The following is a 55,842-nucleotide window of genomic DNA, read 5'->3' on the forward strand; positions in this document are numbered from 1 at the left end:
ATCATGAAGTTGTGCAACCACATCTGGTCGGTCGCAATCTTGGTCACCGGCGGGTGCAGGTTGAGCTGATTGACGGCCGGGCCGCCCGGCAGATCATTCACCGCCAAGGCCACTTGCGTCACCAGCGTTGCACCGGCCGCAAGTGCCAATTGCCCCACTCGCCCCAAGCGGCGCGCGGCCTGATGCACTCGTGCGTTCATCATTTTCATGGTCGTCACTCTTGTTTCTAATTCAATTCGGGGAAGCCGCAGGAATCAGCTCGTGTTTGAGCCAACTCAAGCCTGCCGGCAAGTCCTGACCCTAGACTACGGGGTCAAATGTTGACTAATTAAATATTTTAGCCTACCGCCATCGCCTCTCTGTGGTCTTTGCGGCACTTCATGCACCTGATCTGCGCAACATCGCGCGCATTTCTTCGAGTGAGAGACTGGATTCGGCGCTGACACGCACTCTGGGCTTGGGCTTGAACGCGTGACCAAAGACCACTTCTAGGCTGAGCTTCAAACGACCATCGGCGCCCCGCAAACTCTCAAGCTGGGCCAACAATGTTTGCCGCCAAGTACGGCCTCGGCAACCCTTGAAGCGCGTGGGCGCGAGATTGCCACCGAGTGCGCGAAGATCGCGCAGCAAGGCCTCACCGTCAGCCCAGGTCAAACTGATGCGCTCTTGGTCCATCACCGGATCAGCAAAACCAGCTACCACCATGGCGTCACCAATGTCATGCATATCCCACCAGTCCGGCCCGATCTTGCCCCAAGCCATGCGCTCGAAGATGGGCCGTAACTCGACCAAGCTGTCAGGCCCGAGGCAAGAGAACATCACGAAACCATCCACCGCCAAAGCCGTGTGCCATGCTTTCAGGGTGGCCGGCAAGTCGGGGCTCGCATGCAGACACATATTGGCCCAAACCAACTCCGCGCGACCCGTCGCCACGGCATCCGGTGCTTGCACCACTGCCTCAGCGTTGCCGCGCAAGCGCTGCCACCAAGCGGGCCGGTTCGCGGCCATGCTGCGGGCACGCAAGTCAGCTGTCAGCTCCGCATACCGCTGTTCAGCCTGGGGATAGGTCTTCACCAACATCTGACCTGCCCCGCCCAGAAACGCCGACCACTGCAACACCCGCTTCGGCTGCAACTTGATGATGGGCAGGCGCTCAGCCATGCGCGCGGCGATCTCGACATGCAGCCATGGCGCAGCCTCGGCTTGCGCTAAGCGACGTGCATGACGCGCAACGGCCAGGGCGTCCACCTCACGCGGACCGGCGGTTTCGTACTTAGGGGGGGAAGGCTCAGCAGACATTGGCGGCAGTATATTGAAGCCATGTCCGAGCGCAGCCTGGCACCCCAAAGACCCAGCTCTGTAGAGCGGGTACTGATGCGCTGCCCGGGCCAATGTGCGGTCTGCCGGGCTTGGTGCAAGCAACATGTCTGTGGCGAGTGCCTGCTGCGTTATGCCAGGCCGGCGCCGCGCTGCTGGACCTGCGCGGCCCGCCTGCCGGCGGCCTTGACGGGCCGGCGCGAGGCCAAGTGTGGCGCCTGTTTGCGGGCCCCTCCACCGCTGGACCGCACGATTGCTGCGCTTGATTACGCCTTCCCGTGGGACGGCTTGCTGCAGCATTACAAATTCCATCAAGCCATTGAGTTACGTGAAACCCTGCTGGAACGCCTCAACCAGGCGCTGAGCATCGCCGAGGCCGAAGCGCCCGATTGGCTACTGCCCGTCCCCTTGACCCAAGCCCGTCAACGCGAACGCGGCTATAACCAGAGCTATGAGTTGGCCCGCACTTTGGCCCGGCACCGCAAGCTCAACTGCGACCCCGAGCTGCTGCTGCGAGTGCGCAGTACCGCACAACAAGCACAGCTGCCTTTGAGCGAGCGAGCTGCCAATGTGCGGCATGCCTTTGCAGTCAGCCCGACGCGCACGGCAGAATTGCGCGGCAGCCATGTGGTTCTGCTCGATGATGTAATGACCAGCGGCGCAACCCTTTTCGAAATCGCCCGCGTGCTGCGCAGGGCCGGTGCGGCCAATGTGCAAGCCTGGGTGGTGGCACGCACACCCGATGCCCTCACCTACTGAAATTCCCACCAAGAAGACCCCATATCCCCATGTTCCATATCGTGCTGGTGCAGCCAGAGATTCCGCCGAACACCGGCAACATCATTCGTTTGGCGGCCAACACCGGCTGCAGCTTGCACTTGATCGAGCCGCTGGGCTTTTTGATGGAAGACCGCTTGCTGCAACGCGCCGGGCTTGACTATCACGAGTACACCGCCGTGCACAGGCATGCCGACTGGGCGACTTTCATCAGCGCCCAGCAGCCACCGACTGAGCGTATGTTTGCCTTCACCACCAAGGGCAGCCGGCCTTTTTCGGAGGTGCAATGGCAAGCGGGCGACTACTTGGTGTTTGGCTCAGAAACGGCCGGCTTGGCGCCGAATGTCCGCGACCGGTTCGGCATCGAACAGCGCGTGCGCTTGCCCATGCTGCCCGATCAGCGCAGCCTCAATTTGAGCAATAGCGTCGCGGTGGCGGTGTTCGAGGCCTGGCGACAAAACGGCTATGCGGGCGGCAGCTGAAACCGCACACCTGTGGGCCTCGCTCAATGCTCGGATTTGGCTTGCCGGCCCATCAGCAAGTCAACCGCTGCCACCGGGCTCAGCCTCCCTTCAAGCACGGCCACCACCGCTGCGGTGATCGGCATGTCCACGCCCTTGCCTTGCGCGCGCGCCAAGACCGTTGGCGCGCTGTAAACACCCTCCGCCACATGACCCAAATCATGCAGGATCTGCGACAGCGGCAGGCCCTCGGCCAGGAGCAGGCCAACCCGGCGATTGCGTGACAAATCGCCGGTCGCGGTCAGCACCAGATCACCCATGCCGGACAAGCCCATGAAGGTCTCGCTGCGCGCACCCAGCGCCAGCCCCAGGCGCAGCATCTCGGCCAAGCCGCGCGTGATCAAGGCAGCGCGCGCGTTCAATCCGGGCGCATCGGCCATCGCACCGCTCACGCCAATCCGCTCGGCACGAAGGCGCAAGCCGTCGGCCGTGCCGACCGCGATCGCCATCACGTTTTTGACCGCACCGCCGACCTCGACGCCGACCGGGTCGACCGAGGTGTAGACGCGCAGCCGCTCGCTGTGAAAAGCCTCTACGGCGGCCGCTGCAAGTTCGGCGTCTTCACTCGCGGCCACCAACGCGGTGGGCTGGCCGGCCGCGACCTCTTGGGCGAAGCTCGGGCCTGACAATATGCCCACGCGCAGACGCGGCTGCACCTCCCTTGCAATTTCGTGGCCGAGCAAGCCAGTCCCCGCTTCAAATCCCTTGCACAGCCACAAGACGCGAGCACCGTCGGGCAGACCGGCCAGCATGCTGCGCAGCGCCGCCATCGGCGTGGCCACCACGATCAAGCCATCGGCTTGCGTGGCATGCGCCACCGCTGCGGCCAAATCGGACTCGATCTGCAGCGCCGGCGGCAAGACCGCCTCGGGCAGGTATTGACTGTTGCGCGCCGACGCGCGCATCACGGCCACCGCCGATGCGTCGCGCGCCCACAGCATCACTTGATGGCGGGCACTGGCCTGTATCGCCAAGGCCGTACCCCAGGCGCCGGCACCCAAAACACTGATTTTCATAGGCTTCTTGCTCGACAAAAAAATACGCGCCCCGGCTGCCTGCAGCAGCGTGGGGCGCGTTGCATGCGGGGTTGAATCAGTTCAGCGTTGGCGAGGCAGCGGCTTCGCGCTGAGCTTGCTGCGCTTCGAACATGGCCTGGAAGTTGACTTCCGTCAACAGCACCGGCGGGAAGCCGGCGCGGGTGCAGACGTCCGACACGATGGCGCGCAGATAAGGGTAAATCATTTGTGGGCAAACGATGCCCAAAATGCCCTCGACCTGCTCTTGCGGCACATTGCGGATCTCGAAGATACCGGCTTGCTTGGCTTCGATCAAGAACAAGGTGCGCTCACCGACTTTGGTGGTGACGGTGCCAGTCACGCAGACCTCAAACACACCTTCGGCCACGGGCTCGGCGGACAGGGCCAGGTTGATGTCAACCTGCGGCTGAGTCTGCTCCAACAAGATTTGCGGCGCGTTCGGCTGCTCCAGCGACAGATCCTTCAGATACATGCGCTGAATCTGAAACACGGGTGCGTTGCTGGGGATGTTGTTCTCTTCGGACATGATTGCTTTCAAATTAGGAGTGAGACCCGGCAGGCCTTGCTGCGGGCAACGCCGGCAATTATCACCCAGCGTTTATGACGATTTGCTGGGGGCTTCCCCCCTCTTGAAACAAACGCCGGGCAGCCCCAAGTTGTTTCTGCCCCCGCCTTGGGGGCCTGGCGCAAAGGCCCAGGTTTGGGGTCACAAATTTATCAAGCCGCTTGCAACAAGGCCTGCAGGCCGCCACGCTGATCCAGCGAGATCAAGTCATCGCAGCCGCCGATATGGGTGTCGCCGATAAAAATCTGCGGCACCGTGCGCCGGCCTGTCAAGGCCACCATCGCGTCGCGTTCGACCGGATTCAAATCAACTCGCACTTCGACTATCTGCTCAACGCCGCGCTGTTTCAGCAAGGCCTTGGCACGCACGCAATACGGGCAGACTTGGGTGGTGTACATCTTGACGGTTTGCATACTCAGGCACTCTTCTCGATTGGCAGATTGGCTTCGCGCCAGCCGTTCAGGCCGCCGGCCAGGGCCTGCGCGTTTTCATAACCCAGCTTGCGCAGCGTCGCCACCGCGCGCTGCGAACGAGCACCGCTCTTGCACAAGACCACCAAGGGCAAGGCCTTGTTGCTCGGCAGGGACTTATGACCTTCCAGCGCGTCCAAGGGGATGTTGCGGGCACCGGCCACATGCGCAGCAGCAAACTCGGCCGGCTCACACACATCAATCAGCACCGCTTTTTCGCGATTCATCAGCCGCACCGCTTCGGCCGGCGACAGCGCCGCGGCTTGACTACTATTGACCAAAGTGGGCCAAAGCAGCAAGCCACCGGAGGTCAAGGCGGCCAGGACAAGAATCCAGTTATCGAGCAAGAAGTTCAATGGGGAGTCCGGTTATTGAAAAAGAATGAGGGCCAAAGCGGCGAAAAACGGTGATTATAGAAAAAGGCCCGTCGGCATGCCGACGGGCCTCGGTATTCAAGCTTGAACGCTGGGGTTTAAAGCATCAGAGCTTGAAAGTTGCCACCGCTGTTTGCAAAGCCTGCGCCTGGCTCTCCAGGCTGCTGGCGGCAGCCGCCGCCTGCTCGACCAGGGCAGCGTTTTGCTGGGTCATTTGATCCAACTGCGTGATCGACTGATTGACCAGGCCGATGCCTTGACTCTGCTCGCCGGTAGCGGCCGTGACCTCGCCGATGATGTCCGAGACCCGTTGCACGCTGGCGACGATCTCGTTCATCGTGCTGCCGGCGTCCTGCACCAGACGGCTGCCGGTTTCAACACGGTCAACGCTGGCGCCGATCAGCGCCTTGATCTCCTTGGCCGCTTCGGCCGAGCGCTGTGCCAAGGAGCGAACCTCGCTCGCCACCACCGCAAAACCACGCCCCTGCTCACCCGCCCGCGCCGCCTCAACAGCGGCATTCAGGGCCAAGATATTGGTCTGGAAAGCGATGCCGTCGATCACGCCGATGATGTCGCTGATCTTCTTGGAGCTGGTGTTGATCTCGTCCATGGTGGTGACCACTTGGCTGACCACCTCGCCACCCTTGCGGGCCACCGTCGCGGCCGAACCCGCCAACTGATTGGCCTGTGCGGCCGCCTCGGCGCTTTGGCGCACGGTGTCGGTGAGCGTTTGCATATTGCTGGAGGTTTGCTCCAGTGAGGTCGCCTGCTTCTCGGTGCGCATCGACAAGTCATGATTGCCGACCGCAATCTCTCGGGATGCCACCGACATCGAATCGGTGCCCGAGCGCACATTCGCAACAATGCCGGCCAAGCCTTGCGACACATCGCGCACGGCGGCCAACAAGCTCTCGTCCGCACCCGGCGCCACCGTGATTGACTGCGACAAATCGCCGGCCGCAATCAGCCGCATCACGTCGCGGGCATATTCAGGCTCGCCACCCAACTGCCGCCAGACGCTGCCAATGACCAAATAGGAGCCCACGCCCAGCGCCGCGACCACGACCAAGCCGCTGATCAAAATAGCCGCCAAACTGGATGAGACGCCGGCATCCGCGGTCTTCAAGCCGTTGTCAAACCCCTCACTGGCCTCGCGCCTGGCCTTGGCCACCTCAGCCTCGAAGACCTTCAGCGCTGCCTGCATTTTCGGGATCGCACCGGCCTGATCGCCCTGTTTGATGCCCAAAAATAGCTGGGCGGTATCGACCGAGGCGGCAAAATAGGCCTCGAAAGAAGCCTTGAGCTTGCCAGCTGTCTCGGCCTTGCCATCAATCCGGGCAATCGCGTCGAGCAGTTTGCGAATATTTACAGCCCGCTCATTGGCCTCGTCCAAGCGCTTTTTCTCGCCCTCGGCCACCGCACTCTGAATCGTCGCACCCAAGGCGTCCATTTGGGCGCCCAACTGGGAGGTCGCATCCACAAAAGGGTAATGGACTTGTTCAACGGCATTGATGGCCGATGAAGTGCGCGCTGAAAAGGCCCACACCACGGCAATCCCAACCGCAAAAATCAAGGCAGCAAACACCGGCAGGAGCCAGATTCTTGTTCTCACATTCATTCGCTTCTCCAATGGAGGCGTGCCAACGCGGGTCGGCACGCCTGGGCCTGAGGTGAATCTTCAGTCTACGCTCAAGACCACCTTGACGCTGGCGTCTACAGCCGACTTTTCGATGTAGCCGATTGCATCCGCATTCGCGGCGACAAACTTTTTCACATCGGCCGCCGTGGCCAACTCCTTGGGCGGCGTTGCCTTACCGGAGAACACCAGCCGTGACCAAGCCGCCTTGACCTGCGCCGCCTGCTTGCCCGTGACCTTGCTGTAGAACTGATCGCGCGCCGCCGCCGACTCAGGCAAGTCGACCGCCAAAGCCGCTGCACCACTCGGCAAGGTATTGCTCTTCCCCAAGAAGATCGCGCTGACCTGATCTGCCGTCATCGTGGCCGTAGGGCTTTTGGAGTTGACGATCACAGCCACTTGCGCTTGTGCCATACCGGATATGCACAGCGCAGCAAGAAGAAAGAGACCACTGAAAATTTGATGCTTAGTTTTCATTTGTTTCTCCCACTCAGAACACGAAGTCGACAGCCACGCTGTAAACATTGACGGTGTTCTTGCCGGCTGTAAAGGCGGCAGATGGCAAAGAGAAGAGGCCCGGCCCGTCGGTCTTGATTTGCTCAAACTGTCCCTTGACCGCCACATTGCGGTAGGCGTCCCAGCGCACACCCAGCGCGTTGGTTTTTTGCTCATTACTTTGCGAGCGCAGCGTGCCATCCACCAGCGCCCTCAAATCCTTGGTCACACCGGGGATGGGCACCCCCGCCGGGATCTTGTTGTCGACATTGCTGCTTTTTTGGGTCAGATCAGAGATCGTCACATAGGGCGTGAACTTGCCCAGGCGGTAGCCCAGCGTCGCGTACCAGCCATCGGTATCGGGCACGTAGGACTCGGTGCGACGCATCGTGTACTCGGCCATCACGAGCCAATTGTCCCGGTCCAAGGTGACACCAAAGCCAGTAAACGTGGCCTTCTTGTCGGTCGCATCCATCTGGTTGCCAGCTGCTGCCGCACCTGGCACTGGCACCGCACGCAGCAGACCTACCAATGACTTCAGCGAGGCGCTCTCCACCGTCAACTTGGCGTCCACATAGCCGGCTCGCAGCGTGATGCCACCGTCCAGTTCCACCGAGGCGTTGAAGCCCACCATGTTGTCCATCGACAGATCAACACCTTCGAACACGGCTTTGGACTTGCCTGCGTAAACCTGCAAGTTCACGGTCGCGGACCCAAGGTTGGTTTGATAGCTGGCATCGCCCCCGTCAAAGTGGCTGATCGGCACTTGCCCGTACACATCAGCCGGTGGCCGCAACCACGTGTTGGCGTAACCAACGTCGCGGAAATCCGATACGGCAAAGAAAGGCGCGCCCATACGACCCAACCGAACCGAAACAGACGGGCTGAACTGCGCCTTGGCGAACGCCCACTCAATCTCGGGCTTGAAATTGCCGTCACCGTTTTGCTTGGACAGAACCTGCATGGTGGCCGAGAACATCTTGTTCAACTTGGCATTGACCTGCACGCCCAATTTGGTGTCCACATCGCCGCTCCAGGATGTGGTCGCACCCCGCGGTTGGCCGGACACCACATAGCGTGCCTCGCTGGTGTCGGTGCCTACAGCACCAACCGTGCCGAAGCCTGAGAGCGAGAAAATCGAATCGGCAGCAGCCGGTTCTTGAGCCTGGGCATGGGATTGGCCCACAAGGCCGGCAACGGCCAGCACCACGGGCGACAAGCGCCCAACAATAAATCTCTTCATAACGTCTCCTTCTTATTGAACATCTAGGCCGCAACATGCCGAGCATGCACCGGCCAACCACGACATTGATCAGCTTATCGACCAAACGTAACAACTATGTAACGTTTCTTTCGATTCAATCTCTCGAAAAGCCGTCCTGCGCACACCGATAGAATCCGCAGCAGCCCAATTGGGCGGCCACCCATAGAACACATTCCATGTACAAACTCGTGCTCATTCGCCATGGCGAATCGACCTGGAACCTCGAAAACCGTTTCACCGGCTGGACCGATGTAGACCTGACCCCCACCGGCGTGGAACAAGCCAAACAAGCGGGGCGCCTGCTCAAAGAGGCAGGGCTGGACTTCGACATCAGCTACACCTCGATGCTCAAACGTGCAGTGTGGACTCTTTGGCACTGTTTGGATCAAATGGATCGCACATGGTTGCCAGTAGTTCACAGTTGGCGCCTGAATGAGCGGCACTATGGGTCGCTGCAAGGCTTGAACAAGGCCGACATCGCCAAACAATATGGCGACGAGCAGCTGCTGGTGTGGCGCCGTTCCTACGATACGCCGCCGCCGGCTATGGAGCCAGACGATGTGCGCAGCGAGCGCAGCGACATCCGCTACGCCAAGATGAACCCGCTCGACATCCCGCTGACCGAATGCCTGAAGGACACGGTCGAGCGCGTGATGCCTTTCTGGAACGACGCGGTGGCGCCGGCCATCAAGCTGGGCAAACGCGTGGTCATCGCAGCTCACGGCAATAGCATCCGCGCGCTGGTCAAGTACTTGGACAATATCGGCGACAACGATATCGTTGGCGTCAACATCCCCAACGGCATTCCTCTGGTCTATGAATTGGACGCTGATCTGAAGCCGATCAAGAGCTATTACCTCGGCGACGCCGAAGCTGCGGCCAAAGCCGCCGCAGCCGTGGCCAGCCAGGGCAAAGCCTAAGAAACCTGGACAGGCCTGAGCGAAGCGAGCAACGCCGTGCCCCGCTTTGCCGCCAACTTGAGCATGCTCTATACCGAGCATGCCTTTCTTGACCGCTTCGAGGCCGCAGCCGCCGACGGCTTCGCGGCGGTCGAGTTCTTGTTCCCCTACGAATACCCGAGTGCAGTCCTGGCCGAGCGCTTGCATCGCCACGGCTTGAGCCAAGCATTGTTCAATGCGCCGCCCGGGGACTGGGCAGCCGGCGAGCGCGGCTTGGCCTGCTTGCCCGGACGGCAAGCCGAGTTCAGGGCTGGCCTGGAGTTGGCGCTGGCCTACGCAGCGGCGTTGCGCTGCCCACGCATCCATGTGATGGCCGGCATTGGGCCCGAAGATGCGAACCCGAATGAATTGCAAGACCTGTACCTCGACAACCTCACCTGGGCCGCCGAGCGTGCCCGCAGGCAGGCGGTGGACATTTGCATCGAGCCAATCAACCAGCGCGATATGCCCGGCTATTTTCTGAGCAGTCAGGCACAGGCGCTGCGTTTGATCGACTCCGTCGCCGCGCCCAATCTGCGCCTGCAGTTCGACGCCTACCACTGCCAGGTCAGCGAGGGCGATGTGACCCACAAACTCAGACGGGCCATCGAACTGGGCGTGCTGGGCCATGTGCAACTGGCCGGAGCGCCCGATCGACATGAGCCCGACCAAGGTGAACTCCGTGTTGACGATCTGTTAGGCTTGCTGGACGAGTCGGGCTATTGCGGCTTTGTCGGTTGCGAATACCGGCCCCGAGCCGGCACCCGCGAAGGCTTGGGCTGGCTAAAGCCTTGGCTGAGGGCTTAGCCCAAGGCTCCGTCAAACGTAGAGGATAGCGATGCAGATCAATCCAGTCCGAGTCAGAGCGGGTCTGTACGCAGTGATGCTGAGCTTTACGCTTGCGCTGAGCGCTTGCGGCGGTGGCGGCTCCAGCAGCAATGAGTCAGCAAGTCCAGCGCCCACGCCGGCCGTCGCACAAGGCGGCAAATTGGTCGGCAGCGTAGCCCGCGACGGCGTGGCCGGCACTTGGGGCTACACCGCGCCCGACGGCAATCGCTACGCCATCATGGGCACGGCCAAAGGCGTGCTGGTGCTGGACCTGCGCGACCCGGCCCAGCCGCGCGTGGTCGACGAGGTAGACGGCCCCACCGACACCCGGCACCCCGGCATTTACTGGCGCGAAATGCGCGTCTATGGCTCGCATGCCTATATCGTCTCCGAACACAGCAATGTGCGCGGCGGCATCATGATCTTGGATTTGTCCGGCCTGCCCAATGCGGTGCGCTACGTCAAGAGCGTGACGCCACATGACGGTGAACTCGCCGCCCATACTGTAGACATCGACACCGCCCGTGGCCTGCTCTATCTGCAGCGCGAAACCGATCTCGCCGCGCCCACAGGAGCTACGCCGACAGAATCCGCCCCCACGGCGAAGGTCTCAGCGGGCGCCAGCGACATGCGCCGAACCTTGTCAGCGGCCGCCAAGCCCAGCCATCCGGTCGGCGATGTCGGCCATGGTTCGGTGGAGATTTGGGACATCAAGACCGACCCCGAGAACCCGCGCTACCTCAACACCTTCAACCAGGGCCGCAGCATCCATGACATGACCGCCGTGGGCGACTACTGTTATGTCGCCGAGGGCAACGAGAGCAGTTTTTCGATCTGGGACGTGAAAGACCCGCAAGCCCCCAAGATGGTGGTGCGCTGGCAGGTCGGGGCCGGCCACTTCGCCCACAATATCTGGCCCAGTGGTGACGGCCGCATTGTGGTCACCACGGAGGAGCTGCCGAACGGCTTGCCGGCGCGGGTCTGGCGACTCAATGGCAATGCCCAGCCGACGCCACTCTCCAGCTTCCAGCTTGGCGACGCCACACCCCACAACGTCATCATGGAAGGCGATCTGGCCTACCTGAGCCACTACACCGCCGGCGCTGCGGTTTTTGACCTCAAGGACCCTGCGGCCCCCAAACAACTGCTGCAGGTGGACACCAATCCGAATAGCGGGCCGGGGCTGATTGGCTGCTGGGGCGTCTACAAATTTCCGGGCCAGCCCTGGATGATTTGCAGCGATATCAATGAGGGCTTCAAGCTGATTCAGATCGGCTCGCCCTGACCTCACTCTCAATTCGCGCAACACAGGCGGCTAGGCCCAGCCTGAGCCGCCAGGCCTCGCAAGGCTAAACCAAAGCAAGGTTCCAGCGGCAGCCGGCTCGCCCGGCTCTTGCCCGCCTCCACCGCCGTGATCGCGAATTCGCGTTGTGCGCAGTCGCGCTTGAGGGTGTTGATGGCAAGTATGCTTTTTTGTCGGTCAGCGTCCCCACCTCGAGCCACCCTGGACCCTGGGCCAAGCCAAGCATAGACACGAGGTCAGCTCAATTTACGCCAGCCCTCAGCCAAGAGCGCGGCCACCGAGATCGCGTTGCTGGCATGCGCCACCGAGTTGCTGCTCCAGACATGGCGCACGCCGGCTTCCTTCAAATTCTCCAGCGCATCGCCGTTAAAGAGCGCATGCGTGACAGCCACGTCGACTGAGCGGGCGCCGCGCAGCAGCAGTTGCTGGGCCGAGCCGATCAGCGTGCGACCGGTCGAGGCCATATCGTCGAGCAGGACCACTGGCCGGTCGCTGACGTCGATATCGGGCAAGGCCAGCGTCACTTGGTGGTCGCCGAGGCGGACCTTGTTGCCGATCGCGTGACTCAATCCGCCGGCCCTGGCCGCTTCGCTGACCCATTGCGCCGATTCTTCGTCCGGACCGATCAACAAGGCGCCCGGCACTTGTGCTGCCACCCACTCGCCCAGCAGCCGGGCCGCGGACAGCGTGACGCCGCAGCCCCGCGGCATCACCTCGTCCAGGCTGGCGATGCGGTGCAAATGCGGGTCTATCGTCAGCACATGATCAAAGTGGCTGGCCAAGAGCCGGGCAATATGGCGCTGACTGACCGCCTCGCCCGGCGTGAATTCCATGTCCTGGCGCATATAGGCCAGATAGGGCGAGAGCAGATCCAAGCGTTTTGCACCCAGCTCGCGAGCGGTCGGTGCGGCAATCATCAGCTCAACCAACTTGTCATTCGGTTGCTGCAGGCCGCGCAGCAGCAGCACGGTTTCGAACAAGGGCGTCGGCAGCACCAAGCGCATTTCGCCGTCCGGGAACCGGTGCCGGCTGATAAAGCTCAAGGGCATGTTCAGCGCCTCGGCCAACTCCTGCGCCAGCAGGCGCTCGTCATCAAAGGCCAGCAGCATTGCGTTCGAAGTCATGTGAAAAGGCCTTTTCAAAGAGAGAACATCGTGCCGCGCGCAAATTCATGCGGCAATTGATCGTCCGAACCCAGGCGGTAGGCCGAGTCCTGTTCGGCATGCGCCTGCGCAAAGCGAAGATCGGCCTCGTACTGCGCGTGAATGCGGTACAGCACCTCGCCGGCGCGCACCGGCTCGCCCAACTTCTTCAACAACTGCAGGCCCGCGCCCGGCACTTGCGGCGCACCGGCCAAGCCCGCGATGCGCGCAATGCGCAAGTTATCAATTGCGACGACAACACCGTCGCTGGCGGCCCGCAACTCGGCCGTCAGGGTGCCTACCGCTGCCATCTCGGCGCGGCGACCCTGCGCATCGATGATGGCGTTCATCTGCGCCAAGGCGCGGCCGGAATCAAGAATGTCGCGCGCAATGTTGTAGCCCTCCCCGCCGCGCACATCGGGGTCGAACTCGATCATGCGCCCGGCCAGGCGCAGCGCCTTTTGGCGCAAATCCTGCGGCGCATCCGGATCGCCCTGCAGGACTTGCATCACGTCGCGGGCCTCCAGCACCGGCCCTATGCCTCGCCCGATCGGCTGTCTGCCATCGCTGAGCACCACATCGAGCTGCAGGCGCAAATGGCCGGCCACATATTCAAACAGCTTCTTGAGCCGCTGCGCCTCGACCATGGAACGCACCTTGGCGCTCGGCCCGACCGGTATGTCCAGCACCAGGTGGGTAGAGCCGGCGGCAATCTTTTTGGACAAAATCGACGCCACCATCTGACCCGGAGAGTCGATTGCCAGCGGCCTCTCGACCGAAATCAAGATGTCATCGGCGGGCGACAGATCCGCCGTACCGCCCCAGGCCAGGCAGGCCCGCGTCGCCTTGACCACGTCCACCATGCGCTCGACGCTCAGCTCCACCGTGGCCAGCATCTCCATCGTATCGGCAGTGCCCGACGGCGAGGTGATCGCGCGCGAGCTGGTCTTGGCGCATAACATGCCATGCGCACTGACGATGGGCACCACCAGCATCGAAGTGCGGTTGCCGGGGATGCCGCCTATGCAATGTTTGTCGACCACCGGGCCGGCGCCGACTTGCAGCTTCCAGTCGAGCTTGCGGCCCACCGCGATCATTGCCTCGGTCAGGTGCAAGACCTCCTCGCGGTCCAACTCGTACTGATTGGTCGCGACGACAAATGCAGCCAGTTCGATCTTCGAATAGCGTGCCTGAGCCACGTCTCGAATGATGGCGAATAAATCGTCTTTGCTCAGGCGCTCGCCACCAATCTTGCGGCGCAGTGCCGCGATGGAAGCCGGTGGCTCGGCATGCGCGATGCTGGCCGCATGACCCTGCGCCACGCCCAGGCGGGCAAAGGCTTCCTCGCTAACACCCAGCTCACAGGCACTGACGATTTGCGCGTCATCAACCACATTCAAAACCGCCAATATCACCTGGCCGTTGGCGTGGATTTCGACCTTGGAGAGCGCCTGAAAGCCGGCCGCCCGTACCACCGGGCAATCACGGTGCAGATAGGCGACGTTTTCGCGCCAGGTGTCGATGCCGATACGGCGGATGCTGAGCGAGATCTTGGGCTGACCATTCATGCGCCGACTTTAGCGGAGCAGATGGCTCCATCCATTCGATAAAGTCAAAAACTCATGCTATGTTGCTGGCCACAGCACAGCCAAAAACCTCGTTGATCTCAGCCCATGCACCCCGTTTCCGAGTCCGCCAAACATCCGCTGGATGCTCTCTTGTTGCAGCACCTGCCGGCGTTACTGGGCGAGGTTGACCCGCCCACGCTGGACTTGCTGCGTCACTCGCTGCAATGGGTCGAGTTGCCGGCCGGCCAAACCCTGCTGCGCCAGGGTGAGCCCGGAGATGCCATGTATTTGCTGCTGCGCGGCCGGCTGCGCACCTATATGACCGACAGCAGCGGCGAGCAACGCATGGTGCGCGAAATCACCCGCGGCCAAGTGGTCGGCGAAATCAGCCTGTACACCGATGAGCCCCGCTCGGCGACCTTGGTGGCCGCCCGCGATTCGGTGCTGGTACGCCTGGGCAGGACCGAATTTGAGCATTTGCTGACCAGCAACAAACATGCCTCGCTGCTGCTGACCCGGCAAATCATCCAGCGCCTGCGCACCGAAAACTCAAACCCCGCACATCAACTCTCTGCCACCATTGCCCTGCTGCCCATCAGCAATGGGCTGGACTTGGCCGCCTTGGCCGCGGCATTGGCCGAGCAACTACGCCCGGGCGCTCGGGTGGCGATCGTTGCCTCGGTGGTCAGCGACGCCGAGCTGGAAGAAATCGAGGCCTGCCACGACTATGTACTGCTGCTGGCCGACACGGGCCCGAGCCGCTGGACCGAGAGTTGCGCGCGCCATTGCGATGAGTTGCTGCTGGTTGGCGACACCGCCCAACCGCCTGCCCTGCACCCGACCGAGCATGCCTTGATGCTGCGTCGGCCAGCTTCCAGCGGCGCCAATGAAACCTTGTTGCTGCTGCACACCAAAGTGGCTGCCAAGCCCCGGGTCCTGCGGGCTTGGTTGGCCGGGCGGCCGGCGCGCTTTCACATGGAATTGCAAATCGGTTTGGACCGCGACGCGGTCAAATTGGCCGAACGCATCAACCGCCATAGTCGCAGCAACGCTAAAGCTTCGGCCCCCTCCTGGCATTTTGGGCCGGCCGGAGACGGCAGGCGCTTCGAGCTACAGCTGCGCGAGCGCAGGCTGCTGGACAAAGGCGTGGAGGTCGCCCTGGGGGCGCGAGCGCTGGACCTGCTGCAACTGTTGTTGGAGCGGCCCGGCGGGCTGGTGAGCAAGGGCGAGATGCTGGACCGGGTCTGGCCGGGCTTGGTGGTTGAAGAGAACAATATCTCGGTGCAAATCGCGACGCTGCGCCGCGCCCTCGGCCGTGAACTGATTCGCACAGTGGCCGGCCATGGCTACCGTATTCAGGCGCAATCGGTGTAGCTGGTCGCCGCAGACGCTGGCCCAGCCAGCGAGCTCGTTTCACAGAATTTTCAGAACTCCCGCAGCCTGTTGCCACGATAGTGGCGCCAAGCGTCACCGAACAGGCGCAAAGCGAAGGAGGTCTGAGATGAACAAGATGTTCAAACGTATTGCCGCATTGCTGGATAGCCAGGCTATGCAAAACAGCCTGGCATGGGCTGCCAGACACAAGACCAAGCCGGACGAGCAGACCGCAGCGGCCTCTGAGCATGCTGAAGGCGATTTCCGCGACACCGACATCGCCGTGGCCTGGCTTTGCGAAGCCAGCAACAAGACGCGGACCAGCAGCCAAGGGCTCGCGCACTGACGGGAATTTCACCCGGACCTGCCGACCTGGAGAGCGCAAGCGCAGATCAAACCAGGGAAAACCAGCAGGCTTGCGGCCGCCATCCGCGCAGCATTCCTGTTACTTTCGAGGCCTGCGCTTCAGCTCGCATCTCCCAGTCAACGCTTGCCATGCCCATCGTTTCAGCCCATCCCCAACATCTGGAGGCGCTGCTGCGCCAACATCTCACCGCACTGCTAGGCGATATCGAGCCGCAAGCCATCGAGCTATTGCGGCAACACCTGGAATGGGTCGAAATTTCTGCCGGCCAAGCTCTGATGAATCAAGGCGATGCGGGCGACGCCATGTATCTGCTGCTCAGCGGACGGTTGCGTACCTATATCAGCAACGAATTCGGCGAGACTCGGGTGGTGCGCGAGATCGGTCGCGGCCAGATTGTTGGCGAGATGAGCCTGTTCACCGACGAACCTCGCTCGGCCACCTTGGTGGCGATTCGCGACTCGGTGCTGGTGCGCCTGGGCAAAGACCGCTTCAAACAACTGCTGACTATCAGCGGGCAAGTCTCGATCGCGCTGACGCGGCAGATCATCCTCAGGCTCAAGACCGAGGGCGCGCGTTCGCTGCCGGACAAGCCGGTGACGATAGGCGTCTTGCCCATCAGCGCCCAGGTCCAGCACGCCCAGTTTGCCGCTGAACTGGCCAAGCAGCTCAGCGGCTTAGGGCGCGTGGCGGTGGTGTCTGCCGGCAGCATCGGGCTTGATTTGAATGACCCCTCCATTTGCGAGCGGCCCCACGCCGATGTGGACGCGACCCGCCGCATTGCGGTCCATCTGGACCAGATCGAATCCGAACATGACTTCGTGCTGCTGATCAGCGACGACGGCCCCACTCCTTGGACCGAACGCTGCTGCCGGCATAGTGATGAATTGCTGTTGCTGGTCGATGCCGATCAGCCGGTGCAATTGCACGCCATCGAGAGGCAATGTCTGGTCAGCCGCCCTCCCCGCACCGATGCGACCGAGATCGTGGTCTTGCTGCACCCCAATGATCGTCTTTCGCCGCAAGGCACGCAGGCCTGGCTGACGCGGCGGCCCTTGGGGGGGCATGTGCATATCCGCCCGCAACTGCCCCGCGATATGGCGCGACTGGCACGCCTGGTCAGCCGCAACGGCGTCGGCCTGGTGCTGGCCGGTGGCGGCGCGCGCGGTCTTGCACATATCGGCATCTATCGCGCGCTGTCCGAGCGCGGCATCGAAATTGATCTGGTCGGCGGCACCAGCATTGGCGCGGTGATGGCCGCGCTGGTCGCCACGGATAGGCCCATGGACGCCGTCACGTCCGCGGCCAAACATGCCTTCGCCACCAATCCGACCGGCGATTTCAATTGGTTGCCCATGATTTCCTTGATCCGTGGTCGGCGCCTGCGCCGCGTGGTGGACAGCTCGATCACCGAGTTGACCGGTCATGCCGCGCAGATCGAAGATTTATGGAAGAACTTTTTTTGCATTGCCACCAACTACTCGCAAGCCCGCGAGCAGCTGCTGAGTCAAGGCTCGCTGCTGAAGTCCTTGTTGGCCAGCGTGGCCATTCCCGGTGCCCTGCCGCCCGTCATCCTGGGCGGTGACCTGCTCTGCGACGGGGGTACTTTCAATAACTTGCCCGCCGACGTGATGCGCGGACGCTGGGGCATAGGCCGGGTCATCGGGGTCGATTTGGGGCACAACAAACCACGTCACTTCGAGTTTGATGAAGTACCGGGCAGCCTGGCCCTGTTGCGCGACAGCTTGCGCCCACGCTCGCAGCGCCGCTACAAATTGCCCGCGCTGTCGGCATTTCTGATGAATATTACCGTGCTGTACAGCACCTCAAGACAGCGCGAAGTGCGCAAATTGATCGATCTGTATTTCAACCCGCCCTTGCAGCGCATCGGCATGCTGCAGTGGCATCGGTTCGACGAATTGGTCCAGCTCGGCTACAAACATGCCTGCGAAGTACTGGATGCCCAAGCGCCCAAAGATTGAAGACGGAGTCTCATGACATGAACAAGCCCCTTGAATCCACTTCCCATGGCCTTGGTGCGGCAGGCCTGCTGGCTCGTTTAACGCAGGCCTGGAAGGGCCGATTCGCCGGCACCGAGGCCAAATCAGAGGATGGAAACGGGCCGGCTTTGGACCCGCGCCTGGCCGTCTGTGCCGACAAGATCTGCAGCGCCCAAATGGCGGTCAGCCAGATCAAGCCGGGCGATCATGTTTTTGTCGGCACCGCCTGCGCCACGCCACGCACGCTGGTAGCGGCCATGGAGGCCCTCTCGCCGGCGCCGCAAGATGTCGAGTTGCTGCATTTTCTGACCGACCGGGCGGTCCAATATGGTCCCAACGGCCAGCCGCAGACCAAGTACCAACACCGCTGCTTCTTCGTTGGCCAGGATCTGCGCGCTGCGGTCAAGCAGGGTTTGGCCGACTATGTGCCGATTTCGATCGCACGGGTGCCGCAGCTGATTGCAATAGGGCGCATTCCGCTCGACGTGGCGCTGATCCAGGTCTCCATGCCCGATGAGTTCGGCTATGTCTCCTTGGGCGTGTCCGTCGACATCGCTCCGGCCGCCGTGGCCAAGGCACGCCTGGTGATCGCCGAGATCAACCCCCATATGCCGCGCAGCATGGGGGACTCCACCCTGCATGTGGGCGAGATCGACTTGCTGGTGCCGGTAGACACGCCGGTTGTCGAATACCAACATGCGGCCCAGCAGACCGAGGTGGTCGAGAAAATAGCGCGCTACATCGGCAGCATCATCGATGACGGCTCAACCCTGCAGATCGGCCTGGGCCGCTTCAGCAATGAGGCGCTCAAGTATTTGACCGACCGCCAAGACCTGGGCATCCATTCCGACGTCATCACCGACGCCATCATCCCGCTCTTGGAGCGCGGCATTCTGACCGGCCAGCGCAAGAGCAATCAGCGCGGCAAGATCGTCACCAGCTTCGCGATGGGAACGCGCCGGCTCTACGATTTGATCGACCGCAACCCGATGTTTTCCTTTCAGCCCATCGAGGCCGTCTGCGATGCCTGGACGCTGGGCTCGCAGCACAAACTGGTGTCGGTGACGCAGGCCTTTGCCGTTGACCTGACGGGCCAAGTTTGCGTCGATCAGTTCCAGGGTGACTTCTACAGCGGCGTCGCCGCACAGGGCGAATTCTTGCAAGGTGCCTCGCGCTCAGCCGGCGGCAAGGCCATCATCTGCCTGGCCTCGACCGAGGAAGATGGCCACAGCTCGCGCATCCGCCCAGCCTTGCTGGCCGGCGAAGGTGTGGCCATCCCGCGCAGCGAGGTCCACTATGTGATCACCGAGTACGGCATCGCCTATCTATTCGGCAAATCGATCCGCGAGCGGGCGGTGGCGATGATACAGATCGCTCACCCCGAGGTGAGGCAGGCCTTGTTCGAGCAGGCTCAAACGCTGGGCTATATCTCCGCCGAGCAAACCCTGCGCAATTTGCAGGCCTATGCCGTCGAAGAAGAGCGTCAGCTGCAACTCAAAGACAAACGCGCGGTTTTACTGCGCCCGGCCAGCCCCAACGATGGTGACGCCATCCGCGCCCTCTTCCACCAACTGCCCGAGCACGATATCTACACGCGCTTCTTCCGCCGCCTGCGCGGCCTGTCCAGCCGCGATGTTCAGCGCTTATGCAATCTGAACTCGGAGACCGAGGTCGGTATGGTGGCCTGTGTCGGCTCGCGCGAGGACCCCAAAATCGTTGCGCATGCGATGTATATGGTCGACCCTGGCACCAATTTGGCCGAGACCGCCTTCATGGTGCATCCCGACTGGCAAGGCCAGGGCCTGGGTGCCATGCTGCAAAAAAGAATGAGCGAGCATGCCAAAGCGCGCGGTGTGCGTGGCTTTGTGGCCGAGGTCTTGGCCAATAACGAACACATGATCAAACTGGCACGCGGCCTGGCCGACAACGTTCAGGTCGAAAGCTTGGGGTCTTCGGTAAAGATCACCAGCTTGCTGTAGCAGGCAGCAAAGACGGTGCCGATGCGCTCAGTGCCGGCTCAGTGCCGGTCAAGTGCAATCGTCAGTCGATTGCGACCCTCGCTACGGCTATAGGCCACCGATTTGGCCCGTTTGCGCACCAGCATCAGCCCCAAGCCACCGGGCGAAGCCTCGGCAATGGACTTGGGCAAGACCGGCTCGGCCGCCTGCTCGGGGTCAAAAGCCATCCCGTCATCTTCGAAACGAAGATACACGGCCTCGTCATCGCACCAGGCGCTCAAGTCGATCAGGTGCAGGCCGGCATCCTTGAAGGCGTGCAAGGATGCATTCATCAGGCTCTCCTCCAGCACCAGTTCCAAATTGAACAAGACCTTGGCGGGCAATGCCTGAGGCGCCAGATAGGCCAGCAAAGCAAGGCGTGCCGTCTCGAGCGACTCGAGTCGATTCGGCAGCGACAGGCTCAACATTTGAGCGGCAAGCCTCAAGCCTGCAGAGATTCGAGCGCTTGCTGCTCGGTGGCCACCAGCGGAATGATTTGATCCACTGCTGCTTGCTCCAACACGTCTTGCACCAGTTCCTGGGCGCCGAACAAGACCATCTTGCCGCCCTTGGCGTTCAGCGCACGGGCGCTGGAGATCAACAAGCGTATGCCCATCGACGCAATAAAAGGCACGCCGGCCAAATCTACGATCGCATGCTGACCGGCAGCGGCCGTAGAGGCGGTGAATCGAATGCCGATTTGATCGGCGCCTGCGGCATCCAAACGACCCTGGAGCCGCACGCAATGCGTTGCTGCATCTATTTCCGTAACTTCCAATTCCATTGCCATTGCCATTGCCATTCCTTGTTAGCGTCGCTGAGGCTTTTGGAGGTGAGTACCTTGCACCCACTCAAAACACGCCTCGACAGCAAGCCTAGCTCAAGCGCATGACAGTTTAGTGACCGGGCGTGGCGGCGGCTCGTTTCAAAAGCAGCATCGTAATATCGTCTTCCTGCGCCGCGCCGCGGGCAAATGCCCGCACCGCCGCCAAGATCAGTGCCGACAGCTGTTCGGCCGATGCATCGCAATGACGTGCCAGCAATTGCTCAACCCGCAGGCGCCCGAATTGCTCACCATCGGGCGCCTCATATTCGTATATGCCATCGGTCAGCAGGCACAACATATCGCCCGGCGCTAATTCAATCTGCACCGGCGGCCGCAAGCTCGTGATCGGCATCGCGCCCATCGGAAAGCTGGTGGCCTTGTAGCTGATGCAAGCCCCAGTCGCTGCTTGGAAATGCAGGATGGGGCCCTGGCCACCACTCAAGAAGCGCAAGCGATGTTGGTCCGGGTCAAGCAGCCCGATAAAGGCCGTGACAAAGCGACTGTCCGCCAAGGTGGCGGCGAGTTGATCGTTGACCTTGCGGAAGGCCAGCTCCAGGTCCGCCCCCATGGAAAACGCCATCCGCAACATCGCATGCATCTGCGTCACCGACAAGGCCGGTGCGATGCCGTGCCCGGTGGCGTCCCCCAAGACCAGGAGCAAGCCTTGCTCGATCAGGGCGATGTCATAGGTATCTCCGCCAGTCAAGGAGGCCGGCAAAAACGTGCCATGCATGTCATAGCCGCTGATTTGAGGCAAGGTCCCCGGCAGCGTCGAGAGTTGTACCGCCCGAGCCAGTTCCAATTCCTGGCGCATGCGCTCGCCTTCCAGCATTGCGGCGGTCATGCGCACACGGCTCAAGGCCATCGCACATTGAGCGGCCAAGGCCTGCGCCAAGGCCTCATCCTCGGCCTCAAACACGCCGTCCGTGCGGTTCAGCACCTGCATCACCCCCACCAATTGCCCGGCATGGTCAATCAAGGGCAGCGTCAAGCTGCAGTGGGTATGGAATCCGGAGCGCTTGTCGACCTCGGAATTGAAGCGGGGGTCTGCATAGCAGTCAGGCACGTTGATCAAGCAGCGGTCGCGCGCGCAAGCCCCCACCAAGCCCGCGCCCACGGCCAGGCGTACCTGGGACAAGTCCTTTGAAACTTCGAGCACCAACTCCCCCGCCTCGGTGTCCAGCAGCCAGATCGAGCTGCGCTCGGCGTGCAGCACTTGGCGCGCAGCGGCCGCCACCGTTTGCAACATGGTCGGCAAATCAAAGGGCGCGGCGAGCGCGCGCGTCACTGCCAACAGCGCCTGCATCTCCTCCTGGGTCAGGGGCGGATGGCTGCTGGCTTGAGGGCTCATACTGCGCTCAATGCAGGTCCGGCGAGAATGCTTCTTGCAGCCGCCAGCCCTGCTGCCACAAGGCCTGCAGCGCTTGCTCCAAAACGGCATCCCGCAAGGAGTTTGAACTCTGGCCGGGCCTGGCCAAGACCGCCGGGCTCAGCCACTGCGGCGCGGCTTGCACTTCGCTGGATGCAGCTGCACGCCACAGGGCCAAACGCCATGCTTGCTGAGTGCCACAGGCCTGGGCCTCATCGGCCAGCAAACCCAGCCAATCAGCACTGCGCACCGCATAAGCTGCACGCACGATGCGGGCCGCCGAAGCTCGCCTGGGCATCTGCGCAAGGGCTTCGCCCCAGGGGCTGATCAAGTGGCGCGTGGCCGACGCCGCATGGGCGGGCACAGCAGGAGCGGTCGAACGAACAAGCGACACCGAGGCGGTGCGGCGGGTCAACCAACGATCAAAAGAAGCGAGACCTTGCATGATGAATAAATAACTCCGAGTGCCCTGACACCGGCGTTTGCCGGCCCAGGGCATCTCGGAGCCGCAACGCTTTAGCCGTATTTGATAGCCCGCCCGCAAGTAGTTGGTAAATCGGCGGTGACCCCGTTTGCACAGCGTCGGCCATGATTATAAACAAGCAAACGCTCGCCGCAAACGGCGAGCCATGCACAATTGCACGCTCAAGCCACCAGAGTGAGCAGCATCTTGAATGAGTGGATTTCACAGCTGAGTGTGTTGGCCAGCATTTGGCTGGAGGATGTCTGGGCCTCGCCCCAGCAGACTGCTGCGCATTTGGCGGCAGCCATCGCCATCGCGCTGGTGCTGGCCGGCTCCCTGGCAAGAACCATGACGCCGCTGCGCTGGCTCGCCGTGGGCAGCAATATCGGGCTGATGATTTATGGCGCGCTGCATCCCTCACCGATCACCTTTTGCATCGCCGCCGTACTGCTGCCGGTGAACCTCTACCGCGCCATCGAAGTGACCAAGCTGACGCGACGTGTACACCGCGCCGAGGCCGCTGCCCAACAAGCCGGGCTTTGGCTCAAGCCCTATATGAAGGCCAAGAAGCTCAAGGCCGGCGAAACCCTGTTCAGCAAAGGCGACCTGGCCGAGCATCTGTTTTTGCTGGTGGAGGGCCAAATGGAATTGGTCGAGCTAGGCAAGGTGCTGGAGCCCGGCCGCATCTTTGGCGAGATTGCGCTGTTTTCACCCGACCGCATTCGCACCAGCACCGTGCGCTGCGTGACGGCTTGCACCGTGCTGCGAATTCACGACAGCACCGTCAGGCAGCTCTACTACCAAGATCATGCCTTTGGCTTTCACCTGATCGATTTGCTGGCCAGCCGACTCAGTGACGATGTGCAACGCGTCCAAGCCCAGCTGCGTGAAGCCAAGCGTGAAATTCTGGACCGAAGCCAAGCTCAATCACAAGCCCCCCACTGAGCAAGAGCGAGTTTCCGATACATTCATCGACAGCCTTGACAAACCCAGCTGTTGAAAAACGACTCTAGCCTTTTGGATATCCACACCCTCTTTCTCGCCCAAACCTGCGCTTTGGCAGCCATTGCCACCATGCTCTGGGTCGCACGAAGCGACGCCGACGAAGGCAACGGCCTGCGGACCTGGATGTGGGCAGTGGGCTGTCAAGCGCTGGCCTATTTGCTGCTCGCGAACTTGAAATGGTGGCCGAACTCGGTGTCGACCCTGCTCGGCAATGCCTTTGGCGCGCTCAGCGTGGCGCTGTTCTTCGCGGCCATTCGGCAATTCCTCGGCGCACCTATTCCGCTGCGCCGGCTGGCGCTGATGTGCGCCCTGGTGACGGCCGCAGCCGCGAGCACCACCTTTTTCTATGCGCCGGGCAAGCCCAGCCTCATACCGACCATCTTCAACGGCTTTGCCTACGCCGGCCTGGAGTTGCTCAACGCGCTGGCTTTTTGGCGCAAACCCCGGCCGGAGTTGCTGCGGGTGCAACGCATCGTGGCTTTGCTCTATCTCGCCATGGGTCTGCTGCTGCCCGTGCGTGCCGCCTTGCTGCTGGTGGGCGAACTCAATCTGGGGCAGTTCAGCATCCCCGCCGCGTGGAATGCGCCGATCTATCTGTTCGGCTTTATCTACATCATCGCCACCAATCTTGGCTTCTTGCAGATGTGCAAGATGCGCGCGGAGGCCGACGTTCGCTTACAGGCGCTAACGGACGGCCTGACCGGATTACCGAACCGCCGCGCGCTGGACGAAGCGATGGCCGGCGCCCTGGGCGCGGCCCAGCGCCAAGGCCAACCCTTCACTTTGCTGATGATTGATCTGGATTTCTTCAAAGCCATCAATGACAACTTCGGCCATCACCGCGGCGATGAAGTGTTGGCTATTTTTGCCCAGCGCTTGCGCGCGGGCCTGCGCGCGCAGGATCAGGCTTTTCGCTATGGCGGCGAGGAGTTCGTCGCCTTGCTGGCCAATACCCAAGCAGATGGGGCCAAGCTTCTGGCCGAGCGCCTGAGGCAGCAAGTAGGCTCGGGCGCGCAACCCTCCATGCCCGCCATCAGCGCCAGCTTCGGGCTGGCCGTCTGGCAGCCGGGCGACAGCGCCGATGCCATCTTCCAGCGCGCCGACCGGGCACTCTATCAAGCCAAGGCCTTGGGCCGCGACCGGGTCGCCATGGCTTGAGCCGGGCGGCTGAGCTAAGCTAAGCTGCGGCCAGCGTCGGCGCTTGGCAGCTGCCTAGATTCTCATCCGTCAAAAGGACTCGCGCATGAAAAACAGCATCGTTTGGGTCGATATCCCGGTCCGTGACTTGGACCGAGCCATTGGCTTTTATTCGGCCGTCTTGGGCCGCCCAGCCAGCAAAGAGGGCGGACCGGGCTTTGTGTTTGGACTGTTGGCGCACGAGGGAGATGAGGTCGGCGGCTGTTTGTACCTGCCGGACGCTGACAACGCGCCCTCCAAAGCTGGACCCTTGGTTTACCTCAATGTCGAAGGTCGCATGGCGGCAGCATTGGAGGCCGTGTCCAGCCATGGCGGCCAGGTCGTCAAGCCCTCGCAGGCCATTGGCCCACATGGTTTTCGCGCCATTGTTGATGACAGCGAAGGCAACCGGCTCGCGCTGCACGCGCAGACTGCCGCACAAGACTGATCGCTCGGCCGCGAGCCCTACTTCAGGGCCTTCACCAGCGCCTCGAACTGCGTCTTCACCGACTTGTCATGCGGGATGATGGCGGGCACAGGTCTGCTCACCTTCAGCAGCTCGTATACGGCCATTTGAGCGGCGCGCACCGAGTACTCGACAGTGAACACCACATCGTCGGCGATCTCGACAAACTGGCTGATGAAGGCCAGGTTCTTGGAGTTCTTGGGCACCGGCAGTGGCCTATCACTGTGCGAGCGCGGCATGAACATACTGGTGATGTAGGGCATCCGACAAGGTATGCAGTTAGCCTTGGCCACCGTCTCAAGGTCAAAGCGCAGATGACCACAAAGTTCCCGCAAAATTTCTTCGCCGCTGCATTCGCTCATCGGCTTGGCCACAAAGTTGCCGATCCGGTCGGGGAACAAGGCATAACCCCAGAACACCTGCACATCGGCCGGCTGATTGGCAAAATGCGGCTGGTGCGCCAGCACGATGGACATCAGCCAGTTGGAGTCTTTGAAGGTCACCAAGCCGCCGGTGCCAGGCTGGTTGCCGCTGAAGGCCTGCATCTTGTCAAAGAAGACCGTGTCCTTCAGCGTCACCGTGAAGGAGGCCCACATCGACTCGGCAACGCTGCTATTGAATGCCGACGGATTGCCAAACTCGGGGCGCCCTTGAGCCAGCTTCTCCCACAGCAGCCAGCCACCACTGTCTTGTTTGTTCAGCGCTGGCGGCGCGCTGTGCATACTGCCCAGGCTGGACGCATCGGTCATTGAAGCATTCTGGAAGAACACCAAGTCGTTCGCGCTCAGCTCAATGCGCTCGATCTTGCCCGCGCGCAAGCAGTCGATGGCCGTCACCACAAATTGGCCGTCTTGCTCGGCGTGAAGGATGTCGGTGACCTTGCAGTCCGGCACGAACTGCACACCCTGTACCTGCAGCCAGGCTTGCAGCGGACGCACCAGCGAGTCGTATTGGTTGTAGACCGTGCGCTTGACGCCGCCCAGCGTTTCAATGCGCGAAAACTCCAGCATGAAGCGATGCAGGTATCGCTTGAACTCCACCGCACTGTGCCAGGGCTGGAAGGCGAAGGTGGTGGCCCACATGAACCAGAACTCGGTCTCGAAGAAGGCCGGCGACAGCCAGTCGGTGATGGGCGAGTTGCCCAGGGCCTCTTCGCTGGCCTGGCTCAGCTTGAGCAACTCCAGCCGGTCGGCCATCGAAAAACCCATTGATTCCACCGGCATCTTGGCGCGCTGGCGGTTGACCAGGCGGGCCATCGAATGGGCCAGGTGTTTTTCGTTGAAGGCCAGGGTTTCATCGAAGACGCTTTGGCCGGCATGCTCCAGCGAAGGGATGGACTTGAACAGATCCCAGGTGCATTCGTAGTTATCGGTCGTCAGCATGCGGCCGCCGCGCAGCGAGTAGCCGCTTGCGGCGTCGCCGGCACCGTCCAGGCTGCCGCCCATCAAGGGCAGCGCCTCCAGGATGGTGATGCTGGCGCCGGGCACATGGGCATCGCGGATCATGAAGGCGGCGGCGGCCAATGAGCCAATGCCGCCTCCTAGCAAATAGGCTTTGAGCTGGGGGGAAGTCGAAACGGATGTTTGCATGGCGAAGCTCTACAAAAATGACAGGGTCTGGGCATCACCGCGCGGCACGAATGGCGGTGATGACGAGCCCGCAGCTTCGCCGGCAACTCGCCGGCCTCAAATGATCCGGATCAATTGAGGGGGCGAGAACCCCATCGGTTTGACTTGGATCAAACCCGCGAGCGCTTGCGTATACGACTCAAGGCCTCGGGCGTGACGCCCAGGTAATGCGCTATGTCCCGCTGCTGTATGCGCTTGGCCAGCACCGGGTAGGTCTGCAAAAAGGACTGGTAGCGCTCGTCAGGCCGCATGGTCAGCAGTTCGCGCTCACGCTGCTCCTTGCGCACGATATGCCAGGCCAGCAACTGGCGAATAGCGCGCTGCCAGGCCGGGTGAAGAGCCATCAGCCGGTTCATTGCGGCGTAGTCGACCTGCTCGATCTGACAGTCCTCCAGCGCCACCGCGCCGTAGTCGGTCTTGAGCCCGGCGATCAGCACATTGGGGCAGGCGAAGAAGTCACCCTCGCCTATGAAGGACTTGATCCACTCCTCGCCCTGCTCATTCGTATAGCTCAGTTTGACCAAGCCCTGGCGCAGCACATAGACGAAGGGTTGCCACTCGCCGGACGCAAAAATATCCGCGCCCTTGGCGAACTGGCCGAGTTGATAAGTGGGCGCCAAAGCGTCCCAATCCGGCAGCGCTTGATCGGCGGCTGTCTCTAAAAGTTTTCGGGTTTGCTGCATGGGAGGGCTGGAGTCTACTTGGGCAGGCTGCACTTGCTGTCAAAAAGAGCTCCGTGGGAAGGCACTGCTAGCGTGGCTTGCTACAACGGCCTAATATTGCCGCGCCGACTCGTTGAAGATGCGAACCCTGGAGCCACTGATGAACAACGACATGTCTTCCGCCCTGGCCGTGCTGACACTGGCCTTCGTCTTATCCCTGTTAGTGGGCATCAAGTCGCAACTGCGTGAGAGCGAAGCCAAGCTGAATGCCTTGCTCATGCATATGGGTATCGCGTGGGGCCAATACGCTGAACCATCAGAAGAGGTCATTGCCTTGGCCAAGGATCCGAAGGCGAAGATCGAGGCGATCAAAGCCTATCGTACGCAAACCGGACTCGGCCTGAAAGAAGCCAAAGAGGTGATTGACAAGCTGGCGAGCACTACAGCCGAATCACATTGACCGCGTCCCCAAACACCGCCCGAACCAAAGGCAGCAGATGAGCGTGGTGGCTCAGAAAAATGACCTGCGTGTGCTGTGACAGCTCGGCCAGCGCACGCAAGCCAGCCTCTGCGCGGCCATCGTCATAGTTGATGAATAAGTCATCGGCGACAAAGGGCAAGGCATGGGCCGGGTTCTGCTCAATATGCAACTCCAGGGCCGCCAAGCGCAGCGCCATAAAGAGTTGGTCGCGCGTGCCTTCGCTCATGCCGTCCACGCCCACCAGCCGACCGTCGGCGCGCAGGCCATGAAGAGTCAGCGGCTGAGCCTCGAAGTCGACACTCAGGCGCTGAAATGAGCCCTGCGTCAGCGCGGCAAATATTTCGCTGGCGCGCCCCAACATCGGACCCTGCTTGGTTTCGCGGTAACGATCGATGGCCCATTTCAGCAGCCGCGAGGCGGTGTAGACCTTGACGTAGCGCTCGGCCGCATTGGCCATCTTGGCCAGCGCGTCTTGGCGCTGGCCCTCGGCACGCGCGGCATTGTCTTGGCCGGCGATCAGGTCCAGGGCCGTCTGCGCTTTGTCAAGCTCCGTGGTCAAGCCCTCGCTGCGTTGCTGCGCTTCAGCAATCTGCTGCGCGAGCTCGGCCACCGCCACCGCAATTTGCGCGCCATCTACGGCCGCCACCTCGGCCTCCAGCGCAGCGAGGCTGAGCCCATCGCCGCCTTCGGCCAGCGCGCTCTGGGCAGCCTGCAGCGCGGCTTCGGCCAGGCGGCGCCGATCCGAGGCGGCAATGCAATCTCGCAGGCTGGCCAGCTCGCCGACACCGGCCTGCCGCAGGAGCGGCTCCAAACGCGCCGTCGCTTCATTCAGCCGCTGCCGTGCCGCGTCCGCCTTGTGTTGCAGACCGGCCAGCTCCAGGCGCAGACGCTGCGCTTCCTCTTGCGCCCGTTGGGCCGCGCCCAATTGGCTCAGCAAGGTTTGCACACTCGCATCGGCCGGGCCGCTCGTGGCCAGCTTCAGCGAGCCCGCACAGGCCAGCCATTCAAGCTCGAAGTCACTCAGCTCGCGCTGCATGCGCTCAATCCGCCGCAGCCGCAGATCGCGCATTTGTTGCAATCTGGCGTCGATCTCCACCCAAGCAGCACAGACCTGCTCGGCGGCATCCGCCAGCACCGTCTCGGGCAAGCCCATCGCTTGCAGGGCCTGGGCCCAAGCCTGTTGCCACTGGTCAAACTCGGCCTGCGCAGCCTGCCGCTTATCCTGCAGATGACCGGCGGCATGACGGGCCTGCTCGATTTGCCGCGCCAAAGCCTCGGCACGCACCGTGGCGGCGGCCGCCGCGCCCGTCGCTTGATCGGCCACCAGCATCAGGGTCTCAAGCGCATCGCCGCCGTCAAAGGCAATCTGGGCTGCGCGCAGGCCGCCGGCCAAGCTCGCCCAAGCTTCGGCCGCCTGTTGGCTGCAGGCCTGCTGCTCTTGCACCGCCTCGTCCAACTGTTCCTGCGCCTCCAGCACGCGCTGTCGCGCCTGCCGCCAGGCCTCCAGATCTAAAGCCACCATGCCGCCCAGACCCAGGCTTTCGCTCAGGACCAGCCACTCGGCGGCCAGCGCTGAAACTTCGCCTGCCTGCTGGCTGTGTGCCAGCGCCTGCGCCTCGGTCTGCTGGCGCAGCCTGGCCAAGGCGTCCAATTTGGCCTGCAACTCGCTGGCCTCGCGCGCCTTGGCGTGGCGCTGGTCGGCAAGGCCGTCGGCCTGCTGAATGCTGGCCTCGAAGCCCGCTGCCGCCTGCTGCAGCGCCTCCTCGCCCAACTTGATACGCTGCCATTGCGCGTTACGCCGCTCGCGCACTTGCGCCAGATCCGTGGCAGAAATCGGTTGATGGGTCTGGGTGTACTGCTTGATTTCCAGCTGCAGCGCCGTTTCATCGGCGCGTAGCTCAGAAAGCCGCTCCTGCAAGGCTTGCAGCTTGCTTTGCGCATCCAACTGGCGCTGCAAGCGCTGCTGCATCGCCGGCTCGGAGGGCAGGCTCAGGGCCCGCAACGCAGCCGTATCCAGATCGGGCCGACCCCAGGCCCCGAGACCGATGCGCGCGTTCGAGAGCTCCCGCTCGGCACGCTGGCGCCTGAGCTCCGCACGGGCCATGGTGGCACGCACATCGCCCAGTGCACGCGCCCGACTCAGCGCCGGCCCCAAACTGGCCGGCAGGCTGATCGAGGTTTGCGATTGAGCTTGGGCCTGCAGCGCCAAGGCCTGCAGCTCGGCCGCCTTATCAGCCTCGGCGCCGAGCGCGGCACGGCGGGCAAGATCCAGCAGGCCATAACGCTTGGCCAAAGCGGCAAAGCCGGCGCGCACCGGCAGCGACGGCATACGCTGCACCAGGCCGGCCTCATCGAAGCCGGCCTCGTCCAAGGCGGGCCAAGCGAGGCGACGCAGCTCGGCTGCTATCTGCAGCCAATGTCCGCTCAGCTCGGCGCGGCAAGCCTCGATTTCCCGGCCATGGCCGCGCACTTGCTGGCGGCGCTGCTCCAGCGCCAAGATCTCCGTCTCATGCCGCAGCACATCCTCATCCACCCACAGGGCCGCGAGTTGCTCGGCCACTGTCTGCGCCTGGCTCATCAACAGTTCCTGCGTGCGCCCAGCGGTGGCCAGCTCCAGTTCAAGCTCGCCCACCACATGCGCCGCGTCCGCCGGCAGCAAAACCACTTGCTGCAAGGCCAACAGGCTGGCCTGCGCAGCGCCGATTTGCCGCAAGCTGGGCGCCACCCGGCGCACACGCTCAAGCACATTGCGTTGCAGGGACAGGCCGTGCATCTGCGTGCGTAGCGCCAAGCGGGCCTGCTCAAGCTCGGCCACTTTGGCGCGCGCGTCCAGCCATTCTTTGGTGCGCACGGTGGCGGCCTTCAAGGCCAGGTCAGCAGCGGCCAAGTCGTCACTGGCTGCGTAATAGGCACGCTCACCGGAACGTCGCTTGGCCCACAGCTTGTCAGCCTCGGCATCGAGCCGTTCGCGCACTCGCCCTAAGCTGCCGATGCCAGCCGCCGACTGGAACAGAATCTGCCCCAGGTCGTTGGAGGCGCTCAGAATCGCCTTGCCGCCTGCTTCCAGCCGCCCGTGGTCCAGCCCGAACATCTGCTCAAAAAAGCTACGGTCGCTGGTGCCCAAATAGGCCGTCAAGGCCGACTCCGGCAAGACCTGGCCCCGCGCATCGAACAAAGACTTATTGCGGGCCTTGCTCCGCTCGAACTGCAGATTCAACTCCCCATGCGACAAGATGGCACCCAGACGCATATCCGCCTTGGCATGCAGGAAGTCGTAACTGGAACGCGTCTCGATGCCAAACAGCAGGTCGAGAATGGCGTTGCGAGTGGTCGACTTGCCGGCCTCATTGGCGCCGACGACGAAGTGAAAATCACGCGCAAGGGTAGAGACGGGAGCGGGAAATTCCAGGCGCTGATCGGTGAACTTGCCGTAGCGAAGCAGGTCTAGCTGTTGGATGCGCATGGTTAGTTTTTGACTTGTTTTTGCTGGGCAGATATGGCGGCGATGGTAAGCCAAGGTCCAGCCCTGCTTGCGCCCTACAATCCGCGCCAAATCACCGGAGTGAACCCCCATGACTGCGCCCATCGACTTCTATTTCGACTTTGCCTCGCCCTATGGCTACATTGCCTCGCAGCAGATCGACAAGATCGCCGAACGCTATGAGCGCAGCGTAACTTGGCGCGCCATCGTGCTGGACGCCAACTTCCAGTCACTGGAGCGCATTCGCATCCCCAACAACATCATGCGCAGCGACTACATCCGTCGTGATGCCGAGCGGCTGGCCACCTTTTACGGCGTTGAATACCGCACGCCCAGCAATCTGGGCGCGCACACCGAGCAGGCGGCGCGAATCTTTCATTGGGTACATGACCGCCAACCGCTGCGCGGCCGCGATTTCGCCAGCCGCGTGATGAAGGCCTATTTCGTCGACGACCAGAACATTGCATCGGAAGAGGTGCTGGAAGCCATCAGCACCGAAATGGGCCTCAGCGCAGAAGACTTCGCCGAAGCCAGCGCCAACCCGGCCAGCCGCTCGCGCCTGAAGGCCGAGGTGGACATGGCCGAAGCCCGCGGCGTCTTTGGCTCGCCCTTTTTCATCGTCGAAGGCGAGCGCTTCTGGGGCAACGATCGCCTGCCGCAGTTGGAGCGTTGGTTGGCGACCGGGCCTTACTGAGAAAAAAGCCCCTGCGTCACTCCAGCATTCTTGCTTGCCTGGACGCTTGAGTCGGCCGACTACAAATTGCCCGGAGCGGCCACAGGGGCCAAGAACCTGGTAATCATCTCGCCGGGACGGCCCACTGAACGAGCCCAAGCCTAGTTCGGCAAGCGCAATTCGTGCAACAAGGCCAAGTAGTACTCCAAGGACGGCGTGGGCTGCGCCGGCAACTTGGCTTGGTCATCCCAGCGCCGCAAAGAAATCGCATCCTGTGCATACGGCAAGGCCTCGAACGCAGCCGCTTCAGCTGCCGACATAGCCCCACCCTGCAGCCCCAGCGAATGCAGCGAGGCCGGCGTCAGCTGCGCCGCGTAGCCCTCGTCCATCGCCACCAGATAGCGCTTGGCTGCCACATGCCAGCGCACCGGCTCGGCCACCGCCGGGCCAAAGACCTGCATCAACAAAGGCTGGGCACGCGCCTCATGCACATCATCGACGTCATCAGCGACGCCAGCCGTTTCTATGAAGTGGCCAATATCGTGCAGCAAGGCCGCCGCCACCAAAGGGGCAGGCGCGCCGGCCCATTCGGCCAGCTGCGCGCATTGCAAGGCATGGGCCAGGCTGCTGACCGGCTCGGCACGGTCGCCTTCATAGGCGATGTCGGCGTTCTCACGCAAGAGCTGTTCGATCAGTTCAACACTCATTGTCATCATTAAATTCACCGCTTAAATCAGACGTTTGCGAATCTGCGCCGACAGCATATCGATCACCGACACGCTGAGCACCAGCATCAACAGCACCGTGCAAGTTTGCTGATACTGAAAGCCGCGCATCACATCCCACAGCACCATGCCGATGCCGCCCGCGCCCACCATGCCGACCACCGAGGCCGAACGTACATTCGACTCCAGCCGGTACAGGGTGTAGGAAATCCACAGCGGCAAAACTTGCGGGATCACACCGTAAATGATCTCGGCCAGCGGGTGCGCGCCGGTGGCCCGGATACCTTCGACCGGCTGCGGATCGATCGCCTCGACCGCCTCGGAGAACAGCTTGGCCAGGATGCCGGTTGTGTGCACCCACAGCGCCAGCACGCCGGCAAACGGACCCAGGCCGACGGCGACGACAAAGATCAAGGCGAACACCATCTCATTGATCGAGCGAAAGGCATCGAGCAAGCGCCGCACCGGCTGCCGGACCCACCAGGGCGTCAGATTGGCCGCTGCCAGCAGGGACAGCGGTGCTGCGCAAACGACGGCCAGCGCCGTGCCCCAGAGTGCGATTTGCAGCGTGATCACCAGCTCTTGCAAGTAATAACGCCAGTCATGCAGATCGGGCGGAAAAAAGCTGCGCGCGAACTGCAGCATATTGCCGCTGTCGCGCCACAGCTCGGCCGGGCGCATATCGGCACCCTTCCAGCTGCCGGCCAGCAAGGCCAACAGCACGCCCCAGATCAGCAGTTTGCTGAGGGAGTTGCGCGGACGGTCCGGCATGACGGGGCGGGCGAGGCTGGCGGCTGCGCTCATTTTTAAGGCTTTTCGATCAATTTGACTTTACTTATTTAGCGCTGGCTGTCTGGCGGCCCAGCTCGTCCAGACGGCGCTCGACGTCTTGCAGCTTGCGGCTCTTGTCTTCGGCGCTCAGGTTGGCGTCGGCTTCGATCTTGCCGCGCTCGGCCGCCAGCGCCAGCTGGCGGATGGGGGTCAGCTGAGCGTTGTCGGAGCGCACAAAGCCGCTGTAGGTCAGCGTCTTCAGGATGTCCTTCTCACGCTGGTCGCGGCCGTAGCTGGCGAAGAAGTCGGCGATCTTCTTTTTCGCATCGGCGTCAACATCCTTGCGCCAAACCAGCGGGTCGCTGGCGATCAGCGGCGAGCGCCAGACTTCGCGCAGCTCTGCGGCCTTTTCGGGCATCTTGATCTTCATGCGCTCGATGCCGTCGCTGGCGACCGCCGCCACATCGACCTGCTTGGCCGCCACGGCCAGGATATTGGTCTCATGGTTGGCGCGCACGGTCCGCTTGAAGTCGCGCGTCGGGTCGACCTTGCTCGGCGCAAAAGCATAGAAGCCCGGCACCAGCGTGCCGCTGGTCGAGTTCGGGTCACCCAGGCCGAGGTTCAGGCCGGCGCGGGCTTTGATCACATCGTCGAGGCTGCGCAACGGGCTGTCTTTGTGAACGATCATCAGGCTGTGATAGCCCTGGGTGCCGTCCAGATTGACGACCTTGGCGAAGACCTCGCCTTGCGCGCGGTCGACTGCTTCCATTGCAGACTTGTTGCCCATCCAGGCCAGCTGCACCTTGTTGAAGCGCATGCCTTCGATCACGCCGGCATAGTCGGGCGCGAAAAAGGTATTGATCTTGATGCCGGTGGACTTTTGCATGTCATCCAGCAGCGGCTGCCAAGCGGCCTTCAGGTTGTTGCTGGACTCGGTCGAGATAATGCCGAAGTTGAGTTCCTTGGTGGGGCTTTGGGCCAGCACGGGCTGGGTCAGCAGGCCGGCGGCGAGCAAGGAAAAAGTCAGGGCAAGGCGGCGATTCATGGTGACTCCGATGCGGGGTTGTATTGAGGAAACTGGGGTTTGGAATTCAGGCGGCGCGCAAGCCGTCCAACGAGTAACTCGGCGACTGCGCGGGAACGGCCGGTGCCAAGCCCGGTGAGACCGGGGTGATCAACTCGTCGATCTGGCTGCCATAGAGTTCGCGCAGTTTGAGTGGGGTCAGTTCTTGCGTAGCCCCATCGAACACGACCTGCCCCTGGCGCAGCGCCACGGTGCGCGGGCAAAAGGCAAAGGCATAGTCGACCTGGTGCAGCGATACCAGCACGGTGACGCCAAGCTCGCGGTTCAACTCGGCCAGCAAGCTCATCACGCGACGCGAAGATTCAGGGTCCAGCGACGCGATGGGTTCGTCGGCCAGAATGATTTCGGCGCCCTGTACCAGCGCGCGCGAGATCGCGGCGCGTTGCTGCTGGCCGCCCGACAAGGTAGACGCACGCTGCCAGGCGCAGGCCTCGATACCGACGCGCGCCAGCGCGGCGTAGGCACGCTCTCGCTCGACGCGCGGGAACAGGCCCAAAAGCCCTCGCCACAGCGGCAGGCGGTGCAGCGCGCCGGCCAAGACATTCGTCATCACCGGCAGGCGTTCGACCAAATTGAACTGCTGGAAAACGGTCGCGACCTTGGCGCGCGAGGCGCGCACATCGCCAGCCAGCCGCCCCCCGCTTTGCAGCTCGCGGCCCAGGATGCGCACAACCGAGCGGCTGCCAGCGTCGGCCCGGTGCAAGCCGCTCAGATGACGCAGCAGCGTCGATTTGCCCGAGCCCGAAGCGCCCAGCAGCGCCACCATCTCGCCGCGCCGCACTTGCAGGTCAATATCGCGCAAAGCGGGCGGCTTGGCCGCGCCAAAGCTCTTGCGCAAACCCTGCACATCGATCACAAAGGAATTCTGAGGATGGCTCATCGCCTGACTCCAAAGTCAAGTCGCAATCATCTAGATGACATGTGACGGGGCGGTGATGCTTGCGTGACAGTTGCTACCCACGCATGGCCCCGAAAGCGCACAGCAAAGGGCACACGACTTGGCCTGGCTTTTGGCGAGGCATTGCGACCGGCCGCTTTGTCGCTATGCTGGCCTCTTTTTTGGAGGGCTGCCATGCAACGCAAGACCGCGCAGGATTTCGATCAAGAGCTCTTGATTCTGTTTGACGCTTATGTTCACGGCACGCTGGACCGGCGTGGCTTCCTGGAGCGGGCACAGAAGTTTGCCATTGGCGGCCTGACGGCCACGGCCCTGCTGGCCTCGCTGTCCCCCGACTTCGCGATGGGCCAAGTGGTGCCCAAGGACGATGCCCGAGTGAAGACCGAGATGGTCGAAATTCCTTCTCCGAGCGGCAACGGCAGCATCAAGGGATACCTGGTGCGGCCTGCCGAGGCCAAAGGCAAGCTGCCCGCAATCTTGGTGGTGCATGAGAATCGCGGGCTCAACCCGCATATCGAAGACATTGCGCGCCGCTTGGCCCTGGAAGGCTATCTGGTCTTGGCTCCGGATGCCCTCAGCCCCCTGGGCGGCTACCCCGGCAACGAGGACAAGGCCCGCGAGCTCTTCGCCAAGCTGGACCAAGCCAAGACGCGCGAGGACTTCCTCGCCAGCGCGGCCTGGCTCAAGGCCCGGCCAGACAGCACGGGCAAGCTAGGCGCAGTGGGCTTTTGCTATGGAGGGGGCATGGTCCATATGCTGTCAACACGCTTGCCAGACTTGGCTGCCGCCGTGCCCTTCTATGGCAATCACCCCGCGCCTGAGGATGCAGCCAAGGTCAAAGCGCCCTTGCTGATTCACTTCGCCGCCGTGGACGAGCGCATCAACGCCGCCTGGCCGGCCTACGAGGCAGCTCTGAAGGCCGCCGGCGTGCCCTATACCGCGCACCAATATGCCGGCACCCAGCACGGCTTCAACAACGACACCACGCCACGCTTTGACGCCGCAGCGGCCAAGCTGGCCTGGGAGCGTACGCTGGAATTCTTCAAGCAGAAGCTGCAAGCCAGCTGAGTTTTGCGCCAGCTCGGAGCAAATCGGGTCAAGTCAAGTCAAGGCTTGACCTGATTGCGCGCCGCCACCTTGGCCTTGACGTCCTCAGGTGACCAGAACAGCCAGTCGTGTGCCAGCATGTGCGCGCGAATCGCTTCGCTCTGGCCCTGGTTGACCTTGCCGGCGATCATGCCGAGCTTCACCTTGGTCTCGGCGTTAGCCATGCCCAGCGCAATCAGGTCTTGCAAGAGCCGCGCCAACACCAGGCTGCGATAGCGCTCCGAGGTGAAGAGCTTGAAGCGGCCGGTCGGCACTTCATGCTCTTCTTGCAGCAGGGACAGCTTGGCGCCGGGTGAGTCCAGGTAAGCCTTGACGTCCAGCGCCAGCACCTCGTTGGTCCTCAAATTGAAGGCCAGCATATCGATCTCGGGCTTAGGCGCGGACTGCTTGCCGATCTGCTTCTTCTCTTCCAGGCTGACCGCAACCTTGAACTTGTGCCGCACCCAAAACCCCTCTTCTTCGAGCAGGGTGGTGACAATGTTTTCGAACTTGTCTATGGTCTTGAATACTTCAATCATTTGCGCCTACGCCCTCTGCTGTGCCGTCACTTCAGGGGCGGATTCTATCGGGGCCGACTTCAAACCAGCGCAGCGCCGGCCTCGGCCGCCGGCCGATCATTGATACGCCGGATCGGCGTCACCGTCAGCCCCAGCAGCACGATCAAGAGCAAGGCCAGGCCGCAAGCCGTGAACAGCGCCGCCGGCGACATCAGCCGCAACGCCGCCCCGGCAGCGGCCGCCGCCAGCGGCGCCAAGCCCATGAAGATGAACATGAAGACACTCATGGCCCTACCCAACATCGCCGGCGGCACGCGCTTTTGCATCCAGGTGAACACCGCCACCTGAACGAAGCCGGCCAAGGCACCCAGCGGCGCCAGCAGCGCCAAGCCCTGCCAAACCGCCGTGATATGGCCGAAGGGCAAGAACACCAGGCCGGCGATGCCGTCGATCGCCAGCACGGTCAAGCCCAGCGTGCCCAGCCGCCAGGTCGGCCGCATGCCCGCAACAAGCATGCCGATCAAACTGCCCACGCCGTGGCCGGCCAACAAGAGGCCCAAGGCCGCCGCGCCGCCGGCCACTTGCGTGCTGGCCAGCACCGGCAACGCAACCTGTATCGGGCCGCCGACAAAGAAAGCGATCGCCGCGAAATACAGGCACAAGGTGCGCAGTTCCTGATCGCGCCACATCGTGCCTATGGCCTCGCCGACGGCAGCCAACACCGACTGCGGCTCTTGCGGCGCCTTGGCAGAGGCCAGCAAACGCACCTTGCTCAAGGTCCAGGCGGAAAGCGCAAAAGTAGCCGCATCAAAGGCAAAGGCCAGGCCCAAGCCGCGCGCATTCTCCAGGCGCGCGGCCTGCTCGCCAAAGGCAGCGATCAAGAGCCCGGCCAGCAGCGGGCCGAGCAGCGCCGTCAATTGGCGCAAGCCCATCAAGGCGCCATTGGCCGTTTGCAAGGCCTCGGCTGGCAAGGTCTTGGGCAGGATGGAGCTGCCGGCGGGAAAGCTGAAGGCCGTCACCAGGCCAATGGCCAGGGCCAGCGCATAGACCATCCACAGCTGCACCGTGCTGCTCCAGACCAACAAGGCCAGCAGCCCGATCAAGCCGGCGTTGAGCAGCTTGGTCCACATCAGCACGGTCTTGGGCGAGTAGCGGTCGACGATGGCGCCGCCGATCAGAATAAAGAGCGCGCGCGGCAGGCCGACGATGGCCAGGACCAGGCCCAGCTCCAGCGTATCGTTGCTCAGCTTGAGCACCAACCAGGGCAAGGCAATCAAGGTGAACTGGTCACCCAGCATCGACAGCGCGCCGCCGCCCAGCAGCCAGCGGAAATTGGCGTTAGCGAACAGAGCGCGGCGCGCGTCCTTGGCCGCAGCGGGGGCTGCTGGACCTGCAACGGCAGCAGCAGCTGACTTCATTGTTTGGCTCATTTGGTTTTTCTTGTCGTTTGGTCGGTCTTGGCGGCTGGCAGCGCGCCGGTCGTAGTCGAAGCTACAGAGGCACGCAAATAGGCGATCAACTCCGGCGTGACGCCGGTGTCCCGCTGCATCAAGGGCTCGTTCGCCCACATGGTTTGAAACTTCGCCCTGACCTCGGCGTCGTCGCCGGTGAACTGCGCCATCAAGGCTTGCCAGCGTGCGACCAGGGCCCGCACGCGTGCCGAGGCAGGGTCAGTGCCGCGCGCCATTTCTTCGTGGACGGCCCTGATCAGCGCTGGCCATTCGGCCTCGCTGGCCTGCAGCGCCTCTGTGCCTAGGGCGATGCGCCGAGCTTCAAGCCGGGCGAAGTCGTCCTCGTTGAAGTACTTTTCGTAACGCTGCATCATGCCCATGGTGGCCAGCAAATGTTCGCTGACATCTGGCTCTTCAACACCGACATCGCTGACGCCGGCCTCGCTGGCACGGGCTTCGACTTGGGCCGCGCGTTCGGCCACAGACTTGAGCGCGCGCAGCAAACGTTGCTGGCGGCCCAGATTGCGCTCGACCTCGGCAATATGCCGACTCAGCACCTCCAGCAGCGGCGGGTTTTCCGCTTCCAGCAAAACGCCTATTTGCTTCAAGGCCAGCCCCGAATGCCGGTAAGCCAAGAGCCTATGCAGGCGCAGCACGTCGGCCTCGTTATAGAGCCGATAGCCGGCCTCGCTGCGGCCGGAAGGCTTTAGCAGCCCAAGCTTTTCATAGTGATGCAAAGCGCGCACGGTCAAGCCGCAACGCTTGGCCAGATCACCGACGGTGTATTCCATGGCAGAAAGCCGATTCGTTTTTGTTCAACAAGAACCGAATCATGAAGCCTGACCTTAGGTGAGGGTCAAGCGCTATCTGTGGCTTATTAATCAGATCGAGAAGAGCAGATTCGCAAGCATCCAGAAGGTGCGTGAACCGAGTACCGTCTCGGCTCCGTCAGTGCCTTGCGGGCGTGCCTGAGTTCCACGGCCAATGTCTTCGACGCCGACCACATCGCGGTGAAACTAGGAGAGCCAGCTGACGGCTTGCTTCTGGTCGCTCAACGAAGAGGACGTAAACCTCCCCAAGACCGCAAGCTAGGGATTTGAACAGTGATGCTGCGACCCTAGACTCTTCGCTGGTGACTCAGATGCCTAGCCCCTACCGTCACCGCCAAAGGAGCCATCTATGTTGCACATGCGAAAACTGCTTTCCATCGTCGCTCTCCTTGTCTCGCCGCTGTCGGCGCAAGCCACGGTGCTGCCATTTACTTCAACCTTCGGCGCCGGCGGTCTGGCCACCTATGGAGATCGAATCGTCGGGTCACCTCAAGACGGCGCCAGCTATTTCGAGGGCGCCGGCTGGACGCCAAATGTCGAACTCGTGTTCACAACGCTCAACGCAAGCGGACTCGCGTCTTTATGGTCGAGCGGGTATGCATCGCTTTTGGGGGCGCTGGGACATGGTGCCTTCAACGTCCCCTACCAGATCGACTTCGTGCCAGACGCCGGATGGAACATCACTTTGCAGGGATTCGACATCGCCACATGGTCCTCCGGCACATACCCCACCGACATTCGCATCTGGGACGACAAGGGAAGCTTCGCACAGCCCAATCTGCTGTCTTTCGCGAGCGCACTGAACCCGCAAACGGTGTACCAGCCGCTGTCAGCACCGGTCGCTGGCACTGGCACCGTCCATCTATACCTCAACAACTTGGGTTCCACCGGCTTGGACAATATCGCCTTCACACAATCGCCCGTTCCTGAACCAGCCGCGCTGCTGCTGATTAGTGCAGGTCTGGCAGCTTTTTGGGCCCGTCGGGTGCGCGCGCACCAGCGCTGATTGACTTTTTGGCAGACTCAAAGACTGAGACGCCAGAGCGTGACGGTCCAAGAAAAGGCGACTAAGCGCAGCGTGCGAGGAAGCTATCGGGCGCTCAAGCCGAGGCCATCAAGACCTTGGAAATCCGGCCAATTGAGCCGGTCTTGTCACCAAGCCAAAGCTTGAAGGTCAATTCCGACTTTTTTCAGTGACTCCTTGAACGACTCGCCAGTCAGCGCGCTTTGATAGCTGGCAAGCCGGTACTCCTCTTTTGGCACAGACTGCCGATGCTGCTCAGATGGCCACCCAGCCACTACAGGCTATCAGCAGCACATGCCGGGCCTGCACATTGCCGAAGTTGCTACCGAGTGCAGGGTTAGCTCGATCAAGCCGGAGCCAGCGCAGCGCGCAAGAACTCGGCGCGGCAGCGACATGAGATCGTGCCTTGCACGCTGTCGGCAAAGGGTTTGATCGTGGCGGCATCAGCAAGCCCCGGACAGACAAGGCCTTGCCGGCGCTGCCCTTGCACGCGCTATTGAGCAAAAAGGTGGCACTCGCCGGGTCCGCTGCGCCGGGCATCTAGACAAAGTTGGTGAAGTACCGCCCCAACCGTTCCCAACAAGTCCTTCCCGCTTCAGAAAGCGGGGTCGCGCGAGCGGGCGACGTATCATGAACTTTAATCTGAAAGCAAGAGGAGCCATCAAATGGACAAATCTATGGCCAAGGGCCTAGTCATCGGTGGCATCGCAACAGTCGTTCTGGGTGCGGGCGCCGTCACGGGCTATCGAACGATCACCACACCCAATAGCGCTGACGTGCTGGCAGTCCGAGACGTGATGGAAACTGTCATCACGCCAAAAGAAAGTTGCACCGACGTGGCCGTGAAGCACCAGGCAGCAGTTCAGGACGACAAGCGCTTGGCCGGCAGCGTGATTGGCGGCCTAGCCGGCGGTCTGCTCGGAAACCAGATCGGGGGCGGCAAGGGCAAGACTCTAGCCACGGTTGCCGGGGTTGCGGCGGGGGGTTACGCCGGCAATCAGGTTCAGAAAAACATGCAAGAAAGCGATGTCACTGTCACAAACGAACGGCGCTGCCATACTGTCAACGAAAAGTCGCAGAAACTCGTCGGTTACGACGTGACATACCGTCTGTCTGGCCTGGAAGGCGTCGTTCGCACCTCATACAAGCCCGGCGCTACGCTGCCGGTGAAGAACGGTGCGGTGGTGGTGACAGCGCCCGAAACACCGGCCAAGTCCTGAAGCGCCTCGCCATGTGATGGGGGCTTGCCACCTGCGGTACAGCGACGGTTCCGGCCGCGATGCTATGTAGCGTTGCGGAGTCACCCATGCAAATCCATGCCTTTGGCGACAAAGCGGCTTTACGCACTCCAGAAACAACAAAGCCCAACCGAATAGATTGGGCCAAGTGCTTGATTTAATTGGTAGGCCGTATAGGACTTGAACCTATGACCAAAGGATTATGAGTCATCACCCCTTGGTTTTGCGTGGTCAGTGGTGGACAAGCAAAAGAACCTAAACCATTGATTTACCTAGCTATCCGCTCCAGTAGCGTCCTAGAATGTTCATCACCAACCACGCCAAGACTGGCACCAGACTGGCACCAGCCCTAAAAAGCTGATTCAAGACTGGCACCAGACCGGCACCAGATGAGCAGGGCAAGAGATGGCGACCAAGGCAGAAAAGACACCGGGCGAGGCGATAGCCGACCTGAAAAAAGGCCAGTTCACCACGCTGGCGAAAGTCATCCCAAGCGGCGCATTGCAGGCCCGCAAGCTATCCACCGGCGCGGTGAAGCTGTATTGGCGCTACACATTCAATGGCGAGTCGGATCGGGTGGAAATCGGCCTGTATGACGGCAACATATCGCCCAAGATGCTGAAGCCCAAGGATGGCCGCTGGAATATTGCGGCGGCGATGACTGAAGCCTCACGGCTGGCCCTGGCGCACGATGGCGGTAAGGAGCAAGGCGGGCACGCTGGCCTAGTCAAAGCCAAGGCCGAAGCAGAGGCCAAAGCACTTGCCGACGATGCCGCAGCGAAAGCCCAAGCCCAAGCCGAGATTGACCGGCGCAGCAAATACACGCTGGCCGAACTCCTTAAAGCCTATTGGCTAAACCTTGAGGCGCTTGGCCGCACTTCGCATAGGCAGGCGCGCACAACCCTCACAAAGCACGTTATCAATGCTTGGCCCGAGATAGCCGCCCTGCCCGCCTCAGAAGTTGCCAGCGAACAAGTTGCCGATATGTTGCGGCGATTGTTTGAGCATGGCAAAGGCCGCACAGCGAACATCACCCGGGCATATCTTGGCGCAGCGTATGAGACTGCACGCCAAGCCAAAAGCGATCCGCTGATCCCGGTAGCCTTCAAGGGCTTCGAGGTCAAACACAATCCCGCAGCGGAAACCAAAGCCAACACCGACGCCAACAAGGCCGACAAGAACCCGCTTTCAGGCGACGAGATGCGCGTCTACTGGAATTGCATCAAGGACATGGGCGGCATCAAAGGCGCGGCACTCAAACTGCACCTATTGACTGGCGGGCAACGAATCGAGCAATTGGTAAGGCTCAAGACTGCCGACATAGCCGCCGACACCATCACCATTTTCGACGGCAAGGGACGCCCAGGCAGACCCGCGCGGAGGCACACCCTACCGCTAACCGCTCAAGCCGCTGAAGCCATCAAGCTCCTAGACCTGTCGGGCGAATATGCGATCACCACCGAGGTAGGCGACAAGATCGGCAAAACCCACTTAGCCAACACCACCCTGAGCGCATGGGCCGCTGAAGCTGTGGGTGACAAGATCACCGGCTTTCAGGCCAAGCGAATCCGCAGCGGCGTCGAAACAATCCTGGCCAGCGTCAAGATAAGCAAGGACACACGCGGAAGGCTTCAAAGCCACGGCGTCAGCGGAGTGCAAGACCGCCACTACGACGGTTACGACTACCTGCCCGAGCTGCGCACGGCGCTAGAGGCGCTTGACAGGGAGTTGAACAGCACAAAAGCCGGGAACGTTGTAGCGATCAAGGCAGCATGACGACTTCTCGCTCAATCGTTGTGCGAATATTCCCATATTCACAACATGAAACCGGCGCCAAATACGCTACCGGATGGCGCATGTGCCGACTACGAGCAGCCACTTGAACTAGGTGATGCTTCGCATCATGTTAGCGGAAAACCCGCTCATGGACAAACTAGGTCAAATTTCAGTCAGCGCGTCAATGGGATAGATGCGCTAGCGGTAGTGCTTGGTTCCTATAACCATTTGTGCATAATGAAACTCATGGTGTCCTTAGATGTACATATGTCCCGAAGGACACCATAAAGGCGAAAGGCTGAAACCACGGTGTACCACCACCGCAGCCCCAGCCCTTCAAGTCCGCCAAAGCAGACTGTTCAACTTAGCAGCGGAACAGTCCGAGTTTATAACCGGTAAATCGATAGTTAAGCAAGCTTGCTAAACAATTCGTGTAGCTCGGTGCTATCAACTCACATGGCGGAGATGTCCCACACCCTGTAAGAAGGACGACTCCATGACTGCCACAACCACAACTCCCGCCGTTTTGCGGATTCCTGCCGCCCACGGGTATCTGAGCATTTCCCGCTCCTATCTCTATCTATTGATCGAGCGGGGCGAACTGCCGCTCCTGAAGCTCGGGGGCCGCGCCAGCGGAATCATGCGCTCCGACCTGGACGCATGGCTCGATAAGCAACGCACTGCCGCACTGGCCTGATCGGAGGCCACCATGACGAGCAAAAAGCACGGCGCGAAGCCGGGACAAGTCACGCCTATTGCATCGGCTTTGAGCCTGCAACACACCCCGCCCGAGCGCATCGCGGCGCTGCACGCAATCCGCGACCGCCATCGCGGCGACAGTTCAGGCCCGCAATGCGCGCGGCTGCTTGAGGCTTTGCAAACGCTCGGCCACTGCACCACATTTGAGGCTTCGCGCTTGCTTGATCTCTATCATCCGCCTGCCCGAAAGCTCAACCTTGTGCAGCAAGGCCACGAGATTCAAACGACATGGCGCACGGTGCAAACCGAGTCAGGCGAAAAACACCGAGTCGGCGTGTACTCGCTGGCAAGGGGCAACCAATGAGCGCCGCAGAGACAGACGCCAGCGCCGACCCCAAAGCCTTTGCCACGATCCGCGCCGAGCTGGCGCTGAAAGGCTACGGACTGAAAAAGCAGCCGGATGACACGCTGCTGATAACCCGGTGGGACTTGTGCCGTGAGGTCGAATCGCTCGACGCTGCGGCCCGATTCCTGAAGATGATCGGCGGTGCGCGATGAACGCACTATCAATCGAGGTTGTGGCGCAGATAGGCGAACACCACCGACTCGCACAAGCCAAATATTTCGCCGCAAAAGATCAATATGCTGAAGCGGTAGATCATGCGCGGCGCGCTGGCGCACTGCTACTGCAAGTGAAAGCTGATCTAGGTCACGGCAAGTTCTTGGCTTGGCTTGAACAGCATGTTGAATTCACGCCCCGAACAGCGCAGCGCTACATGAGCGCGGCAGCACCGACACCCAAATGCGACAAGCTGACGCATTCGAGGAAGCCGCCCAAGGCTGGAAGCGCACGCGCCAAGCTCACTGCACAGATTGACCTTGTGCGGCATCGGGATGATGTGATTGCGCACGCAGCCTTTCTAGCCGCTGAACTGCCTATCGCGCACGAACTGCGGGCGACAGACCTACAGGCGCTAACAGGTCTGCGCGACCGCATCAATGAAGTGTTGGGAGGTGGCGCACGATGAACACTGAGCAACTATTCCAATCCGCTATCGCCAATGCTGGCCTACCGCCACCGGACTCAATTGAGGCCGATGGCAAGCTGCACCGATTCAGCAGCAGCGGCAAACGTGGCGACGATTCCGGCTGGTATGTTCTGCATCAGGACGGCGTGCCGGGTGGCTCTTTCGGCTGCTGGCGTGCTGGACTTACTTCGACCTGGAGCGAAAAGCCCGACACGGCAATGACCCAGGCCGAACGCGAGGCCCAGCGCCAGCGCATCAAGCAAGCCCAGGCCCAGCGCGATGCTGAAAAAGCGGCAGCACAAGCGGCGGCAGCAATCGAGGCATCACACCGATGGGAGGCGGCAGAACCCGCCACAACGCACGGCTATCTGTCGACCAAGGGCATAGCCGCCTACGGCCTGCGGATTGATTCAGCGGGCGCTCTGCTGGTTCCTATGCGCGATGCTGCGGGCAAGCTGCAAAGCCTGCAAACCATCACCGAGGATGGCGACAAACGCTTTCTGAAGGGCGGCAAGGTGACCGGCTGCTATCACTCAATCGGCAAGCCAAACGGCGCTCTGATCGTCTGCGAGGGCTACGCGACCGGCGCAAGCATTCACGAGGCAACCGGCCAAGCTGTAGCGGTGACATTCAACGCGGGGAATCTGGAAGCGGTAGCGGTAGCACTGCGGGCCAAGTACCCGGCGCTGAAGATCGTCATAGCGGCAGACGATGATTTTCAGACCGATGGAAACCCAGGCATCACCAAGGCCACCCAGGCGGCGCAAGCTGCGGGCGCTGTCCTGGCTATTCCTGACTTCGGAACAGGCCGACCCGACAAGGCGACCGACTTTAACGACCTGCACCAGATCGGCGGCGCTGCTTTGGTGGCGCGGTGTATCGAGGCGGCGACCAGCGCCAGCGCCGATCCAAGGCCAGAACAGACGGAAGGCACGGATTCAGACTGGCCCGAGGTTCAGCCGCTCATCTCCAAGCTAGATGCCGAGGACTACCCACTCGACGCCCTGCCCGATGTTGTGCGGCTGGCCGTGCTGGAAGTGGTGGGCTTTGTGAAGGCACCTGTGCCGCTGATAGCCGCCTCATCCCTGGCCGCGCTTTCTCTTGCGATCCAAGCTCATGCCGATGTGGAGCGGGCCGAAAAGCTCACCGGGCCGACCGGGCTTTTCATGCTGGCAATTGCTGACTCAGGCGAACGCAAGTCGACATGCGACGGATTCTTTACCCGAGCAATCCGCGACTACGAGGCCAAGGCCCAAGAGAACGCCAAGCCCGAGATTCAGGCATTCAAGACGGCGCACGAGGCATGGGACGCCCAGCGCAACGGGCTGAAGGAAAAGATCAAGTCGCTATCCAAGGAGGGCAAGCCCTGCAAGGCCCAAGTGCAAGAGCTTCACGACCTGGACGCAGACGAACCCAAGCCGCCACGAGTCCCCCGGCTGATCTACGGTGATGCCACACCCGAGGCGCTGACCTATGCCCTGGCGAAAGGCTGGCCGTCTGGTGGCGTGGTTAGCAGCGAGGCGGGCAGTGTGTTTGGCAGTCACGGCATGGGCAAGGAATCAGCCATGCGGAACTTGGCCGCGCTGAATCAGCTATGGGACGGCGCAACCCTGCCAGTAGAGCGCAGATCGTCGGAGAGCTTCACGGTACGCGGCGCACGGCTGACGATGGCGCTACAGGTTCAGGAATCAACGCTGCGGGCATTCTTTGACAGTACCAAGGGGCTTGCACGCGGCACCGGCTTTCTAGCTCGCTTTCTGGTGTCCTGGCCTATGTCCACCCAAGGCACGCGCAACTTCACCGAAGCGCCGAAGAACTGGCCGAGCTTGGCCGCATTCAATGACCGGCTGACCAATCTACTGAATCAGGCTGTGCCAATTGACGATGACGGCGCACTGAGCCCGGCAATGCTCACACTGTCACCGGACGCTAAACGCGCATGGGTTGCCTTTCACGATGCAATCGAGGCCGAGCTGTCGACCGGGCGGGACTTGCACGATGTGCGCGATGTTGCCAGCAAGACGGCAGACAACGCGGCGCGGCTGGCGGCACTGTTCCACACCTTCACCGGCAGGGCTGGCCCGATTGATCTTGATGCGATGGAATCAGCCGCACGCATAGCGGCATGGCATCTGCACGAGGCGCGGCGCTTTCTGGGTGAATTGGCAATGCCTGCGGAGTTGGCAAACCCGGCGCGGCTGGAATCCTGGCTGCTGGACTACTGCAAGCGGGAGGGCACCGACTCAGCGCCGACGCGGGAGATTCAGCGCTGCGGGCCGAACGGGTTACGAGACAAGGCAGTCATTGCCGACGCCATCAAGGAACTAACCGAGCTTGGCCGTGCGCGATTGGTGACGCATGGCAAGAAGAAGGCCGTGCAGATCAATCCGGCGCTGCTGGCCGAGGTGACGGTATGAGCTTGGCCGCACTCATCAAGAAAGGCAGTCTGCGCGGGTTTGCGACAGCGACACCTGCGACTTCTGCGACAGATGGCCCTTGCATAACCCCAACTGTCGCAACTGTCGCAACTGTCGCTGTCGCAACTGCCCCAGACAGGGCGGCAAATGATCCAGGCCACGCGCAACACTTGCAACAGGAACGCGCCACGAGCGCAACAAGCCAAGCCCCCTATTGGCCCAACACCCAGCACGCCAACGATTCAGAGCTGGACACGATGGAGGCCCGCTTGATGCTGTTCACCCGGCGCAGCATGGCCGACACCGAAGCCGATCTATTGGCCGACAAGCTATTGCAGGCCGACCGCGAGCAATCCGGCCAAGTAACTTGCCACCTGTGCCAGCACTTCAACCCACGGCGCAAGACCTGCGGCAATTTCCGGGCGGCGGGAGTCGGTCAAGAGATTGGCTCAGACTTGGCGGCGATGCTCCAGCAATGCCCAGGCTACACGGCGGCGCGGCAATGACGGCGGGCGCAACTCTGCGCTGGCTCAATGGCGAAGGCCACAAGGCGAAAGCTAGACGGCTGACCGGTCAGTAAAGTACAGCGATTTACTGAAGCCGCATCGGGCAACTGGTGCGGCTTCTTTGCTTTCAATGACCCCAAGGTTACCCCAAGGTTTTGCGGCCTGTACGGGTAGGTTACGGGTAGGGCCGGAGCCGATCACAGCAAGGTTTTAGCAAGGGTCTGAACACTAAGGTCACCATAAGGTTTTGAGGTGGCGCAGTGAGGTCGCAGTGAGGGTCCGAGCGTCAAGGTCGCGTCAAGGGTCAAGGTTTGGGCAAGGGTCAGGCGCAAAGAACGGTAAGGTTTGGGTAAGGGTCTGACCGTTCGCCACCGTTTTAAAAACTACGGAAAACCGGCCACGGAGATTAATAATCTAGAAAATTGCGCTTTCGGATCAGTACGCGCACGCACGCGCGAGGCCGTTAAATACGCGCAAATACGGCAATCGAGCCTTTTAAAAAGGCCGGAAAAGGCTGATCCTGAGCAGTACGAACGCACACAAACAATTCGCACTTGTTGCGAAACTTGCGAAACCCTGAGCAGTACGCACGTGCGTACGCGCACATACGCGCGATGGCCGAAATAACTGTCGGAGTCTGTCGGGCACTTCGCTACACAGTACGCGCAGGCGCGCGCGATGGCGGAGGAAACCCCAGGCACGGCACCGGGTCTAGAGTAGAAAGAAATAGAACCGCCCCAGGCTGGCGCGGCGAATTTTGCACAGTGCCGGAAAGTGCCGCCAATTCCGCGCGCGCGAGGCTGCGTACTTGCGCACTTTGCGCACTTAGGTTTTAGCTGGCGCTGGTTACCGGCTCACTTTTGAGCTGGCCGAGTGAGCTAGGAGGAATTGAACCCTCCTATAACGGCGCTGCAATTCTGCACATAGTTGCCCCCAATCTTGCCCCCATGCTGAATAGGCGACTTGGCAAAACACTTTGCAATTTGCCGGAGAGGTTCTGATTACCGCCTCACTTTTGAGGTGGCCGACCGTCGGCGCAAATCTGCGCCAGCGCCATGCCCAACTGTGGCAAACTGATCGTGTCGCTGCACATCAGCGATGCGGGCTTGGTCGCTCGGTTTCATCAGGCGCAGCAGCCGCGCCACCTTTCGGGGGATAGCGGCTTTTTCACGTTCGCGTGATGCTGTGCGGCATGGCCCATTCAATGGCGGGCCGTGTAGGGACACCCGCGAGGGTGTGCCGGTACCTGATGCCGGTCGACCAACCCTGCACGGTCTGCCACCCTCTTGCTTGGTCGCTTGGGGTGACAGGTTCTAAACCTTGTTCATCAGGAGCCGCCATGGCTAACGCCCAGCAAATCAACATCAGCGCCGACACGGCCACCGAACCCGAGCAACCCCAGCAGCCCGAGCGCGAGCTGGTTGTGCAAGTAGTGCAAATTGACCACGGATGGAACCGAGCGGATTACCGTGGCACCCGCGCCCAACTCGAAGCAGAGGGCGTTATCCCCCCTGGCACGCATTGGCCCGTTGGTCAAACCTCTTGCAGTTGGGAGGCCGGCGAGTGCGTTTTCAGATTGACTCGCACACGCCCGGACGGCCTAAAGGGGCCAATGAGGCTTTGGATTCGCGGCGACTGGTGGAAATTGCAATGGGAACAAAAAGTGCACCCTGACCGTGGCACTCGCGCTGTCCTAAAGAAGAAGGCCGAGTTAGTCACGGAGGTGTACCGCCAATCGCCGGCCGGTCAGCGTGCATGGGACGCGCATTGGCGCCTGTACTGGCAAGCTCACCAGGACAAAGCTTTTCAATCCTTCAAAGCACTGATCCCCGGCCTGATTCCACCGAAGCGCGGCAGAAAGGCAGCGCCAGCCGCCTAGACCCCGAGCGACAACACCCAGGCCCGCCAATGTGCGGGCTTTGTTGTTTCTGGCTGGCGCAGGTCACCGAGTGAACAGAGCCATCCGAATGAAAAACCGGCTACTTGAGCCGGTTCAGTCGTGAGGCCCAAACCTGCGATTACTGCTGTTTGGTGCGGCGACGTGCAATGCCAGCAATGAGGCCAAGACCGGCGAGCATTAGGGCGTAGGTTTGGGGCTCGGGGACGGCGGCCACATCGCCGTCGCGTACTGCAACAGCCGCAAACTGTAGTTCTTTTACAGATGAGCTTTGCTCGCCGTACCCGAGCCAGAACCGAAATGCCCTTGAAGGGTTCGGTGCATCTTCATGGTCAATCCAATACATCGAGCCTGCGAACATGTTTTGGAAAGGACGATTGTCTGAGTTGCCTGGATAGTTCTCTGGGCTGAATTTCGAATGCCCAAGAGACACGTAGTAAAGGTGACCAATTTCGCTAGCGAGACCCCAACCAACGCCCGTGTTTGCATAACCTTGGTCCGATGTTCCATCCTGCGTGAACGCATAGTTAAAACTCACACCGTTTACTGGTGTCATTTTGGGCAGTCGCCAATCGCTGTAGCCGCCAATGGAGAGATTTTCTGCCCAAGTCTTTGCGGACAACCAACTCATGCCACCGCTGCCATTGGCACCGGCATAGCCAGTCGACTTGGCATAGTTCCAATCCTTCAACCATGTAACGTTCAAGGTTGAGTCAAAGTAAGCGTCTGTTACTCCGTCTTGGTCTATATCACGCGCTTGCAGCGTGGTTTCCCAAGTGCCTTTTGCCTGGCCGGACACGGCGAACGAAGCCAAAGCTATGGCCACGAGGCCAGCCAATCGAATTTTCATTGTTCTCATCCCTGAAGCTATGGGGTGGCCTGATTTGGCCCCTGCGCATAGTACGTTGCAGGATTGCGCTCAGTGTCGGATTCACGGGACTGCCCCCCGTGGATGGATGGGGTCTACCCCCAAGAGAGGGACGCGAAAAGCCCGAGAGCGCAGAGCCTGCAAGATCCGCAAGCAGGTGAGTAAAGCCAAGTAGCTCACCCCATGAGCGACCGACCGGCGATCATTCAGAACATGAAAACAAATGAGTTTTGGTTCTGGACGATGCGCAGCGAAACCACGGGGAAGGTGCGGCGCTCACCGTGTCGATTTACCGACGATGAAGCACTGAGCCTAGACCCTGAAGCGGTGCGGGTTCCTGGCACATGCGAGGTAATCGACTGCCCTACTAGCCCGGACGAATACGAGGCCATGCTGCCATCTTCGATATTCAAGAACTGCAAGAGCTAACAAGCCCTCACGCGCGCGCGCATTTTGTTGTTGGCGCTGGTGGCTGCGAACTTTGCAAACCTTGACCCTAACCGGCCATCGCCTAAGCTTTACCGGGGCAGGCTTTCAGCAGCCGGGAAGATCAACCGAGCGCGCTGGCCACGGCGACTCCTGCGAGGGAGACAAGGGTGATGGCCTGCCCCCTTGCCTCTCGGCTTCGCTTTTTCCTTGCTTTTCTGTGCTGTTGCCATTTCATGCCCCGATGGGAGCGCAAGGCCAAGCGAATTAAAGACTTGACGGTAAATTCCCGCAATGGGCCAAAGTGAGAATTCCTCACTTCGCAAATCCCTGACATTCCGGGCAATTGATCCCCGAGGCAACCAGCGCCAGCCCGGCAGCTTTGAATTAAAGGAATGCAAGTAAAGGATTAGGTCTGACCGATCCGGCGCAGTCTTTCAGCGAGGGCGCAACAGCAACCAAAAACGGGGTCAATCCGGCAAATACTGGCACCAGACTGGCACCAGCGCCCGGAATGAAAAAAGCACTCAGAGCCGATTAGCGCCAAGTGCTTGATTTACATACGTTTTTTGGTAGGCCGTATAGGACTTGAACCTATGACCAAAGGATTATGAGTCCTCTGCTCTAACCAACTGAGCTAACGGCCCCCAGGGGGTACTTTCACTTCCACCGCAGCGGCGGAAGCGCGCGATTGTATAGGAGGGCAGGAAGGCAGCGACGACCTGCCCTACTTCTGCGACAGCGCCTGGCTGATCATCCTCGACGTGATGTCAACAATCTGGATCATCCGGTCGTAGGCCATCCGAGTCGGCCCAATGACGCCCAAGGTGCCGACGACCTGGCCATTGACCTCGTAGGGTGCCGAAACGATGGATAACTCCTCAAAAGGCACGACCTGGCTCTCGCCGCCTATATAGATGCGCACACCTTCGGCCCGGCTGGAAACATCCAGCAAACGCATGAGCTGCGTCTTTTGCTCGAACACATCGAACAAACGCCGCAGGCTGCCCATATCGTTACCGAAATCCTGCACGGTGAGCAGGTTGCGCTCGCCTGAGATGACCACCCGCTCCCCTTCATCGACCATGGCCTCGGTACCCGCTTGCACGGCCGCGCTCATCAGGCTGGCGATTTCACCGCGCAACTCGTCAACCTCGCTCTTCAAACGCTCTCGCACCGCCTCCAGGCTCAGGCCCGCGTAATGGGCGTTGAGGCGGTTGCTGGCTTCGGCCAGCTCGGTTTGGCTGAGGTCTTGCGCGGTGAAGATGACGCGGTTCTGCACATCGCCGTCGGGTGACACCATGATCACCAAAACACGCCTATCGCCCAGACGTAAAAATTCGATGTGGTGGAAGACACCGGGCTTGCGCGGCGCCGTCACCACGCCGACAAAATTGGACAAGCTCGACAGCAGATGCGCAGCGCTGGCGATCACGCGCTGCGGCTGATCGGGTTGCAGGTGGGTGTCTATGGGTTTGGCGTCAGCGCCCAGCAGGGCCGGCTGCGCGGTCAACATGGTGTCAACAAACAACCGGTAGCCGCGTGCGGTCGGGATGCGCCCGGCACTGGTGTGCGGGCTGGCGATGAGCCCCAAGTCTTCTAGGTCCGCCATCACATTGCGTATCGTGGCTGGACTCAACTCCAGGCCCGAGGCTTTGGACAGGGTGCGGGAGCCTATCGGCTGGCCGTCGGCGATGTAGCGCTCGACCAGGGTTTTCAGCAGTGATTTGGATCGCTCGTCAAGCATGGGCTGATTGTAGGTTCCTGCGCGGCGGGTGCTACGCGGACTTCCCCGTAACGTCATAGTGCTGTGGTGTAATTCTCGGCTATGGCGAAACGTTTCCAGCATGTGGCAATTGTGGGCAAGCATCAGGCACTGGGGATACGCCCCATCCTGGAGGAGATTGCCGAATTCGTCACGCGACAAGGTCTAGACGTTTCTCTGCAAGAAGAGACCGCCTTGAACACCGGCATCACCAGCTACGACGCCCTGTCGAATGAGCAGTTAGGCACGCGTTGTGACCTTGCCATCGTTGTCGGTGGCGACGGCACGATGCTGGGTTTTGCGCGCGAGATGGCACGTTTCGGGGTGCCGCTGGTGGGCATCAACCAGGGCCGCTTGGGCTTCATCACCGATATTTCGATGGAGCGCTTCCGCGAAGCGCTGGCGCCGATCCTGGCCGGCGACTACGAGATGGAATACCGCAATATGCTGGAAGGCGCGGTCTGGCGCGATGAGCGCAATATCTTTGAAGGCTTGGCGCTGAACGATGTGGTCGTGAGCCGCGGCGCCACCGCCAGCATGGTGGAGTTGCGCATTGATGTGGGCGACGAGTTCGTCGCCAATATGCGCGCGGACGGCGTGATCGTTGCCTCACCTACCGGCTCCACCGCCTATGCGCTGTCGGCCGGCGGTCCCATCCTGCATCCCAGCATCGCGGGCTGGCTGCTGGTGCCGATTGCTTCGCACACGCTGTCCAACCGCCCCATCGTCTTGCCGGACACTGGCGACGTGACATTGGAAATCGTCGCCGGGCGTGATGCCAGCGTGAACTTCGATATGCAGAGCTTGGCCAGCCTGCTGCATGGCGACCGTATCACGGTGCGCCGCTCGGCTCACAAGGTTTGCTTCCTTCACCCCAAGGGCTGGAGCTACTACGCCACCTTGCGGCGCAAGCTGCGCTGGTACGAGGGAGTCAGCTGATGCTGCGCCGCCTGAGCCTGCGCGATTTTGTGATCGTGCCCGAAATGGAGCTGGACTTCGTGGCCGGCTTCTCGGTCCTGACCGGCGAGACCGGGGCCGGCAAGTCGATCTTGGTCGACGCGCTGCAGCTAGCACTTGGCAGCCGCGGCGACGCCGGCGTGGTGCGTGAAGGTGCGGCGCGCGCCGAGATTTCGGCCGAATTCGACCGCCCCGCGCATCTGAATGATTGGTTGGAAGAGGCCGGCTTTGATGACGGCGGCACCAGCTTGCTGCTGCGCCGGGTCATCGACGCGCAGGGCAAAAGCCGCGCCTGGATCAATGGCAGCACAGCCACCGTCACGCAGTTGCGCGAACTGGCCGACAGCCTCTTGGACATCCACGGTCAACATGCCTGGCAGGGCCTGACCCGCGCGCCTGCCGTGCGCGGCCTGCTGGACAACTATGCCGGCTTGGACAGCCATGTCTTGGGCGCGGCCTACGCAGACTGGAAGCTGGCCAGCGACAAGCTCGCCGCCGCCGAATCGCGTCAAGCTGACTTGTTACGTGAGCGCGAGCGCCTGGCTTGGCAGATCGGCGAAGTCGCACGCTTGTCGCCCGGCTTTGATGAGTGGGACACGCTGAACGCCGAGCATCAAAAGCTGGCGCATGCAGCTTCACTGCTGGACGCCGTGCGCGGAGCCTTGGACGCCTTGAGCGAGGCCGAGCCCAGCGCAGAGTCGCAAACCGACAAGGCCTTGATCCAGCTCGAAAAGGTCTTGGACTACGACCCTGGCCTGCTGTCGGCCGTTGAGGCCTTGCGCGGCGCGCAAGCGCAGTTGCAAGATGCTGGGCATACGCTCGGCACCTATCTGCACGGCACCGAACTGGAGCCGGCCCGCTTGCAAGAACTGGACGAACGGCTCTCCGCCTGGATGACGCTGGCGCGCCGCTACCGCCGCCCTCCCGCTGAGTTGCCCGCCTTGCTGAGCCAGTGGCAAAGCGAGTTGCAAGCACTTGACGCCGCCAGTGATCTCGCAGCCTTGAGCGCAGCCTTGCTGCTCGCACGCGCCGGCTTTGAGCAAGAAGCCAAACGCATCAGCAGCTTGCGCCACGCTGCCGCGCCCAAGTTGGCAGCCGCTGTGACACAAGCGATGCAGCAACTTGGCATGAGTGGCGGCCAGTTCGAGGTCAGCCTGCTGGCGCAAGAGCAGCCGCAGAGTTTCGGCCTCGAGTCGGCCGAATTTTTGGTTGCCGGCCACGCCGGCAGCACGCCCAGGCCCTTGGCCAAAGTCGCCTCGGGCGGCGAGTTGTCGCGTATTGCGCTGGCGATAGCCGTGACGACTTGCCAGCAAGACAGCGGCGGCGTGGGCACCTTGATTTTTGACGAGATCGACGCCGGCGTCGGCGGCGCGGTGGCCGAAACGGTCGGCCGCTTGATGAAGCAGTTGGGGCGCTCCGCCCAAGTGCTGGCCGTCACCCATCTGCCCCAGGTTGCGGCCTGCGCCGATCAGCATTTGGTCGTCGCCAAGGCCTTGCAAAACGGACAGACACTCAGCACGGTGCAGGCCGTGCTGGGCGAGACGCGCGTGGCGGAAATCGCCCGCATGTTAGGCGGCGAACGCCTGTCCTCGACCAGCATGGCCCATGCACAGGAGATGCTCGACATCTCTTCTTCCACCCCCCCAGCACCCGCAACACGATCGAAGAAAGCCAAGTC

Annotated in this window: 52 protein-coding genes, 2 tRNA genes and 1 pseudogene (2 of these 55 cut by a window edge); 26 read left to right on the forward strand and 29 right to left on the reverse strand. The window is 61.6% G+C overall.

Features of this window, described 5'->3' with window-relative positions:
- Positions 1-209: the 5' end (the start) of a cytochrome c oxidase subunit II gene (coxB, locus tag LNV09_RS10460; RefSeq protein WP_411969257.1), read on the reverse strand. Its footprint begins 985 nt before the window's first position; 209 of the gene's 1,194 nt are visible here — the first part of the coding sequence; the start codon lies at positions 207-209; the stop codon falls past the left edge of the window.
- Positions 210-378: 169 nt separating this feature from the next.
- Positions 379-1,299 carry a class I SAM-dependent methyltransferase gene (locus LNV09_RS10465; RefSeq protein WP_263557033.1) on the reverse strand — a complete coding sequence of 307 codons (921 nt, stop codon included), beginning with the start codon at positions 1,297-1,299 and terminating at the stop codon, positions 379-381.
- Positions 1,300-1,320: 21 nt separating this feature from the next.
- Here LNV09_RS10465 and LNV09_RS10470 point away from each other — a divergent pair, with 21 nt between their 5' ends.
- Complete coding sequence (locus tag LNV09_RS10470) at positions 1,321-2,076, forward strand: ComF family protein (RefSeq protein WP_263557034.1); 756 nt, start codon at positions 1,321-1,323, stop codon at positions 2,074-2,076.
- Between the two features lie 29 nt (positions 2,077-2,105).
- The gene (gene trmL, locus LNV09_RS10475; protein WP_263557035.1) at positions 2,106-2,576 is read left to right on the forward strand and encodes a tRNA (uridine(34)/cytosine(34)/5-carboxymethylaminomethyluridine(34)-2'-O)-methyltransferase TrmL; all 471 of its coding nucleotides are present in this window, start codon (positions 2,106-2,108) and stop codon (positions 2,574-2,576) included.
- Between the two features lie 23 nt (positions 2,577-2,599).
- Here trmL and LNV09_RS10480 read toward each other — a convergent pair whose 3' ends face one another.
- From LNV09_RS10480 to LNV09_RS10510, 7 genes are all read right to left on the reverse strand, one after another.
- Entirely contained in the window at positions 2,600-3,631 is a 1,032-nt protein-coding gene (locus tag LNV09_RS10480) for an NAD(P)H-dependent glycerol-3-phosphate dehydrogenase (RefSeq protein ID WP_263557036.1), read from the reverse strand.
- Positions 3,632-3,707: 76 nt separating this feature from the next.
- A complete protein-coding gene (secB, locus tag LNV09_RS10485) occupies positions 3,708-4,178 on the reverse strand; it encodes a protein-export chaperone SecB (protein ID WP_263533976.1) in 471 nt (156 codons plus the stop codon).
- A 191-nt stretch (positions 4,179-4,369) separates the two neighbouring features.
- A complete protein-coding gene (gene grxC, locus LNV09_RS10490) occupies positions 4,370-4,630 on the reverse strand; it encodes a glutaredoxin 3 (protein ID WP_263557037.1) in 261 nt (86 codons plus the stop codon).
- A gap of 2 nt (positions 4,631-4,632) precedes the next feature.
- Positions 4,633-5,043 (reverse strand): rhodanese-like domain-containing protein, encoded by a 411-nt coding sequence (locus LNV09_RS10495; RefSeq protein ID WP_263557038.1) that lies wholly within the window; start codon positions 5,041-5,043, stop codon positions 4,633-4,635.
- A 124-nt stretch (positions 5,044-5,167) separates the two neighbouring features.
- Positions 5,168-6,679, reverse strand: a complete 1,512-nt coding sequence (locus tag LNV09_RS24730) for a methyl-accepting chemotaxis protein (protein WP_318023285.1) — start codon at positions 6,677-6,679, stop codon at positions 5,168-5,170.
- 60 nt (positions 6,680-6,739) lie between these two features.
- The gene (locus tag LNV09_RS10505) at positions 6,740-7,174 is read right to left on the reverse strand and encodes a type 2 periplasmic-binding domain-containing protein (protein WP_263557039.1); all 435 of its coding nucleotides are present in this window, start codon (positions 7,172-7,174) and stop codon (positions 6,740-6,742) included.
- 13 nt (positions 7,175-7,187) lie between these two features.
- Entirely contained in the window at positions 7,188-8,435 is a 1,248-nt protein-coding gene (locus tag LNV09_RS10510) for a porin (protein ID WP_263557040.1), read from the reverse strand.
- Between the two features lie 197 nt (positions 8,436-8,632).
- Here LNV09_RS10510 and gpmA point away from each other — a divergent pair, with 197 nt between their 5' ends.
- Genes gpmA through LNV09_RS10525 form a run of 3 tightly spaced genes read left to right on the forward strand, consistent with a single transcriptional unit; the run spans position 8,633 to position 11,507 of the window.
- Positions 8,633-9,376: a 2,3-diphosphoglycerate-dependent phosphoglycerate mutase gene (gpmA, locus tag LNV09_RS10515; protein ID WP_263557041.1), complete on the forward strand. Its 744-nt coding sequence runs from the start codon at positions 8,633-8,635 to the stop codon at positions 9,374-9,376.
- Positions 9,377-9,412: 36 nt separating this feature from the next.
- Positions 9,413-10,201 (forward strand): 2-oxo-tetronate isomerase, encoded by a 789-nt coding sequence (otnI, locus tag LNV09_RS10520; protein ID WP_263557042.1) that lies wholly within the window; start codon positions 9,413-9,415, stop codon positions 10,199-10,201.
- A gap of 31 nt (positions 10,202-10,232) precedes the next feature.
- Entirely contained in the window at positions 10,233-11,507 is a 1,275-nt protein-coding gene (locus LNV09_RS10525; protein WP_263557043.1) for an LVIVD repeat-containing protein, read from the forward strand.
- Between the two features lie 254 nt (positions 11,508-11,761).
- Here the strand turns inward: LNV09_RS10525 and LNV09_RS10530 are convergent, their stop codons facing one another.
- Both LNV09_RS10530 and LNV09_RS10535 read right to left on the reverse strand, forming a co-directional pair.
- Positions 11,762-12,649, reverse strand: a complete 888-nt coding sequence (locus tag LNV09_RS10530) for a ribose-phosphate diphosphokinase (RefSeq protein ID WP_263557044.1) — start codon at positions 12,647-12,649, stop codon at positions 11,762-11,764.
- Positions 12,650-12,663: 14 nt separating this feature from the next.
- Positions 12,664-14,235: a thymidine phosphorylase family protein gene (locus LNV09_RS10535; protein ID WP_263557045.1), complete on the reverse strand. Its 1,572-nt coding sequence runs from the start codon at positions 14,233-14,235 to the stop codon at positions 12,664-12,666.
- Between the two features lie 105 nt (positions 14,236-14,340).
- On the opposite strand from LNV09_RS10535, the gene LNV09_RS10540 reads away from it, so the two are divergent.
- The 4 genes from LNV09_RS10540 (at position 14,341) to LNV09_RS10555 (ending at position 19,952) form a co-directional block, all read left to right on the forward strand.
- Entirely contained in the window at positions 14,341-15,609 is a 1,269-nt protein-coding gene (locus LNV09_RS10540) for a cyclic nucleotide-binding domain-containing protein (RefSeq protein WP_263557046.1), read from the forward strand.
- 127 nt (positions 15,610-15,736) lie between these two features.
- Positions 15,737-15,955, forward strand: a complete 219-nt coding sequence (locus LNV09_RS10545; RefSeq protein ID WP_263557047.1) for a hypothetical protein — start codon at positions 15,737-15,739, stop codon at positions 15,953-15,955.
- A gap of 149 nt (positions 15,956-16,104) precedes the next feature.
- Complete coding sequence (locus tag LNV09_RS10550; RefSeq protein WP_263557048.1) at positions 16,105-17,955, forward strand: patatin-like phospholipase family protein; 1,851 nt, start codon at positions 16,105-16,107, stop codon at positions 17,953-17,955.
- Positions 17,956-17,972: 17 nt separating this feature from the next.
- Positions 17,973-19,952 (forward strand): bifunctional acetyl-CoA hydrolase/transferase family protein/GNAT family N-acetyltransferase, encoded by a 1,980-nt coding sequence (locus LNV09_RS10555; RefSeq protein ID WP_263557049.1) that lies wholly within the window; start codon positions 17,973-17,975, stop codon positions 19,950-19,952.
- Positions 19,953-19,990: 38 nt separating this feature from the next.
- Here the strand turns inward: LNV09_RS10555 and LNV09_RS10560 are convergent, their stop codons facing one another.
- From LNV09_RS10560 to LNV09_RS10575, 4 genes are all read right to left on the reverse strand, one after another.
- Complete coding sequence (locus LNV09_RS10560) at positions 19,991-20,398, reverse strand: ATP-binding protein (protein WP_263557050.1); 408 nt, start codon at positions 20,396-20,398, stop codon at positions 19,991-19,993.
- Positions 20,399-20,412: 14 nt separating this feature from the next.
- On the reverse strand, positions 20,413-20,754 hold the full coding sequence (locus LNV09_RS10565; protein WP_263557051.1) for an STAS domain-containing protein: 342 nt from the start codon (positions 20,752-20,754) through the stop codon (positions 20,413-20,415).
- 112 nt (positions 20,755-20,866) lie between these two features.
- On the reverse strand, positions 20,867-22,147 hold the full coding sequence (locus tag LNV09_RS10570) for a PP2C family protein-serine/threonine phosphatase (protein ID WP_263557052.1): 1,281 nt from the start codon (positions 22,145-22,147) through the stop codon (positions 20,867-20,869).
- A gap of 7 nt (positions 22,148-22,154) precedes the next feature.
- Entirely contained in the window at positions 22,155-22,610 is a 456-nt protein-coding gene (locus LNV09_RS10575) for a hypothetical protein (RefSeq protein ID WP_263557053.1), read from the reverse strand.
- Positions 22,611-22,823: 213 nt separating this feature from the next.
- Between LNV09_RS10575 and LNV09_RS10580 the strand changes: the two genes are divergently transcribed.
- The 3 genes from LNV09_RS10580 to LNV09_RS10590 all read left to right on the forward strand — a co-directional run bounded on the left by LNV09_RS10580 (position 22,824) and on the right by LNV09_RS10590 (position 25,257).
- Positions 22,824-23,573 (forward strand): Crp/Fnr family transcriptional regulator, encoded by a 750-nt coding sequence (locus tag LNV09_RS10580; RefSeq protein WP_263557054.1) that lies wholly within the window; start codon positions 22,824-22,826, stop codon positions 23,571-23,573.
- Positions 23,574-23,645: 72 nt separating this feature from the next.
- Positions 23,646-24,791: a GGDEF domain-containing protein gene (locus tag LNV09_RS10585; protein WP_263557055.1), complete on the forward strand. Its 1,146-nt coding sequence runs from the start codon at positions 23,646-23,648 to the stop codon at positions 24,789-24,791.
- Between the two features lie 85 nt (positions 24,792-24,876).
- Positions 24,877-25,257, forward strand: coding sequence for a VOC family protein (locus LNV09_RS10590; protein ID WP_263557056.1), 381 nt, complete (start codon positions 24,877-24,879; stop codon positions 25,255-25,257).
- A 17-nt stretch (positions 25,258-25,274) separates the two neighbouring features.
- Here the strand turns inward: LNV09_RS10590 and LNV09_RS10595 are convergent, their stop codons facing one another.
- Together LNV09_RS10595 and LNV09_RS10600 are read right to left on the reverse strand one after the other, a co-directional pair.
- Positions 25,275-26,864, reverse strand: coding sequence for an oleate hydratase (locus LNV09_RS10595; protein WP_263557057.1), 1,590 nt, complete (start codon positions 26,862-26,864; stop codon positions 25,275-25,277).
- A 149-nt stretch (positions 26,865-27,013) separates the two neighbouring features.
- Positions 27,014-27,586 carry a Crp/Fnr family transcriptional regulator gene (locus tag LNV09_RS10600; protein WP_263557058.1) on the reverse strand — a complete coding sequence of 191 codons (573 nt, stop codon included), beginning with the start codon at positions 27,584-27,586 and terminating at the stop codon, positions 27,014-27,016.
- Between the two features lie 139 nt (positions 27,587-27,725).
- Here LNV09_RS10600 and LNV09_RS10605 point away from each other — a divergent pair, with 139 nt between their 5' ends.
- A complete protein-coding gene (locus LNV09_RS10605) occupies positions 27,726-28,025 on the forward strand; it encodes a ribosomal protein L7/L12 (protein WP_263557059.1) in 300 nt (99 codons plus the stop codon).
- On the opposite strand, the gene LNV09_RS10610 is transcribed toward LNV09_RS10605, so the two are convergent.
- On the reverse strand, positions 28,006-31,509 hold the full coding sequence (locus tag LNV09_RS10610) for an ATP-binding protein (protein WP_263557060.1): 3,504 nt from the start codon (positions 31,507-31,509) through the stop codon (positions 28,006-28,008). The genes LNV09_RS10605 and LNV09_RS10610 overlap by 20 nt on opposite strands.
- Positions 31,510-31,618: 109 nt before the next feature.
- Between LNV09_RS10610 and LNV09_RS10615 the strand changes: the two genes are divergently transcribed.
- The gene (locus LNV09_RS10615; protein ID WP_263557061.1) at positions 31,619-32,221 is read left to right on the forward strand and encodes a 2-hydroxychromene-2-carboxylate isomerase; all 603 of its coding nucleotides are present in this window, start codon (positions 31,619-31,621) and stop codon (positions 32,219-32,221) included.
- A 140-nt stretch (positions 32,222-32,361) separates the two neighbouring features.
- On the opposite strand, the gene LNV09_RS10620 is transcribed toward LNV09_RS10615, so the two are convergent.
- The 4 genes from LNV09_RS10620 to phnC are packed head-to-tail and all read right to left on the reverse strand — an operon-like array spanning position 32,362 to position 35,660.
- Positions 32,362-32,907, reverse strand: a complete 546-nt coding sequence (locus LNV09_RS10620; protein WP_318023286.1) for an HD domain-containing protein — start codon at positions 32,905-32,907, stop codon at positions 32,362-32,364.
- 21 nt (positions 32,908-32,928) lie between these two features.
- Positions 32,929-33,729, reverse strand: coding sequence for a phosphonate ABC transporter, permease protein PhnE (phnE, locus tag LNV09_RS10625; protein ID WP_263557063.1), 801 nt, complete (start codon positions 33,727-33,729; stop codon positions 32,929-32,931).
- Positions 33,730-33,760: 31 nt separating this feature from the next.
- A complete protein-coding gene (gene phnD / locus LNV09_RS10630; protein WP_263557064.1) occupies positions 33,761-34,741 on the reverse strand; it encodes a phosphonate ABC transporter substrate-binding protein in 981 nt (326 codons plus the stop codon).
- Between the two features lie 46 nt (positions 34,742-34,787).
- Positions 34,788-35,660: a phosphonate ABC transporter ATP-binding protein gene (phnC, locus tag LNV09_RS10635; RefSeq protein WP_263557065.1), complete on the reverse strand. Its 873-nt coding sequence runs from the start codon at positions 35,658-35,660 to the stop codon at positions 34,788-34,790.
- Positions 35,661-35,852: 192 nt separating this feature from the next.
- On the opposite strand from phnC, the gene LNV09_RS10640 reads away from it, so the two are divergent.
- Positions 35,853-36,746, forward strand: coding sequence for a dienelactone hydrolase family protein (locus tag LNV09_RS10640; protein ID WP_263557066.1), 894 nt, complete (start codon positions 35,853-35,855; stop codon positions 36,744-36,746).
- Positions 36,747-36,784: 38 nt separating this feature from the next.
- Here the strand turns inward: LNV09_RS10640 and LNV09_RS10645 are convergent, their stop codons facing one another.
- From LNV09_RS10645 to LNV09_RS10655, 3 genes are read right to left on the reverse strand one after another with little or no spacing between them, the layout of a single operon-like run.
- Positions 36,785-37,303 carry a hypothetical protein gene (locus LNV09_RS10645; RefSeq protein ID WP_263557067.1) on the reverse strand — a complete coding sequence of 173 codons (519 nt, stop codon included), beginning with the start codon at positions 37,301-37,303 and terminating at the stop codon, positions 36,785-36,787.
- Between the two features lie 59 nt (positions 37,304-37,362).
- Positions 37,363-38,700, reverse strand: a complete 1,338-nt coding sequence (locus LNV09_RS10650) for an MFS transporter (RefSeq protein ID WP_263557068.1) — start codon at positions 38,698-38,700, stop codon at positions 37,363-37,365.
- A gap of 8 nt (positions 38,701-38,708) precedes the next feature.
- Positions 38,709-39,524: a MerR family transcriptional regulator gene (locus tag LNV09_RS10655; protein ID WP_263557069.1), complete on the reverse strand. Its 816-nt coding sequence runs from the start codon at positions 39,522-39,524 to the stop codon at positions 38,709-38,711.
- A 388-nt stretch (positions 39,525-39,912) separates the two neighbouring features.
- On the opposite strand from LNV09_RS10655, the gene LNV09_RS10660 reads away from it, so the two are divergent.
- The gene (locus tag LNV09_RS10660) at positions 39,913-40,569 is read left to right on the forward strand and encodes a PEP-CTERM sorting domain-containing protein (RefSeq protein ID WP_263557070.1); all 657 of its coding nucleotides are present in this window, start codon (positions 39,913-39,915) and stop codon (positions 40,567-40,569) included.
- 683 nt (positions 40,570-41,252) lie between these two features.
- A complete protein-coding gene (locus LNV09_RS10665; protein ID WP_263557071.1) occupies positions 41,253-41,807 on the forward strand; it encodes a glycine zipper 2TM domain-containing protein in 555 nt (184 codons plus the stop codon).
- Between the two features lie 180 nt (positions 41,808-41,987).
- Here the strand turns inward: LNV09_RS10665 and LNV09_RS10670 are convergent.
- Positions 41,988-42,099 (reverse strand) — tRNA-OTHER (locus LNV09_RS10670).
- A gap of 131 nt (positions 42,100-42,230) precedes the next feature.
- On the opposite strand from LNV09_RS10670, the gene LNV09_RS10675 reads away from it, so the two are divergent.
- The 7 genes from LNV09_RS10675 (at position 42,231) to LNV09_RS10705 (ending at position 48,251) form a co-directional block, all read left to right on the forward strand.
- Positions 42,231-43,601: a site-specific integrase gene (locus LNV09_RS10675; RefSeq protein ID WP_263557072.1), complete on the forward strand. Its 1,371-nt coding sequence runs from the start codon at positions 42,231-42,233 to the stop codon at positions 43,599-43,601.
- 496 nt (positions 43,602-44,097) lie between these two features.
- Entirely contained in the window at positions 44,098-44,298 is a 201-nt protein-coding gene (locus tag LNV09_RS10680) for a helix-turn-helix transcriptional regulator (protein WP_263557073.1), read from the forward strand.
- 12 nt (positions 44,299-44,310) lie between these two features.
- A complete protein-coding gene (locus tag LNV09_RS10685) occupies positions 44,311-44,664 on the forward strand; it encodes a helix-turn-helix domain-containing protein (RefSeq protein ID WP_263557074.1) in 354 nt (117 codons plus the stop codon).
- A complete protein-coding gene (locus tag LNV09_RS10690) occupies positions 44,661-44,858 on the forward strand; it encodes a hypothetical protein (RefSeq protein ID WP_263557075.1) in 198 nt (65 codons plus the stop codon). Before LNV09_RS10685 ends, LNV09_RS10690 begins: the two co-directional genes overlap by 4 nt.
- Complete coding sequence (locus LNV09_RS10695; protein ID WP_263557076.1) at positions 44,855-45,328, forward strand: DUF3102 domain-containing protein; 474 nt, start codon at positions 44,855-44,857, stop codon at positions 45,326-45,328. Before LNV09_RS10690 ends, LNV09_RS10695 begins: the two co-directional genes overlap by 4 nt.
- Positions 45,325-47,745 carry a DUF3987 domain-containing protein gene (locus tag LNV09_RS10700; protein ID WP_263557077.1) on the forward strand — a complete coding sequence of 807 codons (2,421 nt, stop codon included), beginning with the start codon at positions 45,325-45,327 and terminating at the stop codon, positions 47,743-47,745. Before LNV09_RS10695 ends, LNV09_RS10700 begins: the two co-directional genes overlap by 4 nt.
- Before the next feature lie 170 nt (positions 47,746-47,915).
- Positions 47,916-48,251: a hypothetical protein gene (locus tag LNV09_RS10705; protein WP_263557078.1), complete on the forward strand. Its 336-nt coding sequence runs from the start codon at positions 47,916-47,918 to the stop codon at positions 48,249-48,251.
- A gap of 2,018 nt (positions 48,252-50,269) precedes the next feature.
- Here LNV09_RS10705 and LNV09_RS24810 read toward each other — a convergent pair.
- From LNV09_RS24810 to hrcA, 3 genes and pseudogenes are all read right to left on the reverse strand, one after another.
- Positions 50,270-50,365: pseudogene (locus tag LNV09_RS24810) on the reverse strand (PEPxxWA-CTERM sorting domain-containing protein); the annotation flags it as partial.
- A gap of 1,647 nt (positions 50,366-52,012) precedes the next feature.
- Positions 52,013-52,089 (reverse strand) — tRNA-Ile (locus LNV09_RS10715).
- 80 nt (positions 52,090-52,169) lie between these two features.
- Positions 52,170-53,189: a heat-inducible transcriptional repressor HrcA gene (hrcA, locus tag LNV09_RS10720; RefSeq protein ID WP_263557080.1), complete on the reverse strand. Its 1,020-nt coding sequence runs from the start codon at positions 53,187-53,189 to the stop codon at positions 52,170-52,172.
- Between the two features lie 81 nt (positions 53,190-53,270).
- Here hrcA and LNV09_RS10725 point away from each other — a divergent pair, with 81 nt between their 5' ends.
- Both LNV09_RS10725 and recN read left to right on the forward strand, forming a co-directional pair.
- Entirely contained in the window at positions 53,271-54,146 is an 876-nt protein-coding gene (locus LNV09_RS10725) for an NAD kinase (protein WP_263557081.1), read from the forward strand.
- Positions 54,146-55,842: the 5' portion of a DNA repair protein RecN gene (gene recN / locus LNV09_RS10730; protein ID WP_263557082.1), read on the forward strand. Its footprint extends 4 nt past the window's final position; 1,697 of the gene's 1,701 nt are visible here — the first part of the coding sequence; it begins with the start codon at positions 54,146-54,148; its stop codon lies beyond the right edge, outside the window. The genes LNV09_RS10725 and recN overlap by 1 nt, the downstream gene beginning before the upstream one ends.

Origin of the sequence: Paucibacter sp. B2R-40, assembly GCF_025717555.1 — a bacterium.
Taxonomy (GTDB): domain Bacteria; phylum Pseudomonadota; class Gammaproteobacteria; order Burkholderiales; family Burkholderiaceae_C; genus Paucibacter_A.

What these genes read in the sequence shown, in the direction of transcription:
- LNV09_RS10565 (WP_263557051.1), bottom strand. Translation starts at nt 20,754, where the DNA reads ATGGAATTGGAAGTTACGGAAATAGATGCAGCAACGCATTGCGTGCGG.
- LNV09_RS10690 (WP_263557075.1), top strand. Translation starts at nt 44,661, where the DNA reads ATGAGCGCCGCAGAGACAGACGCCAGCGCCGACCCCAAAGCCTTTGCC.
- grxC (WP_263557037.1), bottom strand. Translation starts at nt 4,630, where the DNA reads ATGCAAACCGTCAAGATGTACACCACCCAAGTCTGCCCGTATTGCGTG.
- LNV09_RS10615 (WP_263557061.1), top strand. Translation starts at nt 31,619, where the DNA reads ATGACTGCGCCCATCGACTTCTATTTCGACTTTGCCTCGCCCTATGGC.
- LNV09_RS10535 (WP_263557045.1), bottom strand. Translation starts at nt 14,235, where the DNA reads ATGAATGGTCAGCCCAAGATCTCGCTCAGCATCCGCCGTATCGGCATC.
- LNV09_RS10600 (WP_263557058.1), bottom strand. Translation starts at nt 27,586, where the DNA reads ATGCAGCAAACCCGAAAACTTTTAGAGACAGCCGCCGATCAAGCGCTG.
- LNV09_RS10700 (WP_263557077.1), top strand. Translation starts at nt 45,325, where the DNA reads ATGAACACTGAGCAACTATTCCAATCCGCTATCGCCAATGCTGGCCTA.
- phnD (WP_263557064.1), bottom strand. Translation starts at nt 34,741, where the DNA reads ATGAATCGCCGCCTTGCCCTGACTTTTTCCTTGCTCGCCGCCGGCCTG.
- LNV09_RS10550 (WP_263557048.1), top strand. Translation starts at nt 16,105, where the DNA reads ATGCCCATCGTTTCAGCCCATCCCCAACATCTGGAGGCGCTGCTGCGC.
- trmL (WP_263557035.1), top strand. Translation starts at nt 2,106, where the DNA reads ATGTTCCATATCGTGCTGGTGCAGCCAGAGATTCCGCCGAACACCGGC.
- LNV09_RS10555 (WP_263557049.1), top strand. Translation starts at nt 17,973, where the DNA reads ATGAACAAGCCCCTTGAATCCACTTCCCATGGCCTTGGTGCGGCAGGC.
- LNV09_RS10655 (WP_263557069.1), bottom strand. Translation starts at nt 39,524, where the DNA reads ATGGAATACACCGTCGGTGATCTGGCCAAGCGTTGCGGCTTGACCGTG.
- LNV09_RS10465 (WP_263557033.1), bottom strand. Translation starts at nt 1,299, where the DNA reads ATGTCTGCTGAGCCTTCCCCCCCTAAGTACGAAACCGCCGGTCCGCGT.
- LNV09_RS10470 (WP_263557034.1), top strand. Translation starts at nt 1,321, where the DNA reads ATGTCCGAGCGCAGCCTGGCACCCCAAAGACCCAGCTCTGTAGAGCGG.
- phnE (WP_263557063.1), bottom strand. Translation starts at nt 33,729, where the DNA reads ATGAGCGCAGCCGCCAGCCTCGCCCGCCCCGTCATGCCGGACCGTCCG.
- gpmA (WP_263557041.1), top strand. Translation starts at nt 8,633, where the DNA reads ATGTACAAACTCGTGCTCATTCGCCATGGCGAATCGACCTGGAACCTC.
- LNV09_RS10650 (WP_263557068.1), bottom strand. Translation starts at nt 38,700, where the DNA reads ATGAAGTCAGCTGCTGCTGCCGTTGCAGGTCCAGCAGCCCCCGCTGCG.
- LNV09_RS10560 (WP_263557050.1), bottom strand. Translation starts at nt 20,398, where the DNA reads ATGTTGAGCCTGTCGCTGCCGAATCGACTCGAGTCGCTCGAGACGGCA.
- LNV09_RS10505 (WP_263557039.1), bottom strand. Translation starts at nt 7,174, where the DNA reads ATGAAAACTAAGCATCAAATTTTCAGTGGTCTCTTTCTTCTTGCTGCG.
- LNV09_RS10570 (WP_263557052.1), bottom strand. Translation starts at nt 22,147, where the DNA reads ATGAGCCCTCAAGCCAGCAGCCATCCGCCCCTGACCCAGGAGGAGATG.
- LNV09_RS10595 (WP_263557057.1), bottom strand. Translation starts at nt 26,864, where the DNA reads ATGCAAACATCCGTTTCGACTTCCCCCCAGCTCAAAGCCTATTTGCTA.
- LNV09_RS10575 (WP_263557053.1), bottom strand. Translation starts at nt 22,610, where the DNA reads ATGCAAGGTCTCGCTTCTTTTGATCGTTGGTTGACCCGCCGCACCGCC.
- LNV09_RS10645 (WP_263557067.1), bottom strand. Translation starts at nt 37,303, where the DNA reads ATGATTGAAGTATTCAAGACCATAGACAAGTTCGAAAACATTGTCACC.
- LNV09_RS10640 (WP_263557066.1), top strand. Translation starts at nt 35,853, where the DNA reads ATGCAACGCAAGACCGCGCAGGATTTCGATCAAGAGCTCTTGATTCTG.
- LNV09_RS10605 (WP_263557059.1), top strand. Translation starts at nt 27,726, where the DNA reads ATGAACAACGACATGTCTTCCGCCCTGGCCGTGCTGACACTGGCCTTC.
- LNV09_RS10530 (WP_263557044.1), bottom strand. Translation starts at nt 12,649, where the DNA reads ATGACTTCGAACGCAATGCTGCTGGCCTTTGATGACGAGCGCCTGCTG.
- LNV09_RS10680 (WP_263557073.1), top strand. Translation starts at nt 44,098, where the DNA reads ATGACTGCCACAACCACAACTCCCGCCGTTTTGCGGATTCCTGCCGCC.
- LNV09_RS10685 (WP_263557074.1), top strand. Translation starts at nt 44,311, where the DNA reads ATGACGAGCAAAAAGCACGGCGCGAAGCCGGGACAAGTCACGCCTATT.
- LNV09_RS10590 (WP_263557056.1), top strand. Translation starts at nt 24,877, where the DNA reads ATGAAAAACAGCATCGTTTGGGTCGATATCCCGGTCCGTGACTTGGAC.
- LNV09_RS10610 (WP_263557060.1), bottom strand. Translation starts at nt 31,509, where the DNA reads ATGCGCATCCAACAGCTAGACCTGCTTCGCTACGGCAAGTTCACCGAT.
- LNV09_RS10480 (WP_263557036.1), bottom strand. Translation starts at nt 3,631, where the DNA reads ATGAAAATCAGTGTTTTGGGTGCCGGCGCCTGGGGTACGGCCTTGGCG.
- secB (WP_263533976.1), bottom strand. Translation starts at nt 4,178, where the DNA reads ATGTCCGAAGAGAACAACATCCCCAGCAACGCACCCGTGTTTCAGATT.
- LNV09_RS10675 (WP_263557072.1), top strand. Translation starts at nt 42,231, where the DNA reads ATGGCGACCAAGGCAGAAAAGACACCGGGCGAGGCGATAGCCGACCTG.
- hrcA (WP_263557080.1), bottom strand. Translation starts at nt 53,189, where the DNA reads ATGCTTGACGAGCGATCCAAATCACTGCTGAAAACCCTGGTCGAGCGC.
- LNV09_RS10540 (WP_263557046.1), top strand. Translation starts at nt 14,341, where the DNA reads ATGCACCCCGTTTCCGAGTCCGCCAAACATCCGCTGGATGCTCTCTTG.
- LNV09_RS10695 (WP_263557076.1), top strand. Translation starts at nt 44,855, where the DNA reads ATGAACGCACTATCAATCGAGGTTGTGGCGCAGATAGGCGAACACCAC.
- LNV09_RS10545 (WP_263557047.1), top strand. Translation starts at nt 15,737, where the DNA reads ATGAACAAGATGTTCAAACGTATTGCCGCATTGCTGGATAGCCAGGCT.
- LNV09_RS10525 (WP_263557043.1), top strand. Translation starts at nt 10,233, where the DNA reads ATGCAGATCAATCCAGTCCGAGTCAGAGCGGGTCTGTACGCAGTGATG.
- phnC (WP_263557065.1), bottom strand. Translation starts at nt 35,660, where the DNA reads ATGAGCCATCCTCAGAATTCCTTTGTGATCGATGTGCAGGGTTTGCGC.
- LNV09_RS10665 (WP_263557071.1), top strand. Translation starts at nt 41,253, where the DNA reads ATGGACAAATCTATGGCCAAGGGCCTAGTCATCGGTGGCATCGCAACA.
- LNV09_RS10725 (WP_263557081.1), top strand. Translation starts at nt 53,271, where the DNA reads ATGGCGAAACGTTTCCAGCATGTGGCAATTGTGGGCAAGCATCAGGCA.
- LNV09_RS24730 (WP_318023285.1), bottom strand. Translation starts at nt 6,679, where the DNA reads ATGAATGTGAGAACAAGAATCTGGCTCCTGCCGGTGTTTGCTGCCTTG.
- LNV09_RS10660 (WP_263557070.1), top strand. Translation starts at nt 39,913, where the DNA reads ATGTTGCACATGCGAAAACTGCTTTCCATCGTCGCTCTCCTTGTCTCG.
- LNV09_RS10510 (WP_263557040.1), bottom strand. Translation starts at nt 8,435, where the DNA reads ATGAAGAGATTTATTGTTGGGCGCTTGTCGCCCGTGGTGCTGGCCGTT.
- LNV09_RS10620 (WP_318023286.1), bottom strand. Translation starts at nt 32,907, where the DNA reads ATGAGTGTTGAACTGATCGAACAGCTCTTGCGTGAGAACGCCGACATC.